Source organism: Clostridium sp. JNZ X4-2 (assembly GCF_054889485.1).
On record NZ_CM142685.1, the window covers coordinates 3285914 to 3343584 of the forward strand.

A 57671-nucleotide genomic window follows, 5' to 3' on the forward strand; every position below is an offset into this window, starting at 1 on the left:
ATAGTAGTCATCTGGGGACTGGAATAAATTTGCCATAGTAGTAGGCACTATAATTGCAAAAGGAGAATTATCCACTACTATTGCAATTCTTCCTTCATACAATGCGGATGCCACTACATCAGGCCTTTCAGTACTCTGGATTTGCGGAAAAAGCGACCATTTGTTGTCTTCTATAAGTTGTTCTACATACCCGCTGTCCAAAATAGCATCTATTTTTATGCCGTCTAATCTTTCCATAAGTTCTTTCAACGCTTCCTTATTCACTATATCCTTTATGTACATTACTACTACATCAGTTTTAGATCTTACTCCCAGAGGCTTCGGTACAATTCTAAGCCTTGTATCCCTTATTCTCCTTCTTATCAAAGCTGTATTAAATCTTAAAGTTTCTGTAAAACCATCCCTGGCTCCCCTTAGAACCGTTTCCCCTGAAGGCTCAGATACTCCTCTCACGGGCCACGCTCTGGTTGCAAGTACATAAAAACTTTTCAGCCCCTCCACAAACATCAACGTTTCACCAGATAAGACCAAGTCCACTCCCTTTTTTAAATCAACCAATTCTTTCATGTCGGATACGGTTATCAGCCTGTCTTTTATACAGCTTACCTGCTTTATATATCTGCCCCTGGTCATAAGTCCCCTTAGCAAATCATCCAGGATCATCTTATCCCCCATACCGTCTATATACACTATTGCGGATTTAACTTCCCCTATATAAAATTCCCTAAAAACTAAATCTGAATTATCTTCAAACAGTTCTTTCAAATATTTTATATTTTCATCAACTTTAGAGAATATAGAATCCTTCACCTCTTCCTTCATATACATCACTTCCTTCAAAAAGAATAAATTGAAAAGGCATATAACAGGCTCGAAAATATTAAAAAGAATATACCTATTATTTTAGATTTCAGAGCAGTTTTCTTTAATTTATCCCTCTCAAACTTTTTTGAGTCAATAAATGTCAAAAAAATTCCCTGAATTACCATAAGTATAAAAAAATATTTATTGAACAGGCGAATCACATTCACATACTTTACCTCTTTCCATTTCTCACTTAATTTAGAATAACTCTAAATTATTTTCTACCTATTGTAAGCTATTTATTCATAAAGCTATATATTTCAAAATGAAATGGGAGTGTTGCAAAACTGTTTCGGTAAAATCCCTTCAAGTAAGAAGTATTCTCTTATTATTTACTATTATTTTATCATCGTGCCTTAAGGTATTATTAATCCAGCGATATCTCATATCAGGATACTTATCATGAACTTTGTCTATCCATTCAGCAATCTTGATGATTTATTTTCAGTTTCTTTCATAAATCATTTTTATGCTTCCAATTCACATGTCTCAAACAGAATTTTATTCTGGACTTGCAAGTGATGTTTGATAATCTTGTTAATATTTACTGAACCAATATGCCAGCAAATTTATGATGCCATGCCTTCTCATATTTTTATTAATATAGTTATTTCAAATCAGGAAAAGTTGTTTTTGAGTTTCCAACTGTTCTCTTGCAACCTATATCAATCTTTTATTCATTTTTATCAGTGAGTTTCACAATTATATAAACATATATGCACTTTTTGTTAATATAGGAAAAACATTTAAAAAAAAGCAGAAACCTTCTCAAAATTTTCTTTTTGAGAAGATATCTGCCTTGATGGCATTACAAATAAATACTAAAATACTGTGAACAAGACGATAACATCTATCTGAATTTAAAATATAATAAAATTATCTTCTTATTATAATTTTTTTAGGACATGTGGTAAAACTATGAATACTATATTACCTTATTTTTCAAGACCCCTATATTCTCCACTTCACATTGTACAATATCACCTTTCTTCAAAAACCTGGGGGGCTTAAACCCCATGCCAACTCCCGATGGAGTTCCCGTAGCTATAATATCTCCTGCTCTCAGCGTCATTCCTGAAGAAAGCTCATGAATTATAGTCGGAATATCAAATATAAAGTTCCGTGTATTCGAGTTTTGTCTCAGTTCTCCATTTACCCTGCTGCATAAATTCAATTCTACAGGAAACTTGATTTCACTTTTATAAACCACACAAGGTCCAAACGACGTAAATGTATCAAGACTCTTGCCCCTGTACCATTGGACATGCCTTTGCTGCACATCTCTGGCACTGATGTCATTCATAATGGTATATCCGAATATATAGTCTTCCGCCTTTTCTTTAGGTATGTTTGTTCCTTCTTTTCCTATTATAACGGCCAATTCAACTTCATAATCCAATTCATCTGTAACATCCGGATGACTGTCTATATAGTCATTTGGTCCTATAGGTGCAACTGCTCTCTTTGAAAAATAAACAGGATGCTCAGGTATATCTATAGAATCATCTTTAAAACTTTCGGCAGTTTCTCTTACATGCTCTTTATAATTAAGTCCAAGACATATAATATCACTTTCCGTTCTTTCAATGGGAGAACTTATTTTTATGCCAGATACATCATAAACACCATCTCCAGAATACATTGTTTCAGAATATATCCTCTCCAATAATTTAAGATCAATTTCATTTAGATTCTTTATCAGGTCACTTATATTTTCATATTTAGCATTTAACTTTATATGCTGGAAATCGATTACCCTTGTCATGGATTTATCGTACATACCCAATTTCTTTTCACCATGCTTTATAAAATTTACAAATCTCATAAGATCACCCTTTATACGTAATTACACAGTCTACTTATAGCAATATCATTAAATCCGAAAGCCTCGGCTTTTACAACTTTTCCGTTGGCAACAGCTATTATTTCTCTTAGCAGCTCTTCTCCCATTTCTTCAATGGATTTAGTTCCTGCAATTACAGGGCTTGCATCAAAATCAATATTTTCCTTCATTTTTTGCAGGGTTATTTTATTTGCAGTCATTTTTAATACCGGTGCTAAAGCATTCCCGGTAGGTGTCCCTCTGCCTGTTGTAAATACTACCATCTGAGCACCACCAGCTATCAATCCTGTTACCGAAGCTATATCATATCCCGGCGTATCCATTATAACTAATCCCTTCTTGCTCGGGCCAACTCCATAATCTGTAACTTCTACAATAGGTCTATGTCCACCCTTGTGTATACATCCTAATGATTTCTCTTCAAGTGTAGTTATTCCGCCAGCTTTATTTCCCGGAGAAGGATTTCCATTTCTCAAGTTTTCTCCTACTTTCTTTAAATGATTTTCATATCTTTTAATAATGCCGTAGATCTGATCCTTTATTTCAGGTGTAGCTGCCCTCTGTGCTAGTATATGTTCCGCTCCTATAAATTCTGTGGTTTCGCACAATATAGATGTTGATCCAAGATCCACCAATCTATCACTGGCATTACCAAGTACTGGATTTGAGGCCAATCCTGAGGTTGGATCGGAACCACCACAGTTAGTAGCCACTATAAGATCTGATAATAAGCACTCCTCTCTTTCCAGCATTGAAGCTTCCATAACAAGTTGTCTTGCATATTCTACACCTTTTTTTATTGTAGCAGTAGTACCCCCTTCCTCCTGGATAACCACCAATTTAAGAGGCTTATTAGTTTTGGATTGAATCAGTCTATACATATCATCTGGTTGAGCATTTTCACATCCAAGTCCAACTAATACGGTACCATAAACATTCGGATTAGCAGAAAGTCCAGACAATATATCCATTGTAATCTTCAAATCTCCTTTTACCTGTGCACATCCATTCTGATTTATAATGTTTATAGTTCCTTGCACCTGATTTGCAATAGCCCTGGCAGTTTCACTGGAGCAGGCACACGTAGGCAATATCAATACATGATTTCTAATTCCAACCTTTCCATCCGGTCTCTTATATCCCAAAAAATTCATATCTAAATCCTCCTCTATTTAATCTTCTATAAATTCACGTATACTTATTAAATTCTGAGAGTGTACATGCTGACCTTTTTTTATATTTTTTGATGCTTTACCAATTACTTGTCCATATTTATAAACCAAATCTCCTTCTTTTATATCGCATATAGAAAATTTATGATATATGGGTACATTTTCTAATATAGATATTTGCTCAATTTTTTTCCCTGTTTTATATCTGGCAGTATTATTTTCCACTAATCCATCTAAAGCAACTGCAACACTATCCTTTTCGCTGATCAAAAGCGAATTAATTTTATCTTCCATCTTTATCATCCTTTCATAATATTTATAATAACCAAATTCAAATCTATATAAAAGCAAATAGCATACCAATTCGTATAAAATCAATATAATATTGTCCAAATTGATTATAAAGCATTGAATTCACAGGTTTTATCAGAACAATTACAGATTACAAAAATATATATAACATAAGGATTTTTATATTTAACTAGTTTTTTGTTTCAAAAATAGGATGTACAATTTCAAATTTGAAATTGTTAAAATAATGTCAATCATTGATCAATTTTACCAATGACATTTTTTAACTTTCGCCATTATATTTAAATGCAGATTTTATTTTTGAATCTATTTTTCTATTTTATAATATTTAATTTTCTCCACAAAGTCGTCTTGCTGATATTAAAATCCCGACACAATTTATCTTTGTCTCCATTATATCTATCTAATAAAGTATTGAATATTTCACTTTCCATTTCCTTTATATTGTAAGATAACTTAATATTTATCTCATTGCTGTTTCCCAAATTTTTTGACTTGAGCATATTTAATATAATCCGCTGATCTAATTTCTCATTTTCTGAACAGGCTACAACAAATTTGGCAAAATTTTCCAGTTCTCTTACATTACCATACCAATTGTATTTCAGAAGAGCTTCGAAAATATCATCACTTTCCCATATTAAACATTTATTTTCCTTGGCACACTGCTTACCTATAAAATTCTTAAATAGAGGTATTATATCTTTTTTCCTAAATCTAAGGGGTTGTAGCTTCAATTCCAAAACATTTACCCTATAATATAAATCTTTTCTAAATGTATTATTCATACACTCTTCTTTCAGATTTTTATTTGTGGCACATATAATTCTCACATCTATTGGAATATTTTTATTTCCTCCAACTCTTCTAATTTCATTCTCCTGAAGTACTCTCAATAATTTTGCCTGAAAATTTAAGGAAACCTCTCCAATCTCGTCTAAAAACAAGGTACCCTTATCAGCCAATTCAAATAGGCCTTTTCTTCCCCCTCTTGCACCTCCTGTAAATGCACCATCTTCGTATCCAAATAATTCACTTTCAATTAACGATTCACTTAAAGATGCACAATTAACAGATAAAAAAGGGCCATTGGATCGTCTGCTTTTATTATGAATACTTTGTGCAAATAATTCTTTTCCTGTTCCAGTTTCTCCATAGATCATTACAGTTTCACATGATCTTGCAAATCTAATGGCATCAACCTTTATATCTTCCTGACCTATAATATCATCAAACGTATACTTGGCCTTAAATTCAATTCCACTTTTCACAGTATCTTTATTATTTTTTTCTTTTATTAGGATAACATTTCCTATACATCTTTTGTCAACATTCACAGGAATTTTCTTGTGCATATTGCTGTTCAAAATTCTATCAAGATTTTTTTGTGTAACATCTACTTCATAATATCTAAACAATTTTTCTATGTTAGAATTAAACAACAACTTATCATTTCCACCAGTAAGAACAACACCTTCTTTTATACTGTTAAGTAAAATTTTAATCTGCTCATTCTTGTATCTACTTATTAAATCATAATTTAATATATTAGTACATCGTGACAGTGCATTAACAATGGATTCTTCACCAGACTCCAATAATTCAGCATGTATTCCATTTCTCCTTGCCTCATATACTGCTGTTACATCCCCAATTATGGCATCAATATCGCCTTTTTCAGCAAGGTATCTTACTTTGTTCTTAACATCTCCTACCTCATGACACACTGCAAACTGCAAATTTATATCTAAAATTTTAGTGAGATACTGCCTTTCACTTTTTCCAATAATGTTCGCTACATTAACAATTGCTACCTTTTTATAGCCTCCATTAATTACTTTATTTACAGATTTTAGCACATCGACAGACGTTGCAGATATATCGATTACTGGAACATGGACTCTGTCACTCAAATAATTTGATGTTCCCCACCTGCTTAGAACAATCCTTGTCCCATTCTTTATTGCATAATTTACTTCATCAATACTTTGGTTCATATTCCCTTCTATTACAGACAACTTTACATCAGATTTTTCATTAAGTTTTTTTGCTAAAATTTCAAGCCCATGATAAGGTGCAACTAATAATATATTACCATTCATATTAAATCCCCCACCTAATTAATATCAATCACCTATTTAAATTATATACTATAAGCAGAAAAAAATATTATAGGACTTTAAATTATAAAAACAGGAATTCTTGCTAAAATTATGTTTTATCAAAAATTCCTGTTTTTATGGTATAAAGCTACATAGTAGGTCCTATTCTCCAAATTCCAAAATCGTTTTCTCCAAGTATTTCAGCTTTTGTAAGTTTTCCTGAAGCTACATCTACTATTTCCTCCATAATCCTTTTACCTACATCTTCCACTGATTCCTCTCCATCAATTATGGTTCCTGCATTAAGATCCATATTATCCCTCATCCTTTTAAATATGTCCGAATTAGTGGAAACTTTTATAGTAGGTACAATAGCCGAGCCTGTAGGTGTACCTCTCCCAGTTGTGAATACACATATCTGACATCCACCTGCTGCCATACCGGACAATTGTTCTATATCATTACCCGGGGTATCCATATATATCAGCCCTTTTTCACTTATCTTCTGGGCATAATCAATTACATCTACCAAAGGCTTAGTTCCTGCTTTATGGACACATCCAAGAGACTTTTCTTCAATTGAAGATAATCCACCTTCAATATTTCCTGGTGATGGGTTTCCACCTCTCATATCAACATTTAAAGCTTTTGCAGAATTTTCACATATTTTAACCTTTTCAAAACATTTTCTGGAAACTTCTTCATTTATAGCTCTTCGCGCAATTATGTGTTCGGCTCCAATTAATTCTGGAGTCTCAGCCAGAATTGAAGTTCCTCCAGCATCTACTAAAATATCACTAGCTTCACCTAAAGCAGGGTTGCCTGAAATTCCTGAACAGGCATCTGATCCTCCACACTCTGTTCCAAGAATCAACTCAGATATATCAATAGGTTCACGTTTTAATTTTGATGCTTCTTCCATCATTTTATTGGCTGAACTAGCACCATCAGATATTGCCCTGTATGATCCACCTACATTCTGAATTATTACACAATGAACAGGTTTATATGGGCACTGTTTCTTTATTTCCTTCGCTACATCCTGTGCCCTTACAACTTCACATCCCAGGCCCACTACAACTACTCCGAAAACATTAGGGTTTGTCCCATGACCTATAAAAACTCTTCCAGTCTGTTCCGCATCTGGTGCAAGTTCTGAACATCCATGTTGATGCTCCACCCATACTGTCCCAGCAACATTTGCTGCAATACCTCTGGCCACACGATTAGCACAAACTACTGTCGGTAAAATCAAAACATGATTACGAATGCCGGCTGATCCATCAGGGCGGCGATATCCCATAAATTCCATAATTACATCCTCCATAAATATAAATCTTATTTTATTTCTTAATATTTTCTATATTAATCTTTATTCAGATCACCACGACCTCGGATAGGTTTAAGATTATGAACATGTACATGTTCTCCCTTCTTAATATTTTTCGAAGCCATACCAATAGTTTCACCATATTTGACTATTTTTTCTCCTTCGTTAATATCTTTAATTGCCAACTTATGTCCGAAATATATCTTCTCTGTTACTCGTACTTCAACATTTTTTTTATTGATTTTTAATGTTACATATGTTTCAGGTGGAATTTCGCTAGTTGCCGTTGCTACATTATCAACAGCTTTAATTACAATTGCTTTAGCTTTTTCCATTTAAATTTCCTTCTTTCATGTTGATTTTATTATTAATAATGATTATTATTTAAATAGTTTTTAAAGCCTTCTGTTTATCAAATTTAGGACATCCGTATCTTTTAGCTATAAAGTCAACAAATGGAGGAACTATTATTGCCGTTATTACTACCGCTGCTGCAATTTGTGTAGTAGCCGCTGCAACGAAGGGTTTCCATGTTGGATCAATTAGTGCTACTGCAGCTGGTGTAGCTATTGTATTTCCTGCTGCACTTGCTATGGCAGCTCCCGCATACCCAGGTCTTCTAGCTACAAATTTATCAGCAAACAGAGCAACTCCTCCTCCAATAATGAATATCATTGCAGCCAAAAAAATGCCACTCAATCCTGCTTTAACTATACTCCCAAAATTTATTCCTGCACCAATTGAGAAACCTATAAATGGTATTACCATCCCAACCCCAGATGAAAAGAATTTTCTAACATCAACATCCAAATTTCCTAATATAAAACCAACTATTAGAGGTATTACCGCAGCAAGCAATGATATCATAGGTATATTGGCAAGTCCGGACGCACCCAATGTAAGTAATGCCAAAAATGGTCCATCATGTATATTCATTATTCCCATAGCAGCTGCATCTGCCGAATCTCCATACTCACCCATTAAAGAAAGATATAAACTCCCATTAGCTCCTGTAACAGAACTAATTATCGCAAGAACCGACACTCCCATAAATCCGACTCTACCAAATATTTTACTTACTGCTATACCCAAAAGTGCACCTGCAAGATATTTGGCTATTAATAGAATTGCTCCTCTTCTAATAGCTTCTGGGACTTCCCTAACTTTCAAATTAGTTCCTATGAAGAATATCTGCATGCCTACTACAGTGGCAACAGCTGCATTAGAGAAAAGTGCAGTTGTAAAAGATCCTATTTTAAGGGCATTAGGTGCAATAGTATTAATCAGTGCCCCTATCAATAACGGCACCACCATCATTCCACCCGGAACTTTTTGAACTGTTTTCATTATTTTCATTTTACTCACCTCCTAATAATTTTTTGATTTCTTCTATACTGGCATCATCAAGCAAATTATATGGTTTTTTAGGCATTGGTACTATATCAAGACCCTGCAATGCCTTAATTGTCTTTATAGTTGTAATAAAATATGGTGCTACTGAATATACGGACATTAGGCGATTAACTTCTTTTTGAAATTTGCTTACACTCTGAAGGTCGTTTACAATAAATGCCTTATAGGCATCAACAAATAATTTAGGGAAAACATTAGTAAGTCCTCCTATAAGTCCATTACCTCCTGACATCAAGTTTGGTATTAAATATTCTTCAAATCCTGAAAATACTGCAAAATCTGATATTTCATGCTTTACTAAATTGATTAATTCTCTTGTATGGCTCATTCCATCTACTGTATCCTTTATGCCTATTATATTTTTGAATTCTTTAGCCAATTTCAAAACAACTTCAGGATTTATATTTACAGACGTCCTTTCTGGAAAATTATATATGAGAATAGGCAACTTTGTATTGTTGGCAATATCACTGTAATAATTGTATATATCATTATCATTCAATTTAAAATAATATGGAGAAACTATAACCGCCGCATCGGCACCTTCATCTTCAGCAAATTTTGTCAGTTCAATAACATCATCAACTACAGTTCCCCCAGTTCCTATTAATACAGGAATTCGTTTATCCACAGTTTTTACTACAAATTTGATAAATTCTTTTTTTTCTTCCATATTCATTGCAAAGAATTCTCCTATACTGCCCATAAATAAGATTCCGTTTACCCCATCATCTATCAAACCTTCAATCATTTTCTTATTGCCTTCAAAATCAATCCTCCTTTCTCTATCAAGAATAGTAATCATCGGCGTAAATATACCTTTTAACATCTTAATACCTCCAATTAAAAAATTTATAATGCTGTCTGCAATAATGATAAAAGCAAACTCTATGCCAAAAATACTTATTAGAACATTATTATCCATTGAGATTATGTAATTAGAGGTTCTGCGCCAAAGTTCCTAATAAAACTAGTCCAATTAAATTAACATTTATTTCACTAATAAAATAAAAGCATTACTGGGAATTTCATTAATGAAATTCCCAGTAATGCCGAATATTAATTAGAATTTAAAATATGCATACTTATTAAGGGAGCATACCATTGGACAGCCTTTTTTTATTTCATATAGTTCTGGTTATAAAAGTCTCTTTATATTTAATTTTCATCTTATCATAACATATTTGTGCTTTTAACATATCATCAAAAAAGGCAAATATGCTTGGACCACTTCCACTCATCAGTGCTCCCAAAGCTCCAAAGTCAATTAATTCTCTTTTTACTTCCCTCAATATAGAGTGTTTCCTCAATGTCACATTTTCAAGAACATTTTTCATGTTTTTACTTAACACTAACAGCTTATTCCTGCGGATAGCATCTATTAACAACCTAGTATTAGGATGTCTTACCACCTTATTTATATCCAAATTTTTATATACCTCTTTAGTACTAACTCCGAAAAATGGTTTAACCAATATCAATATATGATTTCTAAATGGAGTAAGCGGAGTTACTATTTCCCCTATGCCCTCACATAGAGCAGTACCCCCTATTATACAATAAGGAACATCTGAACCTATATTCAGTCCTATTTTAATCAATTCACTATTATGTACCTCAGGGACATACATATCTCTCATAGCTTTCAATACTGCTGCAGCATCTGCACTTCCTCCTGCAAGTCCTGCTGATGCAGGTATATTCTTAAATATATTTATGCTAATTCCATCTTTTATATTGTACTTACGCATAAATAGCTCTGCTGCTTTATAAGCTAGATTTCTATTATCACAAGGTAAATATTTTTTATTACAGTCTATGTGTATTCCATTTTTAATTTTACATATTTTTAAAACATCATATAAATCTATAGTTTGCATTATCATTTTTAAAAGATGGTATCCATCTTCTCTTTTCCCCATTACATCCAAAGAAAGATTTATTTTGGCATAAGCTTTTACCAGCATTTTAATTGTTACTACCTCCAAAATTGTTTAATTATTAATTCTAAAACAGTATAATACTATTTTAAAATTAAAGCTATACTTTTAAAATTTCCCAATTGACGATTTTACCTATTTAAAGTATAGCTTCATTTTTATTTCAAGGCTATCATTGGCAGGATAGACACTGCTCCGTCCTGCATAATCTTCTCCCCTAAAGGATAACGTATTCTAATCGCTAAAGACACTAAGAATACTGTTAATAAGGTTCAGGTATAGAAGGACATTTTTATAAGCAGATTCCCTCTGACCCAAGAATCGCTTTATACCATGGCTACATGCCCCACTCTTCTGTTTTCATCCTTTAATTTTTTATTTATCAATTTTACCAGGGGACTCATTTCCTCAAAAAATATTATTATCAAGTCTCCCTGCTTTCCATTATTTATTGCTCTCTCCAGTGCAGTTTCTTCATCAAATATAGTTTCTACTTTTTTTATATCAAAATTAGTTTTCATTATACCACTTTTAAGAATTGATGCTATTTCTCCAGGTTTTCTGCCCCTTCTATCCTTATCTTCTTTTATATAGATATAATCAAAACTGTTTCCTGAAATTTCACCTATCTTTTCAACACTATTGTCAGTTCTATCTCCGGGGACACCGATGATTCCCACCAATCTTTTATATTTTAATTTTTTAACACCCTTTATAACCGCTTTATATCCTTCTATATTGTGACCATAATCCAAAACAACATTTATTCCATTTAAATTGTAAATATTGAATCGTCCAGGATTAAAAGACGCATCACCATAAAAACTTTTCAGCCCGTCTTTTATAGCGGAATAAGCTATATTAAGCCCAATTGCAGCCCCACAGGCAGCCATGGCATTTTCTATGTTATAGGTCAGCTTTCCCTCTAAAGATATCCTTATATCCTTTATCTTTATTATGGGGACTATTGCACCTTGCCTTTCAAAATACATAATGTGATCATTAATATATATTCCATATCCGCCCCTGTTTATGTTTTTTCTGAGAGCTGTATTTTCTTTATCTTTTGAGAACATAATTATAGAACCTTTCATTCTATTGACTATGGTTTGGCTTACTGAATCATCCGCATTTAAAACTACATATCCTTTTTCCCTTACGGCTTCTCCAACCAGTGACTTCACATAAGCCAGATCCTCCATTGTATTTATTCCATCCATACCTAAATGATCTTCAGTTATATTGGTTATTACCGCCACATCTGCCAGATCATAAGCAAGACCTTTTTTTATTATTCCACCTCTTGCAGTTTCCAGCACTGCCGCTTCTACATTCTTATTGCTTAATATGGTTCTGGCACTATAATATCCGGTAGTATCTCCCCTGCATATACACTTATTGTCTATATATATTCCTCCTGTAACGGTCATGCCGACCCTATATCCGGATTTACTCAATATATGTGCGATAAGCCTGGTTGTAGTGGTCTTGCCATTTGTTCCCGTAACCGAAACTATGGGCATGGATTTAGACTTGTTAAACAACATATTCACTATAGCTCCGGCTACATTTCTTTTTTTGCCCTTATTGGGATACTGGTGCATTCTAATACCCGGTGCCGCATTTACTTCTATTATGCCCCCTCCGGTTTTAAACATGGATTTACCTATGTCCATACAGCATATATCTATTCCGCAGATGTCCAATCCAACTGCATCTGCCGCCCTTTCACAGATATCTATATTTTCCTTACAGATTAGATCAGTACAATCTATGGCCGTTCCTCCCGTAGATAAATTCCCATTTTCTCTTATAACCAGTTTTTTATCTTTAGGCAAAACACTATCCAATTTATAATTATTTTTAAGTACACAAGCTTTTAACTCATCATCTATCTTTATTTTAGTTAAAGGTTTTTCATGTCCTTCTCCCCTCATACTATCCATATTTAAATTTTCTATCAATTGGGCTATGGTTTTTATTCCGTCTCCTACAACATAAGGCGGTATTCTTTCAGCTGCAGCTACTACCCTGCCATTTACCACACACACTCTAAAATCTTTTCCAATTATATTTTTCTCCAGTATTATACTGCTGAATTTTTTCGACAATATTTTATAAGCATTTACTGCTTCTATCTGATTTTTTATATTCATGAATACACCTTTGCCCTGATTTCCAAAACATGGTTTTAAGACTACTGGATATCCTATTTCCTCAGCGAGTATGGATAATTCCTCCAGGTTATCCACCCTTTCTCCTTCTGCTACAGGCAAACATTGACTTTTCAGCACTTCCTTAGTCAATATCTTATCACAGGCTATATCTACAGCGGTGGCCCGTGTATTGCAGGATATAGTTGCCTCTATAATTTTACTGTATTTTCCGTATCCCAATTGAAATACACTGTTGCTTCCAATTCTAGTTACAGGTATTCCTCTTTTCCTGGCTTCTGCTATTATGGATAATGTGCTGGGGCCGATTTGTTCTGTGTTTAAAATCTCCCTTAATTTTATCATATCCTCATTAAATTTATAATCTACTCCCCTTATCAGAGAATTTACTAAATTTACGGCTACCCTTCCAACTTCCAGCGCTGTATTTTTATATGAATATTCATATATTACATAATATTTGTCTCCTTCTACTTCTCTTGCCTTTCCATAACATACATCAATCCCCAGGTTATTTTGAATTGCAAGTATAATATGTTCACAAACATGAGCCAGGTAAGTTCCCTCTTCCAGCCTTTTTTTAAACCCCTGTTCTTCATCGATTCCACACCTATGTTTGTTTAATTCAGGTATGGCTCTTAATAACCTTTCATTAAATCCATCTATCTCCCTGGTTGGGATCTCACTGTATCCTTCCAAATCCACAGACATTCTTATACATTTTTTATGAGCAAATATATTTCTTCCTTCAAAAACTCTAAAATCATCTATCTTCATTTTTGCGTATACTGCCCGTTACGTAAACACCGCAATTCTGCATGCATTGTGTTTACTTCCCCATTCATAGTATCTGATTTTGCTATATGCTACTTTCATTTGGCCTGATACTCCAGGGGCTTAAAATCCCGTTTAACTAACGGTATATCAGCATCTATTCTAATGCTATTCACTGATTTAACGGTTTTCTCCGACTCCTCCCTTATATCTATTTGACCCTTTTCTTGATTTTTAATTGTTTTTTATTTATAAATTATCAAATCAAACTTCTTCAATTGTTATAAGGCATTTTATTTATTAAGTTAAACTTATCTCCATATTTAAGCACATGTAATCTCACATTAAATATGGACAGTATTTCCTCAGGGTACTGTTCTGATACATTGCTGTAGGCTATATTGGAGCCATCTATTACATAAACTGCTCCTGAACCCATTACTGTAAATTCATCACCGTCTTTAACCATAATGGCTGTATCTTCATCTATTCCAATACCCAGGCTCTGTGGATTTTCTGCTATTCCCACAAGAATTCTTCCTATTCTTCCCCTTTGTGCAAAATGTTGATCAATAATCACACCCTTTATAAGTCCCAGTCCTGGTGCCATTTTTAAAGTACACTTTTTAGGGGATTCCTCATCGGGACCTGTTATTATCATAGTATCACTCATAACAGAAGCTCCTGCAGAGGTTCCAACAAAAGTACATCCTTTTTTGTATACTTCCTGAATTTTTGAATACAGCGGAGTACCTCCTATAAGGCTTGTTATTCTGAGCTGATCTCCTCCTGTAAAAAACATCAATGCGCTATTTTCTATAATGGCTATATTGTTTACATCAAAAGCATCCTTTCTGTTCCTTATAGTCAATATCTTTATATTTTTTATACCCAATTCCTGAAATATCCCTTTATATTCATCTCCCAATTCCTCCGGCATTTCAGATGCAATAGTTGCAATAACAAGTGTATCCTCTTGTTTTTTCAGCCTACTGCAGACTTCTTTCAATATTTTTTTTTCACCGGTTTTGTCTTCCGCTCCTCCTATTATTATTAAATTTTTTTCTAATTTTTCTTTCAATACCATACACCCTCTCCTGCGGATATCTTATATTTTTTCCATATTCTCGATTATTATGCGCAAAACAAAAACTTCAGCAGTTTATTACTGAAGTTAATCTGAAGCTCCTGCTTCCATGGGATGAATATTCAAAGAGTAAGCGATTCGCACCAAATCGAAGATTTGGTCTCTAATCTAAGAAACTCCTTCTCTCTTCACCCGAATGAGTAAGCGATTCGCACCAAATCGAAGATTTGGGCTCTAATTTAAGAAACTCCTTCTCTCTTCGCTCGAATGAGTAAGCGATTCGCACCAAATCGAAGATTTGGGCTCTAATCTAAGAAACTCCTTCTCTCTTTGGTCGAATGAGTAAGCGATTCGCACCAAATCGAAGATTTGGGCTCTCTGCTTATATTAAGGCTCTTCCTGGTATGATGAGCTTTTCTCCCACCTTTATGACTTCCGGATCTTCTATATTATTCAATTTTACCAGATCTTCTATGGTTGTATAATATTTTTTGGCTATTTTCCAGAGTGTATCACCCTGTTGAATTACATATATTGTTAAGCTGGCCTTTTTAGCAGGGAATTCCCCTTCTGCAGAATCTATGTTTACCAAAAATTCTTTATGAGTAATATAATTTACTCTTGCATAGGCTTCTACTACCGCCTTTATAGCTATGGTGTCTATCTCTATATCTCCCTCTATGCTCTCCAAGGCCACTTTTGCTATGCACTGCATGTCAATTTTGGCCTCAGGTACATCTATACTGCAATTGAAAGGTATCTCATCGCTGGCCTTATTTATTTCATCTTCCAAATTCCTGTATAAAACCTTGACATTTAAAATTCCCTCCACAACAACTTTATCTTCTACTATTTTTTTATCTGTTATACACACTTCACCATAACACATAATTACTTCTTTAGGTTTAGAGTTTGCCCCTAATTCTATATTGGATTTAATCATACTTTGAGCAGTATTTTGTCCATGCATTACATTTAATTCATAATCCTTTTTGTCCATCTGCATAAGTGATGAAGGAGAATAAGCATCTTCTATTATATCCATATCCTCTTTGTACATTACTTTAGTATTGGATTTTATCAATACTTCCATTTCAATTATTCTGCTTTCCCCTAGATCATCTTCCCTTATGCCTTTTTCCATTTCCTCCACATAAAAATCAGTATAGCTGTCCATGGATGGAATTACCCCATCTAACGGAACTTCCTTATTTACATAAACATCTTCCTCTATATATTCTATGTTTCTTGTATCTTTTCCCCTGTAAAGCACACCTATAAGCACATATGCCTCTATGGATATCTGCCCTTCCAATACCTTTACATTTTTTTTGTGAACATTTACGTTACATTCCAATATACTACCTATCTGCGGTTTATCTACAGGTATCTGAATTTCAGTTTTTGCAACTAAATCCCCTGATACTGTTCCCACTATTTTATCTATGGTATCAGGGTTCTTTAACATCTGTATGTCTCCAGAGTTTTCTACATCCTTAATAACTTCAAATTCATATTTTTTATATACTTCTGCCTTTAATTTTATAATCCCTTCAATGGATACCTTTCTTTCATTGGCTACTGCACAATTCATATGTTCCACATAACAGTCAGCATCACAAAGCATAATATGCTGTGCCCCTGGTATCTCAACATAATTTGAAAACTCACCAGTATAGCTCACACTATAAATGCCCATGTTTTCATCTTCCTTGGCCAAATAAAGTATGGTGTATTCCACCTTTCCCTCTACAAACACCTTATCCTGCATTACTTCCTTATTAATTATGCTTGGCTTTGCATTGAGAATTAAAATATGGTTAACATCTGGATTAGTATCCGGTATTATATATTCTGCTTTTATTACGGTATCAGAAAAATTTTCAGCCATCAGCTGTTCACATTCTATATTTTCTTTAACAAAATCTATGCTCATATTTATTACCTCCCCATAAAACCTACTATTTATTTATACAAATCAAAAATAAAAAATATGCCAATGTTTTTGATAATTTTTATAATGTCTATTAATATTGACATTTGCAGAATTTTGACGTAATATTAAATTGGTTGTTAATCATATAACCTCTCATAAATTCTCAATACCCTTTTATACCATAGTTGAAAGATGGAAGCTTACCATCTTTCTTCTTACCCTATAAATTACAACAAAAAATAGTACATTAAATGATAATTATTTTAATTATTATTTGATATACTATTTAAAATTATTATATTTATAAAAATGAATCAATGAACTTTTAAGATAATTAATAGATACTTAAAGAATTAAGTGTCAGATTTATTTATACTGAAAAAACTAATTGAACTGTCTTTGTTAAGACATCTGAATAGCTGTAAGTCACTTTCCTTTGGGTGTCACTTTCCAATCTAATTACAAATATGCTGGGATAAGCCTTTTCTATTATTCCTTTATTTACAAAGACTTTTCTCCTTCCGCCATTTGCCTTTAAAGTTACCTTGTCTCCTACATGATTTTCAATATTTTTTCTTATAGAAGCTAATACATTTATTCCTTCCATTCTCTAAACACCCTCTCTCTACTTCTTATATTATACATCATAAGGTTAATTATGTCAACCAAACTACTTAGTATATAGTTAATAATTTATTTTGTCAATATTAATTTTTTGTGAACAGAGCCGGCATGGTTTTATTTATACTAGATATATTACTGTTTCTTCAAGTCACTTATATATACATTAATATTTACAACTTTTATAGTTTTTATACATACGGCGACTTTGGAAATCCCTCCCTGTACTTTCCCCTTGTCTGCAATCCTCCGATTCCATTAGTTCTGGTTATGGTATTTTTTATGGCTTCCTGAATAGATACAACCTTTTCTATATTGGTATATGCTATTTTTTCACATAAAAATACAGGATCTAAGCAATGTATAAGTACTCTGCTTGGTGAACTGGCATAATTAGCACCTGAATCCAAAATTCTTTCATAACAGGATTGACAGGCTCCTGCAAATATTACCAGATCATCATAGTTGGACTCATAATTTCTAAGTTCAGATACTGTTTTAACAAAGTATCTGGAATTTTTATAGTTATCTAAATTCATATAATCAGTAGCACCTTTTACTATGGAGTCATGCCCTGTAATTACGATTATGTCCGGTTTTATTTTTTTTACCAATTCTACTACCTTTACTGGCTGATCCTTTTCAGATATATTTGCACCAACTACATCCAATAGAAGCTGCTTATATACTTTAAGACATACATCCAAATACTCTGGATCACCATCTACATGAAGTATCTTTCCCGGTCTTCCAAAGGCCAATTCATTTTTAGAATCATGAGATGCAAACTTCATTATGTTATATTCCTGTACAGCTCCCCCTTCATGCCTGAAACCTCCCCTGCTAATTAAAATATTTCTAATTGATTTATTAACCTGTTTACTAAATATCTTTTCGTCTTTTGTAAGAGACTGCCCATCCACACTCTCCAAATCTTCTTCTGTGGAATCTGCAATTAATCTTAAATTTATTCCCTTTAAAATATAAATATTGCCGTCTCTTTCTTCCTTTATATCTATTATTTTAAAAGTTATATCCCTATCATATGATTTTCTTACTACCATATCACCTATTTTCATAATCCAACATCCCCATATATAAAAAGTCATGATATATATATATGACTTTATTCTTTTTTAAGTGCAAAAAATAAGACCTATACTGGATTTAATTTAATAATCCACATAGGCCTGAACTTTTTAATTTAAATCTATTTTTGGTTATAAATACTTTTAAATTCTTCAATAAAATCAATATATTTTTTCTGCTCAGAAATCAATTCCTCCAACTTATTATTAAAGGTATTCAACTGCCAATTAACTTCATTGTAATAATATCTGTTTGCCAGTCTCCAAAATCGCTGTGGAAATAGCAAAAAGGCAAATATAACCCTATATTCTTCTTCCTTAAGCGGACTTACCTCATTATAAGAATCAAGTATAAGTTTAGCATTTTCTATATTCCAATCTGATCTTTTCAAGACCTTAATCATAAAAGATGATATATCATAACTTCTTACCTCCCTTTTACAATAATCAAAGTCTATTACATTTACATTATTGTCATTATCTATCACTATATTGTGATATGTAAAATCATGATGACAAAATCCTTTTTCCTCTTTTGTTATATCACATAATTCATCATATTTGGAATCCCTTAATACTTCAATAGCCTTTCTTCCAAAATCCTTATAGAATTGAATAACTTTCATATAATTCAAATCAAAACTTTCCTTATTGCTTTTTTTTCTGCCCATATCCCTCATCTTATCCAGAGCTTTAACACGCTTTTCCATAAGATGATGCCATCTCCCCAGATCTGTCTTAAGCTTACTGTTTTCAGGCGGCTCATATCCTTTAGAAGCTATGTGCATATTTGCCAAACACTTAGAAGCACTTATAACATCCTCTTTATTTCTAAAATCACACTCCCTGCCGTCAATCCACTCTGAAAGGGTATAAATATCTTCATTTACAAGAGCATAAGGATTTCCATCTATATTAACACAATATTTATCTACATATGGGAATCCATTATTTATTAAATGTTCCTTAGCTCCATAAACAAATAAAAGTTTTTGGGTTCCGTAATTTACCTTCTTTAAGCACTTCATTCCTTTATTAGTCTTCAAAAGATATACTCCCCTGTTTGGCCTCATATTTTCAATTTTTACATCAAATTGTCTTTCTATTTCAAATTCTCGCATCATGTTAATCACCCCTATATATCTATATGAACAGCTAAGTTATTTTAGAAGAATATTAACATTTTTAACTGGATTTTAATATAATAAAATATACCAATTTAGAGAGGAATAATTCTATGAAAATAGGGATTGATGGTCGTGCCGCAAAATTGTACAGAGGTACCGGTATAGGCACTTATACTTATCAGCTTATAAACTGTTTAAATAATATTGATAATATAAATAGTTATTTGCTTTTCATGCCGAAAAGCTTTAAAAATGATATATGTTTAAAAAAAAATTTTACTTTAAACACTATTTCTCCTCAAAGTAAAGCCAGTTTCTGGGAGGAAATAAATATACCCAACAAAATAAAATGCAGCAAAATAGAATTATACCATGTACCACAAAACGGTGTAGGACTCCCCGCGGATAAAAATTGTAAATTTGTTATAACTCTTCATGATGTAATTCCCTATAAAATGCCTGAAACTGTAAGCAGCCGATATTTGAAAATTTTTTCGGAATATATTCCTGAAATAATACCTAACTGTGATGGAATAATTACTGTGTCGGATTTCTCCAAAAAGGACATAATGAAAGCTTTTAATTTTCCTGAAGATAAAATATATGTTACTCATTTGGCCAGCGAAGAAATATATAAGCCTTTAGATAAAAACATAAGTAAATATATAGCTAAAAGATACTATTCTATAACCGGTGATTATATACTTTATGTTGGGGGATTTAGTCCCAGAAAAAATATATTGGGTTTAATTGAAAGCTTCAATAGATTGATATCATTGTACAAAAAACCCATAAAGCTTGTAATAGCCGGTACAAAGGGGAAATCATACAGTACGTACAGTGAACGTACTGAAACACTAAATATATCTGACAAAGTTATATTTCCTGGTTTTATCTCCATGGAACACCTTCCATTCATATACAACGCCGCTAAATTATTTGTATATCCCTCTTTCTATGAGGGATTTGGTCTGCCTCCCATAGAAGCCATGGCCTGTGGAATTCCTGTAATAACCTCAGATACCACTTCTCTTCCTGAAGTTGTTGGTGACGGGGCTCTTCTCATAGATCCTGAAGATCAGAATAAATTATGCGAAGCTATGCTAAATGTACTATCAGATGATAATCTTAAAAAGAGACTTATATCTGCCGGCATTCAAAGGATTTCCAAATTAAGCTGGAGAAAGACAGCTAGTGATACCATAAGCATATATAATAAAATTATAGGTAAAAAATGATCCCTGAAATACACATGCCCTTGAAATAAATATACTGCTTATTTCAAGGGCATCATATTCTAATTATTTAAGATTGTATTCTTGAATTCTTCTAAAAACTCCATTCTGTCCTCTTTATATCTTGTTTTTCTCTTTAACCTATCCAAAAACACTTCCTCCTGCCAATCCTTTCTTTTAGTATAATAATCTTTTGATATAGTATAAAAATCATTGGGGAAATTCAGCATGGCATATAATACTTCAAGTTCCCTATCACTTAAAGTATTTTTATTACAGTATCCCTCTATTATTGATTTGGTTTTCTCCATGTCAAAGGCAAAATTTTTAATAACCTTATTTATAAAATTACATAAATCATGTACTTTAAGATCTATAATGGCATAATCAAAATCTAAAAAATAGGCTTTATTGTCATTTATCATTATATTATGATAGGCTAAATCATGATGACATACCACTATTTTGTCCTCTTCACTGCAAAGTTTATAATAACAGGACTTTTCCAGCAAGCTTTCACTCTTTTTTATCTCTTTTATATAATGTCTTGAATTAGCTATAAATATTTCATCGAATTCCGTCTTCTTCTCATGTATGTTTGCTATGCTTCTAAAAAACTCCATTTCCTGAACTCTTCTTTTAAAAACATCAATAAGCCTTCCATTATTATATTTATTATTCATACTGCTTTTGAACCCTTCTGAAGCAAGATGAAATTCTCCCAATCCCTCAGATGCAATATCCAAATCTACGGGATTACTAAAATTACATTCTTTCCCTTGAACCATATCCATTATACAATACATATCACCATTCCAAATTGTATATATGTCACCTTTCTTATTCTTCAGGAAATTAACTACCCTGGGAAACTTATTTCTTACATAAGTTAAAATTTCATAAATAAATTTTAGTTCATCTAAAGTATATTCTACCTTCTTTAATATCTTTTCCCCTTTATTTGTAGAAACCATATATACATTTCTTATAGGCACAATATCATTTACTTCCAAATCAAATCTATCAAAAAGCTCTACGCATAGATCATATTTAGCTAAATATCTTTTTTCCCCATATCTATCTACCAATTGAAGACCTCCTTTATCACCTGATATAATTTAAATCAGACTATCTCCATCTTCATTAATAGCCTTATTTAACTTACTTAGATATTCTTCATCATTCCAGTTTTTAGTATGATATTTATACCTGCTGTAGCATTTCATAAATTCGCAGGGATAAGATAACATAGATAATATAAATTGCAAGCTGTTGTCATTTAAAGATTCACACTTACAAAAGTCAACAGCAGTACGAATAAAATCAATATTCACACCTTTTCTTTTTAACCTGTTCAAAAAATATACTGCATCCATTTCCACCATATTATAGCAACATCCTTTTACATTTATCACCTCTATATTCCTGTTTTTTCTCAAGTTGTCAAAACTGGTATCCCTAAGACACATTTCAATTCTGTTCATGCTTCTAACTATCAGTTCTATATAATGGTTTTTATATAAATTATCAATACACTTTTCTGATCTTATCAAATATTTTCTTCCTGCATCACTTATTTTTTCCTGGAAGCCACTTTTACTTTTTAAATTTTCTATTACATCCAAATCTTTTCTAAACCTTCTATTGTAAATCTTATACTGTTCTACTGTCCTGCCTATACTATTATCCAATCGCTTATTCATAACGCCGGTATACCCTAAAGTTCTTCTATGAAATTCACCTATTACAAATATTTGATCTTTTATTTCCTTCATAGTTAAATCTTTATATTTGACCTTATCTTTAAATTCCTTTACTAGAAATATCCCTTTTGATTCCAAGTATCTTACAAAATATGACTCAATATTGTGGCAGTACACTCTTAAATCACCTCGTAATTTTACTTTTGTCCAAATTTTATTTGTGAGCCTTTTTCATTTCCCTCAATATACGTTTTTTCTTTTTTTCAAGTTTCATAACTTCTTTTTTTCTCTTGTTCATTTTCTCCAATTGTTTAACAGTTTTTTTTAAACTTTCTGCCTTATTTTCATAATAACCTAAATCAGTACTTTCAAGTTCTCCTGTCTTTTGAGAGTGTGATTTTTTATGTGACATAGGTTTATTCCCCTTTCTTAATCAACTATATTTTTCATTTCTAAACTCATCTATAAACTCCAATTTTTTCTGACTGTCTTTAAGCATTTTATTTAATTTTTTTATAAAGAAATTCTCTCCCCATGGCTGTTTTTCCCAATAGTACTGTATCCCAATTTGCCAGTAATTTTGCGGAAATTCCATAAAGGCAGCCATAATGGGTATATCCTTCTGACTTACACTGTTTATTGCACTGTAGGCATCTATGATAAAATTTGCATTGTCAATTCTCCACTTTCCATTTTTCATTCTTCTTATGAGCAGACTGGACAGATCATGGAGATGGGTATCCATGATGCAGTAATCAAAATCTATAATATTCACTTCACCTTGAGTATCTATTAGAACATTATGGTTTGCATAATCATGGTGACAAAACCCACCATCCTTTATTTCTTCTTTCATACTGTCCATATAACCGGAGTTTTTTAAATGTTCTATAGAACTTTCTGCAATATTAATTTCATTTTCCATAGCCTTTAAATACGATATATCAAATTCTCCCTTATGTGACTTATCCAGTATTCTTTTTTTAAAATCCAGTATTTCATCTCTTCTGGTTGTAAAATTGTCTATCCACTTAAACCATCCTATCCTTGGATTCATTCTATCAGTAAGTTGAAAATTGTGACTTTTTCTATGCAGCTCCGCTAATTTTGAAGTAGCAACTAAAATATCCAGAGGATTGTCATAATTGCATTGTCTGGAATTTACCCATTTACACAAATAAGCATAGGAATCCCCCATTCTTATAAAATTCTTTTTATTCTTGGTTTTAATTATTTTAGGTATGTTTTTAAAGCTTTTATTTTGGAGATGCTTTATAGCTGAAATTATAAATAGAAAATGTCCGAAGTCATAATTTATCACTTTCAAACAATATTCACTATATTTTGTGTGAATCTTATATATGCTTTTTATTCTTTCTATAAATTCAATATGGAGATCATAGGCATCTTCAACATATTTTCGTACTTCTAATATATCCAAAAGCTTCTTCCTCCAAAAATTATTATATACGTAGTATATGTCTAACTATATCTGTATGTGATAGATAGAACTCCATTTAACTTTAGATTCAAAAGTTACGTTCACCTTTTTATATAAGTGTTAATAATATATATATTAGAACGCTTCAATCAGTTTAGTGTTACTAGAGTGTGGAGGTAGAGAACAATGAAAATTGCCGTTGATGCAAGGGGGATTAATTGGTATAAAGGTACCGGTATAGGAACTTATACAGAAAAAATATTAAAATTCATGATTAAAAACCACATGGAGAATTTTTATAATATATACTGGTCAGGTAATAATTATAAAAACTTCAGACAGGATAATACTAAAATAATAATGGCTTCTAAAAGACAACATAGATTTTTTGAACAATATTACTTTCCAGCAAATTTAAAAAAAGAAACTGTAGATATATATCATATTCCTCAAAACGGTATTGGCATATCTGAAAATATAAGCTGTAAAAAAATTGTCACTATACACGACTTAATACCTTATGTACTTCCCGAAACAGTAGGAAAAGGATACCTGGAAAAATTTTTAAGGGAGATGCCTAATATTATCAATTTAGCTGATGGGATAATAACCGTATCCAATTGTTCAAAAAAAGATATCCTAAAATTTTTTCCCATAGATGAAAATAAAATATTTATAACTCCTTTAGCAGCTGATGACAAATACAAACCTCTGGAAAAGGACAAATGTAAACATGCAGTAAAAATTAAATATAATATAGAGAATCCATTTATTCTTTATATAGGAGGTTTCAGTCCTAGGAAAAATGTATCCTCATTAATTACTGCCTTTTCTAAAGTTCACAAAAATTTAGATAGAAATTATGACTTAATTATAGTAGGTTCCAATAAAGATGATTTGGATATGCTAAAAAATTTAAGTATAGACTTAAATATAAAAGAAAATGTTAAATTCACAGGGTTTGTGGAAGAAAAAATGCTGCCTGTTTTCTATAATGCCTGTGATGCCTTCATATATCCATCCTTATATGAAGGATTTGGTCTTCCTCCACTGGAGGCTATGAGCTGTGGTACTCCTGTAATAACTTCAGATGTATCATCTATTCCAGAAGTAGTAGGGGATGGCGGCATTCTCATAAACCCATTTGATATAAAAAGCCTTATGTACTCCATAGAGGCCCTACTTAATGATGAAAGTATAAGAGAGGAATTAAGCTTGAAAGCTTTAAAACAGGCATCCAAATTTTCCTGGGAAAAAACTTCGGAAAACACTATCAACGCTTACAATAAAATCTTGAACATCTAATTATTCCATAAAAGCAGAACCTTTTAACTACTCCCATACTTAGTTAAAAGGTTCTGCCTTTATGTTAAAAGATCCCTATGATTAATTCCCTATGATTTTATTATACTCTAATTTTTAGACTTCGTAAACGTTTTATTAATTTAAATTTAGAAATTTCTATTTTTTAATCTCATTTTTCAAAGATAATTCTAAATTTCCCGATATAGTTTTAAAATCTTGATTTTCTACAATAGGTTCAGTTAAAATCTCCCTTACTTTTCCTCTTACCTTAGGAAAATCTTTAGTATAATTTATACTAAAACTTCCCTGCTCCACTCCAGCAAATAAATTCCATGCCTCACTATCAAAATACGGGACTTGTTTATTCAAATCCACAAGATTATATATATCCATGTTCACCGGAAATCTGCCATAATCATTCAATAAATCCATTTGCAATTTATCATCTGTAAGTGCAAAATTTATAAAATCCTGGGTCAGATTAACTTGTTTAGTATTTTTATTTATAATTAAATTTATTCCTCCCAGGGAAACGTCCCTATTTCCCCCTGGTTCAAAAGAAGGAAGTTTTATTATTCCCCATTTATAACTGTCCTTTGGATAATCATTCATTAATGCTTTGGCATAAGTTGGATCACCCACAAATGACACTATTTTATCCCCTTTTAATCTGTTTATGAGTTCACTTTTAGAATTAAAATCTTCTATTAAATTCTCCCCATAAAGAATTTTAGTCATTTCTATAATTCTGGACCATTTTTCAGATTGAAAATTTAATTTCCCACTTTCGTTAAAATAACTTGTTCCCAATTCATTTGCAAGCAGTAAAAAAATATCGTTATTGTCATCGGAAATGTTTCCCATGAACACTTTTCCAGTGTCCTCCTTTATTTTTCTTCCCACTTCTACGTAGTCACTCCAGGTCTTTATATCATCCACATCTATATTTTCCTTGGCAAATATATCTTTCCTGTATATTAAAGCCTTGGGACATGTATCCCATGGTAATGCATAAATCGACCCTTTCATAATATCATTATTCATCTTATTATTTAGTAAAGTATTTTTATATAAGTTTCCTGAATCTGTTATTTTCAAAATTCCATCCGAATATACAGATAAAATATGCTTTACATAACTATCATCCAATGTTATTATATCCGCCGGATACTGAGAATTATCCAGTATGGACTTGATGTTATTATCTGTATCCTTTACTACCATAACATTCACATTGACCTTTTTATGTACTTCCTCAAATCTGCTTGCTGCAAGTTTTATCTGGGGGCCATGTTCTACATCGGTTACAATTTCAATATTTCCCTGAAGTGATTCTTTACTGACCTCATTGTCCTGATGTTCATTACATGAAACTACAAAAATTGAAGTTAAGACCAATATCAAAAACAATACTGTTTTTATACATCTATTCATAAGAACTCTCCTATACATTTCCGTTAATTGCAATTTACTATATGTATTTCACACTAATATTAACAAATAAAAGCATATATTTCAACTTCACCTTATATCCATTTACAAATCCAAAAATCAAAACATCCAAAGAATTTATTTTTCTTCGGATGTTTTAAAGATTTAACCCTTAGACATTTTGTAATTGCCCTCACAGTTAAAATCCCTTTTCCATGCCTTTTCCGCATAAGGTTTAAAATCCTTCGACAACTTATCTAGCTCTTTCTGAAATTCAGGATCTTCCAGCATCCTTCTCGCACCTTCATCTGTAGGTCTTGCTCCTGTTTTCTTTGCAATTTCCCTAATTTGTTCCGTATTGTCAATCATCATGCAGGGTAATAATAAATTATCATTGTATGGCTGTCTATGTCTCAGCTCATTAAAAAAGTTTGATTTAAATACATCTACAATTTTTTTACCCTTTAAATTGTCAACTGCAAAATGGGCAAATATACAAGGTTCCACTTCCTCCTCTGAATTTATATGGCAATAAAATTTTCCTGCAATACACCCACCTACGTAAGGAGCATCATTGAAAAAGTCAATTGTAAAATACGGTTTTGTAGTTCTTATTTTTCTCACTCTTTCTCCCAGGCGTATTCTTTGTTCTGGAGTAAGCATCAAATCTACATCAGGTTCTTTGCCTACGGGCATAAATATAAAATACCAGCTCATTTTAGCTCCTTTTTCTATTAACATATCTATAAATTCATCTGATGTAACTGTATCTATGTTATATCTGCTGGTTGCTGTAGAAACTCCAAACAGGACTCCACGATCCTTTAGGAGATCCATTGCATGCATAACCTGCCTGAATATTCCCCTGCCCCTTCTTTCATCTGTTTCTTTCTCAAATCCCTCCAGAGAAAACATAGGAATTACATTGCCAAGTTTTTTTATCCTATCTGCTAACTTTTCATTAAATAAGGTGCCATTTGAGAAGGGAGTAAACATACAGTCACTATATTTTTCATATATATCAAGCATGTAGTCATTAATAAAAGGCTCTCCTCCAAGAATTATAAAATAATAAATTCCAAGATCTCTAGCCTCCCCAATAATTCTATCTACTTCTTCCTTTGGAATATCATCTTCTCTGCTGTAACTTGAAGCATAGCATCCAGTGCATCTCAAATTACATCTCATAGACGGACTCATAAGAATGGTGAATGGAGTTTTTATCCCCGTATTCTGAAAGAATTTTTCCCTTTTCGGTATTCCATACCAGGCTGCATTTGCAAAAAAATTGGTAAAAAATTTATCAAGACAATTTTTGTTTGAATTTGTTACAACATTAATGGCAAGTTCATGAACGGCAGAATTCGTTTTATATAATTTCTCAACTCTTTCTACCTTAGCCAGATTGTCCTTATCTTTTTTTACCGTTTTTTTAATTAATGCAAATATCTTATCAAGACTTTCCTCTGGATCTCTGTCAAGTAACTCCACTCCAGCTTTAACCAATGCATCTTTAGCGGCCTTTTCCAATATTCCAGTTACCTTCATATGGCATTCCCCCTAAATAATAATAGTATAAGAAACCAATGCCTAAAAACATCCATTTCTTTTTTCAATACATAGGATATAAACAATAATATAGTAGAAAAATGAGCAAATAATATTATGTTATTTATATATCATTGCATTATAGCTTCCAGCATCTATTCGTCAACATTCTTCAGTTCAAACAGCTGCAATTTAGATTTCAAAACTTCACTGCTTTAATAATTCAACCATAGCTTCTCTATACACATCGCCAATACCTATTCTATTTTTTAATGCAAGTTTCTTGCAATCTTCATATTCAATTTTACTTTTTATCTTTTTCCCTTTATAATAAGCATTTTTTACACTGACCTCACCATATTTGGTAGTCACCTTTGTAAAATTTCTATTTAATATATTTCTCTGCATTCTATACTTTCTGAATCCCAATGTAGTAGTTTGAGTCAAGATAATATCCCTTATTCTTTCCTCTACTTTTGACTTATATAATACAGTCAGTTTTACTGCAGGTCTTTCCTTTTTCATAATTATAGGGGTCAAATATACATCTGATGCTCCATTTTGCAGTAACATATCCATTATGGGCTGATACATTTCAGGATTCATGTCATCTATGTTGCATTCTATAACCTGTATATCTTCCACCTTATAGTCTTTATCATTGAAATCATATTCGTCTAGTTTTTCCTCATTAACTGATATATATTCAACTCTATGATTTTTATTCCAATTAAAATTTTTGTATTTAATATATTTTTCTTCTGGAAGAATCTCTCCCAAAAAAACCCTCAATACATTTGGAATACCCTCATTATCCCTATGTCCTATGCCATATCCTATTTTATTTATTTTAAAATTTTTATTTTCTGTATATCTTGAAGAAAAATAAGATAATATTGCTGCACCAGTTGGAGTAGTGGCTTCAAAGGGCACCTCAGCTTTTATAGGAACATTTTGAAGTATTTCCGCTGTAGCAGGTGCTGGTACCGGCAGTATTCCATGAGTGCATTTTACAAATCCCCTGCCTACTTCTACCTTAGATGATTCCACCTTGTCTACACCCAAATAATCAAAACATATAGCAGCCCCTACAATATCAACTATAGAATCCACAGCTCCTACTTCATGAAAATGTATTTCATTCAAAGGTTTATTGTGCACTTTGGCTTCAGCCTGTGCCACCTTTTTAAAAATTTCCAGACTTATATTTTTAACTTTTGAATTTAGAGTGCTGCAACTTATTATATTTTCTATATCCTTTAAATTTCTATTGAAACGGCAATTATAATTTTTCTTATGAGCTTGTTCTTCTAGAATCACATCTACTTTAGTACCGGAAATTCCACCTTTCATATCCTTATTTATATGTATATCGTAATCTTCAACATTTAATTTTGCCAGCTCCGAAATCAAATATTTCTCATCTACTCCCAAATCCAGCAGTGCTGCCATATTCATATCTCCACTTATTCCACAAAAGCAATCGTAATAGAGTATCTTCATAATTTTTAATCTCCTGTATCATATTTTACTAATGTTATGATTTAATTTTACCATAAATATGAATATTTTATATAACAGTTTTTTAAAATTAATTTTATATCTAATATCTTATAAAGAAATTTATGAAAGTCTCGAGAGATAGTCTTGAAAAATAAAAGTTTGACAAAATAACTTCCTAGTATATAATTTATTATATATTTCTTGTATAATATAAAAAAGGTTGTGTTATCTTGAAAAAATTACAACGGAATTTTTATAGTAAAGATACTCTGTCAGTTGCCCAAAATCTCCTTGGTAAAATACTGGTTCACGAAATAAATGGCAAAAGATTATCCGGAAGAATAGTGGAAACGGAAGCCTACAAAGGCATTACAGATAAGGCTGCCCATTCCTATGGCGGCAGACGAACTAACCGCACGGAAATCATGTATGGCGAGCCTGGTTTTTCATATGTATATATGATATATGGTATGTATTATTGCTTTAACATAGTAACTGAAAAAAAAGGCATACCTGAGGCAGTTTTAATAAGAGCTCTTGAACCATTGGAAAACCTGGATGAAATATCTTTAAACAGATATAATAAATCATTTTGTTCTTTAAATAAAGCCCAGATAAAAAATTTAGCTAATGGTCCCGGCAAATTATGTAATGCACTGGCTATAGGTAAAGCCGAAAATAAAGTGGATCTCTGCAACAGCAGCTTGTATGTTGCCAAAGACCATATTAATGATTTTAATATAAGAAGTGCAAAACGAATAGGCATCAGTTATGCTCAGGAGGCAGCTGAGTATCCCTGGAGATTTTACATTGAAAACAATATTTATATATCTGCTAAATAATTTTATGAAAGTGATTATAAAATGAATTATGTCTACATATTAAAATGCAGGGATGGAACGTTTTATACAGGATACACCAATAATCTGGAAAAGAGACTGGAAACCCACAATAATGGAAAGGGTGCCAAATATACTAGAGGCAGAACCCCTATAAAGCTTGTTTACTTTGAAGAATTCATTTCAAAAAAAGAGGCCATGCATAGAGAATATATGATAAAAAAAATGAGTCGGGAACATAAATTAAGATTAATCAAATCACTAACTCAGGGGGTGAATTATGAAAAGAATGAGAAGAAAAGATAGAATAATGGACCAATCTAAGATTCCCATAATACTTGAAAAATCAGAGTATGGCATATTATCCACTTGTGATGAGAACAATCAACCTTATGCAGTTCCAATAAATTATGTTTATTATAATAATAGCTTATATTTTCATTGTGCCAACGAAGGAGCTAAATTAGACAATATATCAATTAACAATACCGTCTGTTTTAATATAGTATCTTCTTCAAAAATTGTACCAGGGGAATTTACTTCAAAATATGAAAGTGTTCTAATCTTTGGTAAGGCATCTAAGGTTTATGACAAAGAAAAAGAAGATGCCTTAATTCAGCTAGTTAAAAAATACAGTCCCGAATTTATTGAAAATGGCAAAGAATACATACGCAAAAGTCAGCATGGTGTAACTGTAATTAAAATAGCAATCAATAATATAAGTGGGAAGGAGAACCTGTAAATATATAAAATACCTTTTATTTCAGTGATAAAATAAAGGATTTATTATCAGTTTTTTAATAATAAATCCTTATTGTATAATTCATAGATATTTTTTAAAATTGTTTTTATTCTTTAAAATATCTACTAAATACTTCAATTCCTGATCTTTATTTTTATCCATAATCAAAAGCACATCCTTGCAATCTATTACAATTAAGTCCTTGACTCCAAACATTATTATAAGTTTGTCGTTCCCAAATACAGTACAATTTTCACTGGATTGCAATACTGCATTTCCTTTTACATTATTTCCATCAAAGTTTTTAAAAAGTCTTCCCAGTGCAGTAAAGGTGCCTATATCATCCCAGAAAAAATCACATTTAATCACATAGGCCTTTCTTGTTTTTTGCATTATTCCAAAATCTACAGATATGCCATCTATAATCTTATACTGTTCCTTTATAATCTCTTCTTCTTGCTCTGTATTCAAGTACTGATATACAGATAGCATACACTTATACATTTTAGGAAGATATTTTTGCATCTCCCTTAAAAAAACATCTGCTCTCCATACAAATATTCCACTATTCCAAAGATATGTGCCCTTCAATATTAGATCTTTAGTTACTTCTATATTCGGTTTTTCCAAAAATCTCTCTACTTTAAAAGTAGAGCTGTTTAAATTGATTCTTTCTCCCATTTCTATATAACCATATCCAGTTTCGGGTCTAGTAGGTTTAATCCCCATAGTAACAAGGCCCCTTCTCTTTTCTGCAATCTGTACAGCCTGAGAAATAGTATCTAAAAATACTTTTTTATTTTCTATATAATGATCCGATGGTAAAATTATCATGGTAGCATCTGGATCTTTTTTTAATAATTTTACCGCTGAAAATCCAATACATGTGGCGGTTTCTTTGTTTTCCGGTTCTGCAAATATATTTTCTGTACTTATGTCCGGAAGCTCTTCTTGTACCTTATCTATATACTCTTCATTTGTAACTACATATATATTTTTTTTATCCACCAAAGGTATAATTCTATCCACAGTATTTTGTAAAAAGCTCTTATCATTTATAATTTTTAAGAATTGCTTTGGATTTTTAGCTCTGGATAATGGAAATAACCTTGTTCCTTTGCCTCCTGCAAGAATTAGTGCATATAACAATAATTTCACTCCAAATAATGCTTGCTATATTTTATAATATGTGTAAATCATTCTAAGTGTGAAACAGAATAAATTGATATTTTAAACCATAGGGTCTTTTCCCCTATTCAGCTTATTTTTTGCAGATTTAAACATAATTACGGAAGTATAAACTATAATCCCTATAACTACCCATTTTAATATGGAAAGTGGTAATGATTTAACCACATATGCAGCTATTAAAACTCCTATTGAGCCAAATATGATAACCGGCAAAGGCACTCTTGCATCATAAGCCCCTGTTTTTACAAATTTCACAGAAGCTGCCACTTCCAAGAAAGCACAAGAACCCATCATCACTGGAAATGCTATCTTAGGGCTCATTCCCAAAGTAAATATTAAAGCCATGCAAGGTGCATAAATTCCTATGCCAAGGGTCATAAATGCTCCAAATATAAAATTTCCAATTAAACCTATGATCAATCTTATACCTGTCAGTCCTGTTGAATTTCCTCCTGAAGGCATAATGTTCACCTGTCCGGCAAACATTATAAAAGCTACCACTAAAAGGGCAGTACCCATTCCTATTTCTATCTTTCTTTCATCTAACCTGGCTACAAATCCTGCTCCCAGTACAGCTCCAAGAGTAGCAGCTACAATCATGGATATTAAGGTAACAGGCTCCACTTTAATCACATTTATAAATACCATAGCTTCTACTATTACAGGAATTGCACATGAAACGTTTAATGTACCGGGTATGGTTCTGTCTTCAGTGAGTTTAAAGTTTTTCAATATAGCAGTAAATATGGCAAAGCTGCCTATTCCCAAAGTATCAAAAAAATTAACTACAAATCCGCTTGCTGCGAAGGTTGAAAACTTGCTATTATCGAGAGATTTGTTTTTTACCTTACTAATATAATCTTTAAAAAATACGACTAAAAAATATAACACACAAATAATAAGTAAGGCCATCAAGATTTTAATCATCCAACACCATTCCTTTCCTTAATTAATTATTCGTTTACAATGCCGTCCACTTAATATTAATTTGCATAAATTCAATATTTAACTTGCAATGTATCAAGAAAGGCCTCGTATCCCACATATATGGGAGCGAGGTCATATAGGAACATCACCCTGATTTGCATTCGTATAAATACTAGCATATCATCTAATATTGGCGTGATATTTTGCATAATCTTATTATTTTGTTAATCCTTTAACCGTAAATTTTATGCCTCTGCACTTTTTGCTTTATGCTTTGCTGCAGATCTAAACATAGCTACAGATGTATAGACTAAAACAGCAATTACAACCCATTTCAAAATATTTAAAGGTAATGTCTTAACTATATATGCTGCTATCAGCACACCTATAATGCCAAATATAGTTATAGCCATAGAGGCCTTTCTGTCATAAGAATCTTCTTTTATAAATTTAGCTGAAGCAGCCGGCATCAAAAATGCACAAGAGCCCATCATTATAGGGAAAGCCACCTTAGGGCTCATTCCCAGTGCAAATACCAGTGCCATACATGGTGCATAAAGTCCTATTCCCAGTGTCATAAGAGCTCCCAATATTAAATTGGCTATTACCGCAATTACAAGTTTTGCTCCTGTAAGCCCTATTGCAGTTCCACCTACCGGCATAAGATTTAACTGACCTGCCAGCATTACAAATGCCACTACAATCAGTGCAATGCCCATTCCCAATTCTACCTTTCTCTCGTTCAGTTTGGAAACTATTCCTGCACCTATTACCGCACCTACAGTTGCCGAAATCAACATGGCAAACAATGTTAAAGGTTCCACCTTTATAACTGTTATAAATATAATTGCCTCAACGATTACAGGAATAGTACAAGATACATTCAGAGTGCCGGGTAAAGTCCTGTCTTTCGTAAGATTGAAAAACTTTAACAATGCTGTACTGGTTGCAAAACTGCCTATCCCAAGAGTATCAAAAAAATTTGCTATGAATCCAACTCCACCTAATGCAAAGAAATTTGCCTCTTCCAGTTTTTTCTCCTTAACCGCTTTTGCATAATCTTTAAAAAATAAAAATCCAAAGTATATTACTAAAACAAGCAGTATACCAAAAACTATTTTTACCACTGAAAGACCCCCTCTATTTTTCTTATAATTATAGATATTTTTTTAATTTACTTCAAGATAAACCCATATTTCACCGGATCATCAGGATCTATAAAGAACTGATTATGCCCTGTTATATAGGCTGAACCCGTTATCTGAGGAATAACAGCATCATAATCCCCTACTTTGGTCAATCCCAATATCTTACCCTTAAATTTTGTATTTATTATACTTTCATACACAAAATCCTCATTTACTTTAAGTTCACCTCTTGCATACAAAGTAGCCATTTTAGCGCTGGTACCTGTACCACAGGGAGATCTATCCAACTGTCCTTGTCCAAATATAACTGCATTTTGATAAGTGGCATCTTTGCTTTTTGCTGGTCCCCAGATTTCACATAAATCCACCGTCTTTATATGAGAAAGAGTTGGATGCTGTATTTCCACCTGTTCATTTACTGCTTTTATTACTTTCATGCCTATTTCTATTAATCTTTGTGCATTCTTGGTTTCTATTCCTATCCCCAGGTTTTCAGCCCTGACTATAGCAAAGAAACTTCCTCCAAATGATATATCCATTACAACTTTTCCTATATCAGGTACTTCTACTTCTACATCCTTTTTATATAAAAATGCTGGTACATTGGTTATTGAGACTTCTTCGGCACTTCCATTTTTCACTTTTACAGAAGCCTGTATAAGTCCTGCTGGAGCTTCTAAAGTAAGTTTTGTAACTGGTTCTACAGCTTTTACAATTCCTGTCTCCACTGCCACTGTGGATGCTCCTATGGATCCATGTCCGCACATATTCAAATACCCGCCGCCATCCATAAATATTATTCCTATGTCAGCTTTATCTGTAGTTGGCTGTGTCAATATAGAACCAAACATATCATTATGTCCTCTTGGTTCAAGCATTATAGCTGTCCTTAAATAATCCAAGTGCTCTTCAAGATAGGCCTTTTTTTCTGGCATTGTATTTCCTGGAATATTAGGTACTCCACCAACAACTACTCTTGTAGGTTCGCCCATTGTATGTGAGTCTATGGCAAATATGGTTCTTTCAATATTCATAATTATTCCTCCTTATTTCTCATTTTTAATTTTAAAAAAGCTAATGCTTTTTTAGCATCCAATTCTGTTACATTATTTTCTCCTACTACTTCAGTCTCAATACCTTCTGATGACTTGTTAAAATCCACTATGGTATCCATATATTCATTGGTAACTACAAATTGAGCTTGAGTTCCAACAAAACTCATTCCTACCACAGGTATATTCCTTTTGCCTATTTCTTCTATAGCCGTAGCAAAATCTATATTGCTGTTTCCCCATCCATCAATGGATACTATGGCTCCATCCGCCCTCATGGCTTCCACCCAGGCTGCTATTCTTTGGGCAACAAAAACCTTATCTTGATTTTCCTGGGGTGTCCCTGCAACAATAACTCCTAGAATATCCACATCATTATCATTTGACACCACATCCAAAAGAGGATCTCTGAAGTGGTGTAATGTAGTTTCTTTTGTAGACGGCCCAATTCCCATTTTTATCACCTCTAATTCATGGCTCTTAAAGCACCATCTCTGTATTCATTGGGGCTTAATATTATAGGTATATTTCCCATATCTATTATGGATCTGCATCCTATGAATCCACCTGGATTTTTACCAAGAATTCCTGTATCGTACATGGCTCCCTGACCTGCTACTTGTTTTATTACAACAACCTTCTTTTTACCAGGTCTTATTTTATCAAAATATTCATGTTTCTCATTGCAGTCTTCACCATGCATTTTTTTCAAATACTCTCTTATTTCCTGAATTATTTTGTCACAGGCCTCATGAGCTGCCATGGGTCCTGATCTGCTGCTGCCTTTTTTAGATCTTAATATGACATTTACATTTACAATAATATCATTTTTATCAGGTGTTCCTGCCTTTCCAAATACTACTTGATTCTCAAGTATTCCTTGGGAAGAACCAAATTCCGCAACTTGAATTCCATCTTCATCTACACCGGTAAGCATTACATATACACCTGTTAGGACATGAGTTATACCTTCTCCAAGTCTGCCTAGCACTTTAACAGCTATAGGTGAAAAATCCATTATGGAATTTACGAATACGTCATGGCAATCAGGTTTAATGATATTCACTTTTATCTCTTTTATAATATCTTTTTTCATATCTATATTTTTCACTATATCATTATTTATATATAAGGTTTCATCTTCTATATATGTCTTGTCAGAAAACTCTGCCTTATTTATAAAAAAGGTTTTTATAACAAGCCTTCTCATTTCCCTTTCTTTGTCCATATACCTCACCCTATTTTAAATTGTTTTATAGCAATTACAAACCTCTCAGTCTGTAATTGCTATAAACATTCTATTTAATAACAAGCTTTATTGTACGGCTTACACCTAAAAATCATCAAACCTTTGCTACATACTCATAAGGAAGTGGTACTATTGTCCCTGGAGTAGTAATTTTAGTAAGTTGTGTAAGTGCATCCTTTACTATTCCTGTCTGCATCTCCACATTATGAGGTTCACCTGCGTTGGCACCCATTGGAACTCTTGGAGCGACTGCCCTTGGAGTACCTGTTTGTTTAACTACAGGAGGCAATGCTGCTATAATTATAGTAGGTATGCCTATTTGTTCTATTGCTCTCTGCACCAATACTGCAGAGCGGTGGCAGGTTCCTCATCCAGCAGTCATTATAACTGCATCTACGTTTTCATCTTTTAATATTTTAGCTATAGCCGGACCAGTTTCCTCTCTGAATTTCTGTTGGTTTCCGCCGCCACCCATGAATCCTATATGAGTTGGTGCTACCGAACCAATGAAACCTTCTTCTGCCAATTCCCTCAATCTGTCCAATGGAAACATGCAGTTTACATCTTTGTTTACATCTCCATTGTCATATCCCCCATGTGATACCATAAGATCATCAGTATTGGTATCTCCAGGTACTCTTCTAAATGTAAAGTCTCCTGCCAAATTAAATCTTTTATCTGTCTTTAAGTGTACTCCTGCTGCCGAAGCAATGGCAATTTTCATATCTTTAAGTTCTTTTGTTACCGGAGCCCATACTGGAGGAGGAGTTATGGGCACATATATTTCTGATTGCAACCCTTTAACAACCGTTAAATCCATTATAGATTACCTTCCTTTCTTTTTATCAATATTACTTACATATTTTTCATTAGCTTGGGATGAAAGCACTTCGGGAAAACTCATTCTAAACCCAACTTCCTGCCCCAGCTCTAATGGGTAGTCTGTTATCAGCATCCTTAGAGGTATTTTCAAATATCCCAACCTTCCCTTGAGATCTATTCCAACGGCACCATCTTCAACCTGAACGATTATTCCCTGCATTTCGATGATTTTGTCACCGTATTTTAATTTCATCTAATTTACCCTCTTTATTTTAAGAATATTTCTCTTTTCTCTTCTTGCTCATTGGAAGTGATTGTTCATTCTTAGCTCTTTCTATCTTTTCACCAGTAGTTTCTTCTATGAGATCTAAATTGTTTTCAAGTACATTTCTATTGTATTTTCTTTCTGCCTTTTTTACTTCTTCCCCTGCCATGGCTGCTTTTAACATATTGACACCCCTGACTGCATCTTCAGGGCAAAGTGTATTACAACCAAGTACTTCATTTTCTATTCCTGCTTCTGATTTATTGTTGTCTACCATATAATTCATGTATTTGTTTCCAACAACCAGTGCTCCCTGAACTGCACAAAACGAGAAAGCTACACATGGTATTTCCCTCATGCCTATTTGTTCCACGTGGCTGGCAAAATCAATATGGTTATTTCCAAAACCTTCTGTTGTCACAAAAGCTCCATCTACATCTAGTGCCTCTACAATCATTCCCATTCTCTCTGATACATAAAATTTTTCACTATTTATCTGAGGACTTCCCACAAATAATACTCCACAGAGATCCAACTCTTCATCTTTCAAAACCTGATGCACTAGAGGCTCTCTCCAATAATGCCTTGAACACTCTTTTGATGCAGGTCCTATACAAGTCAATGCATGAATTCCTCCATCAGCTACTTCAAGTGGTGACAACATTATAGGCACATTCCCTAAGTCAACATTGGGCTTTCCACCAAGGAATCCTATAGGCTCTACCGGCAATATCAAATTATCATGCATGGCACCCTGACCCATTATCTCCTTTACTATTACAACCTTTTTCTTACCAGGTCTTCTAACATGTTTAAATTCTTCTACATTTACTACTAAAGATTCATCATCAACCTTTTTAAGTGCTTCTCTTATTTCCTGTGTTAATACATCTGTAGCCTTATGAGCAGCTAGAGGTCCCCTTCTCTCCATATTTGTCTTAGCTTGAATAGTCATCTGGGTTTTAATAAATATTTCTCCCTTGTCAGGGCAGCTTGGTCTTCCCCATTGAATATTTTCATCTAAGTATCCTTCTGAAGAACCGAATTCTCCAATTTGAACTCCATTTTCATCAGTGCCTGTGAGCATCATTACAACGCCATCCAATACCCTGGTAACTCCTGTTCCAAGTTTAGATTCTCCCTCTTTTGTAGCAATTGGCTGTACATCCATTATAGTCTCACTGTAAGTGTGATATTTGTCAGGTGTTATTATGTCAATCTTCATATCCTTAACTAATTTGCTTTCTGCTACAGCATCTTTACATACGGCTTCTCTTATATAAAGAGTTGTTCCTTCTATTTTTGTTTCTGGTCCCAATTCTACCTTGTCAATCTTATAATGTTTTCTCGTAAGTGTTCTCATTACCTTTTCTTCTACTGAAGCTTCTTTTTCACTTTTGTTTTCCACACCAGACATGGGCCTTGCTGCCGGTACTGATACTCCATTTGAAGATACTGAATTTAATCCTCCCAACGGCAACTCTATATTAATTCCCCTGCCTTCGGCAATTTTAATTTTAAGAACTCCGCTGGAAACACTACTTGACTTACCAACTTTATCTTTTTCAGTATAACCTTCCAATATATCTCCAGTTACAGCTGTCAAAGCTGATGTATCAGCTTTAAGCTTTTTCCCGATGACTTCTTCTCTTGAAAGCACATTTTCATCCAATTTAATCAGCAGCGAATCTTCAAGTTTTTCAAAATTCATCGGATTTTCCAAATCAGCAGCTCCTATAATGTCTCCTGCCTTTTTGTTGTACTTCAAAACTGCCTTTTTTTCTCCTTCAGCATTCATTCATAATACCTCCTTATTCGTTTTTCAAGGTTCTTTGATCCTCAATTTTCTATTGAACTTTTCAAGACTTAATTTATATTCAAACCCTCTTTATACAGCTATTGACCTATATAAAAAGGAAGTTCAATATCTATTCCCCTGCCTTCTTCAATTTGTATCTTCAAAGTTCCACCAACCACTGATACGGATGCTTTGCCTTCGCTTACAATATTATCTATCTGAGGAGCTTTAGCTTCCGTTAAATCCTCTTTAGTTTCTTCCTTGACATCCTTTTCAGCTTCTGCAATTTTAATCCCCTCTAAAATATCAGGAGTAAGCGGAGTAAGGGAATCTATGGTTTTAGTAAGTTTTGCCCCTATTGCTTCTTTTACTTTCAGACAATTATCAGGTATAGTCAGCAATCCTGAATCCACCATGTCAGGGAATATATCCGGATCCTCCAGATTTTCAGCTGCAATAATAGTTCCTTCTTCTGTTCTGCAGCATACAACAGCTACTTCATCTTTTACTTGTTCTGCATGTTCAGCACTCATTGACATATTAAATCATCCTCCTCAATTTTTATATTTTAAGATTCCTGTTCCATTGGAAGTCTTCTTGTTAACGGATAGTCTACTGTTCTAAATACATGATCCGTATGATGATATACTGGCAGTCCCATTTTAGGCGCACAACACATTACCGTATTTGAACAATCACTGCAGTTGGATATAAGTACTCTCTTTGCACCTTGTTTCTTCAGGTACATAATTGCCTGAGCCTGACCTGGACAATGTCCCGGTGTCTTGCATTTGTTGCTTCCCTTAATTTCCTCTACATTTTTGCATTTGGTTACGCCAGCTACCTGGGAATGCATTTTAGAAGCCACATCTCTAAGTCTTGCTTCATTCGCTCCACAGGCACATACCAACAGTCCTATAGGTCCCTTATATTCAGGAAACGGTATTGTAACAATTGCTCCCCCTGAAATTTTTGTCACTATTGCAGTGTCAATATCCTGTGAAGTACCGGTATACGGTCCTCCTATTATCAATTCACCATATTCACCATCTATACCGCCGCATTTTTCAATAAGGCTCTTTATAGTAGTTCCTACAGGTACCTGAAAAAATACATTTGGTTCTTTTCCTGATTTCAATTTTCCCACAATTGTTATATCTTTATCTATTACTGGTTTTCCATAATCTACTGCCATAGTTATATTGAAAAGCGTTTCAGCATTTAGGACTACACAATCTGCATCTGCCGGCAGCTGAGTAGGTTCAAGCCATTTATCAAATATTGCATGAATAATAGCTCTTTCTTCTCCCATAGGATACATATCTGGTAATTCCTTCACTTCTATAGAAGTATCATTTTTTAGATAATCTTTTAAAACCCTTACAGCCTTTAAATGTTTGGATTTAATTGCTATATACGCTTTTTTTGCACCAGTAGAACTCATGGCATATTTTATGCCCTTTATTATTTCTTCAGGCTTTTCTTCTATTCTTTTTATATTGTGATGAAGTACTGGTTCACACTCTACACAATTAGCAATTATATATCCATTTGGAAGTTTGGTTTTTAATTTTATATGGGTTGGAAAACCTGCTCCTCCAGCACCCACAACTCCTGCCTCAAATACTGATTCTGCTATACTGCTGCATTTTTTAATTTTTACATACTCTTCTGATTGTTTATCATCTGGCCTGATTACAATTTCTGAATCAGTTATTTTGATTACTTTTCCTGAAACGCTGCTGTGTATTTTAGCTCCAAGTCCCTTTGGCTCTGCTATACATTCTCCCCTTTTTATGTCCTGATTTTCTTTTACAATAGGTACATCAGGACCTCCTACATGCATTTTAAGGGGAAAACTGTAAACCTGTTCCATATTATCCCTCCTAAGTATTTAGGCTAACATCCTCTGCCTATAGCTATTTAAAGCATACTTCATGCCAATTTGATCTATAATATTATATTTGACTATAATGCATACTAATGCTAGCTTTAAAGGTTATAAGCTTTTGTTATAGTGTCTATAATTATAGATTATTGTTTTATTTTTTGACACTTTTTTATTATATAAAGGTATTAATTTCTAAAAAGCATTTAAACACCACACAAATAGGATTTTTTTATTTTGTCAATAAACTGACATACATGTTAAATTATTGACATTACAATTTGAATTTGTTTAACTTATAATAAAGAGTACTCCTTTTTATATTCAATATTTTTGCCGCCCGGTTTTTATTCCCATTTACCATTTTCATTACACTCTTTATAGTTTTTCGCTCTGCATTTTCTATTATTTTTTCAAGATCATACTCATTTTCATCACTATAATTATAATCTTTCACATTTTCACTTCTTATATACTCGGGTATTGATTCTATAGTTATCCTGCCGTCGTTGGATAATACCACCATCCTCTGAACAACATTCTTCAGCTCCCTGATGTTTCCATCCCATTTATAATCAATTAACTGCTTATATATTCTCTCATCAATATTATTTATTTCTATACCTTCTTCTTTTGATACCTGCCTAAAAAATAAATTGGCTAAATCTTTCACGTCCTCCTTCCTGTCTCTTAGCGGCGGCAGCTTTATCTGCACTACTGCCAATCTATAAAACAAATCTTCTCTAAATTTATTTTCTGCTATTAATTCAGTCAAGTTCTTATTAGTAGCAGAAATTATTCTAGTATCTGTAACAATAGGCTTTTCACTTCCCAATCTTGATATAACGCCATCTTGCAGCACCCTCAATAATTTTGCCTGCATTTCCATGGGCATATCGCCGATTTCATCCAAAAATAAAGTCCCCTTATTGGCAAGCTCAAACTTGCCTATTTTACCTTTTCTTATTGCTCCCGTAAAAGCCCCTTCTACATAACCGAATAATTCACTTTCAAATAAATTTACAGGTATAGCACTGCAATTTATGGCCACAAAATTGCCTATCCTTTTACTAGCTCTATGTATTGCCTTTGCAAATACCTCTTTTCCAGTTCCGCTTTTCCCTGTAATTAGAACACTAGTAGAGGTAGGAGCCACCTTCTGGGCAATGGAAATTGCATCTATTATCTTTTTATTTTTACCTATTATTGATGAAAAATTATACTTGGAAGAAAGTTCACTTTTATAGGCGGACTCCAAAAATTCTACTTTTTTCCTTTCATCTTCCAACTGTTTTGTCAAATTTACTGCATCTGTCATATCCCTGTCTGTAGATACCACTGCTATCAGTTCTTTTTTTGAATTGTATATGGGAAAAGCACTTAATACAACAAACTTTCCCCTTACGGGTTCATGAAATACATTGTCAATTCTCTTTTCTGTTTTCAGCACTTGTAAAATCATAGCATTAGGGAAAAAATCCTTTATATATTTATTTAATATGTCCTTCACCTTAACACCATATACTCTCTCAGAAGCTTTATTCCAATACTTCACTATTCCTCTTTCATTGCACATGCATACTCCTTCATGTAAATTGTCAAATATGTCATTTTGAAGTTTAAATAATTCATCCATTTTCAAATAAAATGTATCCCTAAAGTTGTTATTGGTTATAATCCCCTTAATCTCACCATTTTCTATAACCGGCAATCGCCCGATATGTCTTTTAATCATCAGATCCCTGGCAAATCTGGCAGATGATTCACAATCTATAGTGAGTACATTTTTGACAGCATATTTCATTATGGAATCTTCTAATGATATTTTCTTATTTTTAATTTCAGCCGCATCTTTCATGGTAAATATACCAATCATTTTTCCGTCATCATCTACTATTATGACTTCATCTCTATAAAATCCTATCATCTTATTTAAAGCACCTTTTATAGTTTCATTTTTATTTACTTTTATAAATCCATCTGTCATTATATCTTTAACTTTATAAATTAATTCGAAAATACTCATTTATTCACCTACTTTTATTTTTTAATATACATTTCATATTTATTTTATCATTAATTCTGCACATTAAGTAAGCATTCAAGTCATTTTCAGGGATAATTAAATCTCCATAAAAAATAGTGCTTCAAAAAATTCTGAAGCACAGTTTTTTTTACTGAAACAAATCAATTATGTTAAATTATATATTTCTAAACCTAAATTACAAAATTATACTGCCTTAAGATCCTTGGTACTAACTGTTTCCATTTTGTTCCGCTCAATTCCTATATTATTCAGCTTCTTCCACAACCTTCTCATTGTCTTTTCAGAATTATAATAGAACTCACTTCCCCTTATTCTATAAAATATCCATCCTACTCTTTCTAAATCCAATTGTCTTTCTATTGCCTCCTTCCAATTATATTCCTCTGATGATACATCACCATCACATATTATGGCAACTCTATTTCTTATACCTTCTACAATAAAATCTATTTTGTACTTGCCTATTTTTACTTCCGGTGTGACCCTATATCCTTTACTCTTTATAAGATTATAGACATCTTTTTGAAATTCAGATTGAAATACATATTCTACATTTCTGTTGTTTCCATTATGTCTATCGTAATTCAAACAATAATTTAAAAGATGGTATCGTGCACATTCTTCATTCAAGTCTTTTAAATCTACAGAATGGAATAGCCACATTTGATTTCTGGCCCTGCTTGCTGCCACATTAAATCTTCTGATATCGCTTTCTTTTATAAGAGGTGCAAACTTTACATTTTTTGAAATCACCATGGATAAAAACATTATATCCCTTTCATCTCCCTGAAAAGAATAAGCATCTCCACATATAAGTTTCCTCTTTATAATTTCCTTCACACCTATTTTTTCCTTCAGCATATTTTCAATAAGCCGTGCCTGGGCCTCCCCAAGTAAAGATATAACCCCCATAGACATATTAGAATATTTACTATCCTTACAGCAGGCTGAAATTTTATCTACCAGACACTCAGCCTCTTTAACATTTATGGGCTTGGTTGAATCCCTGTCTCCATCCTCCACTTTAATTGCACTTATTGGTGGATAAAATCTTTCATTAATTTTAGGATATCTCAAAGTCAGCATTTCTCCGGAATAACTCAGATCATTACTGAAGTTTATTATTTCAGGTACACACCTGAAATGTTCTTTTAGCATCAATCTGCTTGGGAATACCCTTAGCGCCGTATCATAGAGACTTGTCTGCAAATCAAACCACTGTTTCTGAGGTATATCTTTCAAATACTTATCTATCAAATTTTGTACAGTTCTTTGATCAATACCTACAATCTCCGGGCTTATCTGATTATCATCTCCTACTATAACTGCTCTTTTGGCCCTCATAAGTGCGCATAAGGAGAATAAATCACTTTGACTGCTTTCATCAAATATTATTACATCAAACATATTTTGAGAAAGCTTTATATTTTCTATAACTCTATTTAACGGCATAATCCATACTGGAATAACCTTTTTACACTTCTCCATCTCTTTTTGAGCTATTTTTCTATACTCAGGCACCATCTTTCCTCTGCCTTTTCCAATTCTTTTCACTGCCTGCATCCATGAAAACAGACTTCTTTTTTCACCTTCCGTAGTTCTAAGTATTTGATTATACCAGGTTTTTTTTGAAACTATATCTTTTATAATCTCTTTTTCCCTATTGTTTTCTTTTTCTATACTCTCTTCTATTTCCTCTGGATTCAAACCATACATATGGCTTAGCAGGCTGTTCCACTGTGCCCATTTCCATGCCTGTGTCCAATCGTTAAACTTCTCTCTCCCATACTCCCAATTATCCATTATACTCTTAGCAGTCTTAGGACATACTTTGTTTAATTTGCCTATTAGTTCATCTATCTTAAGGCATTTATTTTTTACCAGCTTAGTTTTTCTTAATTCTTGTAATATTTCCTTAACTTCATCTACATCCAGATTATCTACAGCTTCATAGAGTTCCTTTAATTTGCTTGTACCATTTATCATTTTTTTAAACACTTCTATGTAAGCCTTATCTTCATTATATATATTGATATTTCTTATGGATTTTACACATTTGATTAAATAGTCATAGGATTCTTCCTTATGCCAATCTACAGTTTGTGGAATTGATATCCTTCCCAGTCCTTCCATTATATATTTTTTGTACTTTAAGTCCCAATTTACAATTTCATTTAAATAGTTCAAGTTTTTTTCAATGTCAATTATATCAGAAGTTTTCATATGGAAGGTTATTGGTTTCAACCCATAATCCCTCATTGTATTATTCCATATATTTCTCAGTTCATTGACAACTTGTTTTTGTTGAATGTATAGTTTAACTATTATTGCTTGTCCCATATTCTTTAAAGGTATGCCGTCTACTTTACAACTTTTCAATATGCAGCCACATTCAGGATGAAGCATTATAAATAATTTTCCCACCTTACCTTTCTTATCAAGGGAATCATACAATACATCAAAATTATCCAGGAATTTATCCATATCAATATTATCAGGGATTTCTATTTTGTGATTTCTAATCTGATTTTTAATTTTACTGAATATCAACATACAATTATTGCTTTTATACAATAAATCCTTTAAAGTCTGTCTTGCCAAATTACTGCTGTAGCAGCTGTTAAATATATTCCCCCAGACGCCTTTTCCAAGTACTGACATCTTACTTTTACATTCATTTAGCAGCTTTAATAATTCATCATGATTGCACCTGTCATTACAAGGTATATGCCATCCCTCTAAAGTTTCAACATACTCATGGTATTTCAATTTTACCTTTTCATACTCTGATATTCTATGACAAATTTCTTCGTCCTCAGGTAATTTACCTATTACATCCTTAATATTATCAAATTTACATTTTTCATTTTTGCTCAACATACCTCTTAAATATATTAATAAACTAAATTCTTTTTCCGATAAAGGCATCACATCATCCATATGAATTTTATCCTCTAACCAGCAATATTTTTTATTATTATCTTTTACCCATCGTGCCATATAAATAGTATCATATTCCCTGCCATTGTAGTTTATATTTTTATTTTCCACCTGCTGCATCTCTCTGAATCTTTCATATAACTGCTGCTGGTTTTTTTTACATAAACTTAGTTTCCTTTCTAATAATTCAACTTCCTTACGCATAGCTTCAGCATCCATGGATAAATTATCCGTTATTTTCCGCACTGATTCATTGAGTTTATTTAGAGAATTGGTATCATTGCCTAAAACACTAATGCACAATGGTTTTATCTCCTGGGGTATTTTTTCTGTCAGGACCTTAAGTGCCCTGCTAGTTTGACTTGTTATCAATACTCTTTTGCCATGGGCAAGAAGATGACATACTAAATTAACTATGGTATGGCTTTTGCCTGTGCCTGGAGGTCCTTGAACAACTACTCCATAATTTTGGGTTATTTTTTTTATTATCTCCTTCTGTTCTAAATTGGCAGGCAGTGGAAAAAGCAGATCCTTCCCCATATTATCCCACTGGTGACTCTCTTTCTCATCACAATCTGTACTTTTTTCATTTACTAGGGCTTTTATAGTTTCGGGTATTTCACATCCATTGTTTATTTCTCTAATTATGCTGCCTATTTCAACCTGCCATAACTTAGCACTGCTCTTTCTTATGAAAATAATAGATGTATTATAGATAATAGGATATTGCTGAAAGCTAATCTTTTTTCTTGAGAAATTATCCTTTTTAAACTTTCCCTGAGCATTTATATGAGAGAATAGTTTTAGGAAAACATCTTCAGTCTGAATTATATTTCTCGGATCCAAATTAACCCTGTTTACTTTATCTGCCAGTGCAAATATACCTTTCATATTACATTCCTTAAATTCCTCAAATAATGAAACTTCCAATATAGTCTTACTTGACGGAGTTAAAATGAATACCTCTCTTAATTTATCAAATTCTATTTTCATTCTCGTAGTTAAAACAGGATGAATAACCTTTTCACTTTCTCTTTTCCATACAATTAGACCATGTCCAAAAACTATTTCAAAGCTTTCTCCATTTTTCTCACTCTCCTGATATAGATGAAAAAATTCTTCATATAATCTACTGCATTTTGTATTTATTTCAACCCAAGGTTCATTTACAGATAATTTATTTATAATACATCCAGGTACATGAGAAAATTCTTCTTCCCAGTATAACTTTTCATAGTCATAAACATTCCTTATAGACTTTTGATTTAGTTTCTTTAGGCTTAATAAATAAGAAAATATATTTTTTATCTTATCCCTGTAATCCATAATCCCCCTCCTAATAGTGGTAAACTAAATATTATATTTACTTTTATGTTAAATTATACCATGGGATTGTAAATATTTCAAAATTTTCGTTAAACAAAATTCAGACATTCATGACAATATTTTTCTACAATTTAATAAAGGAAGTAAGTTTTTGAAATAAAAACTTACTTCCTCACCTTTTTTATTATTAATTTGTATAACACAAATCCTATTATTATGATCACCAGGGTTATATCAGCAAAATGAAACCATTCACGTATGATTACCCATTTTTCTCCCATTTTATAGCCTGCATATGCTAGGACTATACTCCATATGGAAGAACCTAATAGTGTATAAATAATAAACTTCCTAGTTTCCATTTTGCTTATACCCGCAGGAAGAGAAATAAAAGTTCTGATTATGGGTAAAAGCCTGGAAAAAAACACTATCTTTTCTCCATATTTATTAAAATAATAATCGCTTTTTTCAATATGAGCCTTGGAAAGTTTAAGACTATGTGCGTATTTTTCAACTAAAGGTCTTCCACCTATTTTCCCTATAAAATACGCCCCTATGGATCCTGCTGTTCCGCCTAACGTGCCAAATATTATAACAAATATTAAATTAAGCCTTCCGGTAAAGCTCAAATATCCTCCAAAAGGCAATATAGCTTCGCTGGGAATAGGTATACAAGCACTTTCCAATGCCATTGATATAAATATACCTGCATATCCGGTCTTGTCTAAAATAAAAATAACCGCTTCTATTATTCTTTCTATCATTATTATTTCCTCTTTCACATAAGATGTATGCGCTCCTTATATTTTACCATATATGATGTATAATGCTAATAATCTATAGAAAAGTTAGTCATTTTAGATAAAACTATTTTTACAGGAATCTCTTTCAATTAATTCATGCATCAGCACATAATTTCTTTCTTCCAGCTCCTGTTTATTTATCAACTTTATAAGCATCCTCATACCAACAGATCCCATATCATAAATAGGCTGTGATACAGTAGTTAATTTAGGATAAAATATAGATGACAAATATATGTTATTAAAACCCATTACATCTATATCTTCAGGTACTTTTATTCCTTTATCCCTAAGTGCATTTATAGCTCCTATTGCAATTTCATCACTAGTGCAAAATATTGAATCTATTTTCGTTTTATTCAATATTTCATTTATGCCTTTATATCCATCTTTTGCTTTAGAACTGCTAAAATAAACCTTATCTTTATTAAGTTCTAAATTATTTTCCTGAAGAGCCCTTCTATATCCTTTATACCTCATAGCACTAGCATTAACTGTATCTTCCCCTGCACCTATATAAGCTATGTTTCTATTCCCTTTTTCTATCAAATAAGTAGTGCCATCATATGCTGCCTTTTCATTATCAATAGTTACACTGGGAATATCATCCTCTTTACTTGTGGTTTCTACCAGAACCATAGGTAATTGAAGCTGTTTTATAAGCTCTAAGATTTTTGGTTCCAGGGAATTGCTCATGTATAAAACTCCATCTGACATTTTTTCTTTTAATACTTTTAAGTACTCAATTTCCTTTTCTATATTTAAATCAGTATTGCACAGCATTATGTTGTAGTCATATATATTTGCCACATCTTCAGCTCCCCTTACTATTTCAGGGTAAAACTGATTGGATATATCCGGAATTATTATTCCTATAGTTCTTGTCTTTTGCGTTTTAAGACTTCTTGCCACTATGTTAGGCCTGTATCCCAGTTTTTTAATAGCCGACAATACTCTTTTTTTTGTTTCTTCATTCACAACGTCTACATCATTAAGTACCCTGGATACCGTAGCAATTGAAACTTCTGCCTCTCTAGCCACGTCCTTAATTGATACCGCCACTTTATATCACCTACCAATTTGCGTTTTTTATAATTATACTTATAAAATTATTTTATTACAAGATAATTTACATCTTTTTATTAACTATCTACATTTTAGCCTATAAAACTTCATTTTAACAACTTCCCAGTTCCAGATAAAGCAAAAACTCCCTGGAACTAAGAAATATGTTTATTTAGAATTTCAACAATTAATCTATTGGGTTTACTTTATTTTACCACTTCTGCTGCTATATCAAATTCTTCTCCATTAATATTACATTTATTATATTTTTTATCAGCATTATAAGTAATATTTACAGAAAGAGTTTCCTTTTGAATTTGACTTTCAAATTTTTTTACCACAGCCTCAAGCTTTTTATTTCCTGAAACATATAAGTTTATCTTATCTGCCACTTCAAAGCCGCTTTCTTTTCTCATATTCTGTATTTTACTTAAAATTTCTCTCAGGTTTCCCTCTTCTTTAAGTTGTTCCGTAATAGTGGTTTCTAAAACCACCCCTATATCTCCCTCTCCTGCAAAAGCAAATCCCTTTAATCCTTCCATTGTAATAAGTAAATTTCTAGAATTTAATTCTATTTCTGTTTCTCCTATCCTCACTTTTACTATTTCATCATTATTTATTTTTCTGGCAAGTTCCATCTGATCCATGGAGGATATTTTTTCTCTTATTTTAGGTATTAATCTTCCATATCTTTTTCCCAGCTCTGGCAGGTTCGGTTTTATATTAAACTCTACATATTCAGATAAATCTGCATTAAATGCTATTTTTTTAATGTTCAATTCACTTTTGATTATATCTTCATAATACTCAGGAAGCTCCTTTACACTTATGAGCATTTCCGAAAGAGGCTGCCTGTTTTTTATATTGGCTGCATTTCTAGCGCTTCTGCCTAATCTAACTATTTTATAAGCTTCTTCCATATCCTTTTCCAGCTCACCATTAATTACACTATCGTCATATTGGGGCCATTTACATAAATGTATGCTTTCCACTGCATCCTTATGGAGATTTACTACAAGATTCTGATAGATTTCTTCTGTCATAAATGGTACAAATGGTGCAGCAACTAGAATCAGTGTATTTAATACTTTATATAAAGTTACATATGCACTTATTTTGTCTTCTGTTAAATCTTCACTCCAGAATCTCGTTCTATTTCTTCTGACATACCAGTTTGAAAGTTCATCTACAAAGCTTCCAATGTTATTAGCTGCCTGGGTAATTTCATAATTATCCAAATGAGCTTCAGTTTCCTTTATAAGTGAATTCAATCTTGAAACTACCCACTTATCCATTATATTTTTACTTACAAAATCCTTATAGTCCAATGGATTAAAATTATCCAAGTCTGCGTAAAGAACATAAAAAGAATACACATTCCACAGAGTGCCCAGGAATTTTCTCTGACTGTCCTGAACTGCCTCTTCATAAAATCTAGATGGAAGCCATGGTGCACTTTCAGTATAAAAATACCATCTTGTTGCATCTGCACCCTCATTTTCCAAAGCCACTTCTGGACTCAATACATTTCCCTTATGCTTTGACATCTTCAAACCATGCTTATCCAAAACATGACCCAAAACCAAACAATTCTCAAAAGGACTCCTGTCAAATAATACTGTAGATATTGCCATAAGGGTATAAAACCATCCTCTTGTCTGATCTACTGCTTCAGATATAAATTGAGCTGGAAAATTTTCTTTAAAAAGTTCTTTGTTTTCAAATGGATAATGATGCTGTGCAAAAGGCATGGAACCCGAATCAAACCAGCAGTCAATTACATCTGGAGATCTTTTCATTTCCCCGCCGCATTTATCGCACTTCAATTTAATTCTGTCAATATATGGTTTATGAAGTTCTATATTATCCGGAACATTTATCCCTTTTTCTTTTAATTCTTCAATACTTCCTATACATTCCTTATGTCCACATTCACATTCCCATATTGGCAGAGGTGTACCCCAATATCTTTCTCTACTGAGGCCCCAATCTATTACCCCTTCAACAAATTTTCCAAATCTGCCTGTTCTTATATTGTCAGGATACCAATTTGTGTCATTGGTGTTTTTAACCAGTTTATCTCTCATGGAAGACATCCTAATGAACCAGGTATCTCTTGGATAATACAAAAGAGGAGTATCACATCTCCAGCAAAATGGATAAGAGTGGGTAAACTTTTCTGTTTTATAAAGTATTCCCTTCTCCTTTAAATATTCTATTATTTTAGGTTCCGCATCTTTTACAAAGATTCCTTTCCATGGAGTAACCTCTTCTTTAAATTTTCCCTGGGTATCTACTGAATTAGTCATAGGTATATTGTACCGCTTGCAGCTGTTACTGTCATCTTCACCAAAGGCAGGAGCAGTATGAACTATTCCGGTACCTTCTGTTAAGGTTACATAATCCGCATGAACAATATAATGTGCCTTACCCTCAAAGGATGCAAAATTAAACATTGGTTCATAATCCAGACCAACTAATTCCTTTCCCCTGAATTTTCTTAAGACCTCGTATTCATCTTCCAGGATTTTCAAAAGAGCTTCTGCCAATATTAAATGCTCTCCTTTATTAAGCACTTCCACATAATCATAATTTTCATTTACTGCCAATGCCATATTATTAGGCAGTGTCCATGGTGTTGTTGTCCATGCAAGTATATATTTGTCTTTATCCTTGAGTTTGAATTTAACATATATTGATGTCTCTTTTACATCTTTATAGCCTTGTGAAACCTCATGAGAGGAAAGTGCAGTACCACACCTTGGGCAATAGGGCACTACCTTATGCCCTTTATATAAAAGGCCCTTTTTCCAGATTTCTTTTAATGCCCACCATTCAGATTCTATATAGTCATTATGATAAGTTACATATGGGTTATCCATATCTACCCAGAACCCTATTCTGTCAGACATTTCTCTCCACTGGCTCACATATGTAAATACACTGTCCTTACACTTTTTTATAAAATTCTCCACCCCATAATCTTCAATCTGAGGCTTTCCCGAAATTCCAAGGTTTTTTTCAACTTCAAGTTCAACTGGAAGTCCATGCGTATCCCAGCCAGCCTTTCTTAAAACCTTATATCCCTTCATAACTTTGTACCTTGGTATAAGATCTTTTACAACCCTAGTTAGGACATGACCTATATGAGGTTTTCCATTAGCAGTTGGCGGTCCGTCATAAAAGGTAAAATATTCTCCGTTCTCGTTCTCCCTTAAACTCTTTTTCTCTATTTCTTTGTCTTTCCATAGCTTTAGAATATCTTTTTCCATTTGTACAAAACTTTTGTTATTATCAATCTTTTTATACATGGATTCGACCCCTTTCTATTTATACTGTTAAGTTTTTACTATTGTGTACATTTTATACACAAATCAGAATTTTAAGATTCAGAAAATCAATTATTTACAATAAAAAACTTCATCCAAATAGGACGAAGTTTTATTCGTTTATACCACCTATGGTAATACTTTTTACTGTTACAAACATTTCCTTAACGCAGAATTACGTAAGAGTTTACTCAAATAATCAAAATATCTTTCAACCCTTCAACTCCAAGGTGATTTTCTCCAAGTTATTCTATGAGTTCTCAACATCCTCACTCTCTGTAAGCAATACAAACTTAGATACTCTCCCCGTTCAATGTCTTTAGACTAGTCATTGTATAATTTCTCTTTATTATATTATATGAATTTTTTATTGTCAATTTATTTTATAATATTTGCTATTTAATTTTTTTATTTATATCCAAGTGTTTGCAGTATTCCGTCAGCTATAGCCTGTGCAAATTTTTGCCTATATTCATCACTGCTCAACTTCGCCGCATCATCGGGACTACTTACAAATCCCAACTCTACAAGGGCTGATGTTGCATCAGTATTTTTAGCAATATAAAGCCAGCTTCCATCTTTTAATCCCCTGTCATACATTCCAACTTCTTTTACAATACTATTTTGTATATTTGAAGCCAGCTTTTCTCCTTCTGAATTTCCTGTATAATATAAAGTTTCCGTACCATGAGCAGAAGACTCAGTAAAATAATTGGCATGAATACATATAAAATATTTTGCATTGGCGGAATTTGATATATCGCATCGTCTTTGAAGACTTTCATTGACACTCATTGGAACAGAACGCATATCTGTAGTTCTGGTATAAACTACATTTATACCCTTTGATTGAAGTATTGCACCGGTTTTTAATCCTACTGCTAGAGTAATGTCATCCTCCTGAAGCCCATTTATTCCTGTGGCACCAATATCCTTTCCCATTCCATGCCCTGGATCTATAACTATTACAGGTGTGTCGTTTGACGGTGGTGTTTCAGTGGGATTTGAAGCTATAGTCAAAGTAAAAAGTACTTGTCTATTATAACCAGGTACCGTTCCCTTATAAGTAAATGTGCCGGTTTTAGAAGAATCAATTGAGTCAGCCCACCATATTACCGGTACTTTTTTGCTTGTGCCATCACTCATAGTAGCTTGTACACTAGTAGGAAGTGAATATTGGTCTCCTGCAGTTATATTATCAGACAAATTTGATATGGAACTTATAGTTATTTCTTTATTCCCATCCATAGATCCCAGAGCTTTCAAAATTCCCTTTGCAACAGCCGCTGCGCTTTTATTTTGATAATCATCACTTCCAAGCAGTGCACTCTCTTCAGTACTAGTCATAAATCCCAGTTCCACCATGACTGCCGGAGCCACAGTTCCTCTAAGTATGGTATGTTTATACGCTCCTGCCTTAATTCCTCTGTCTGTACGTCCGGTATAACTTATCATCTCATTCTGAATTTTCTCAGCAGCATTTTTGGCCGAATCACTACAATCAGTATAATAAGTCTCTATTCCACTTACCTGGGAACTTCCCCCATAAGAATTACAACGCAAAGCTACAAACAAATCTGAATTTGCCTTATTTGCTGTATCAAAACGGGTCTGTAAATCCGAACTGCTGTCCCATGTTACATTATCCTCTTTTCTGGTATAAACTACATTAACTCCATTTTGCTCTAGTATTTTCCCCAACTTTAATGCCACAGACAAATTTACATCTTTTTCTTTTAGACCTGACTGACTCACATTTCCAAAATCTGTACCTCCATGACCTGCATCAATGGTAACGGTGTACTTTGCATTTCCAGAAGAAGCTGGATTTGATTTCACTGTGAACTGCATTTTAGGCTGATCCTTTAAACTTTTACCAGATGCAGATTTCAAGCCGTTTTTTACAGTTAGGTCATAGGTTTTTCCATATGTATACTGTGTTTTAGGGGTAATTACTATATTTGTTCCATCTTGTCCAACTTGCAGGGAAACTGGAACCACATTACCATCACTGTCTGTTACAACTATATTGGAGTCATTTACCGTATTCATGTCCAATTTTATGTTGAATTTTATATTCCACGATTTATTTACTTCTACATCTTTTCCTACAGTCATTCCATCATATCCAGCTGCTTTCACATCATTAACCCCTGCAGATGCTATAAGCATAAATATAAAACCCATTAACAGTACCATATAAATTCTTGCATTTTTCAAATAATCACCTCCATATACACCTTATATTATTATAATATAAGGGTATTAATTTTGTATATAAAAATAGATATATTTACATATTAATCTAAGATATATATTTTTTTAATAAAATATTTGTAGTAATGGTATAATACTATTAAGTGATTCTTAAAAAGAATCTGCCCAAAACCATACTATTGTTTATTCCCCACTTTGAAGGAGTTGGGGTATTGGAAGGATAAAAGCAAAAAAATTTTATGATAAGGAGATGTTTTTTATGAAAATAACATGGTTAGGCCATTCCTCTTTTTTATTGGAGGATTCAAACTGTCATAAGCTTTTGACAGATCCTTTTGATGAAACTGTGGGATATAAAGTTTTCCAGGGAGAAGTGGATTTGATTACAATAAGTCATAATCATTTTGATCACAACTACACACAAAATATAAAATACGGCCACATTATAAATAAAACAGGTTCTTTTAATTTATATGACATTCCTATTATGGGAATTCCTTCTTATCATGACAAAGTTAGAGGAGCCAAAAGAGGGAAAAACATAATATTTATAATAGAAATGGATGGTTATCGAATATGTCATCTTGGAGATCTGGGATATATATTATCCAAAGATGAGATAGAAAAATTAGGCAGCATAGATGTGCTGTTGATTCCGGTAGGAGGTAATTTTACCATAGATGGTAAAGAGGCCGCAGAACTGACCAGATCCATTAACAGTCATATGGTAATTCCAATGCATTATAAAACTTCCTCTTTAACTTTTGAATTGGATGGTCTGGAAAAATTCCTTAAATATATGAAGGGTGCAGAAAGAATTAAGAACAATTCCCTAGTTATAGAAAATAAACTGCAAGAATACAATTCAGTTAAAATACTCGATTATAAATAATTTTTGAATGAAATCATCTTGAATATCTTAATGAAATACTAATTGTGTTCTACATGCTCTAACCCTGCGTTAAACAGCCTGTTTATATGTTCGTCATCTAGTGAGTAATATACTGATTTTCCATCTCTTCTAAACTTAACCAGCCGAGATGTTTTTAAAATTCTAAGCTGATGTGATATAGCAGATTGACTCATCTGAAGTATCTCTGCTATGTCGCATACACATAATTCCTTTTTAAATAGTGCATATATTATTTTAATCCTTGTAAAGTCACCCAGTACTTTAAAAAGTTCAGAAAGATTTCTGAAGACTTTTTCATCCAGCATACTTTTTTTAACACACTCTATACAATCTTCATGAAGTTCAGTACAAGAACATACTTCGATTCCCGAATTCTCTTTCACATTATCAACTCCCCACTACGAAGTATTATAATATATTTAATTGGAGTCTTTCAACTAAAATCAACAATACCTGCTTAAAAACAAATTTTCAATTATAGGATATTTCTATAATCCTGTGAGATATCAGGCTGGCCTTTACATCGATAATCCTCTGGTTACTTGAACCCTTGAACCTGAGTCTGCTGTCTTTTTTACTTTCTTCAAACTTTCCATCTACCAATACATCTATGTTATTTATCAACTTCTTCCAATATATATCTTGTGTGTTATACAGAATATGCTCAAAAGTATATCCTGTATAACACCATATATTCAAATCCAGTCTTTTAATTTTATCTGCCATATAGGCAAATTCTTCTGCCTGTTCAAAAGGATCACCGCCTGAAAATGTAATTCCAGTTATCAGTGGATTAATTTTAATTTGTCCAATCAAATCATCTGTATCCTTTAACTCTCCTCCATGAAAATCATGTGTGGAGGGGTTGAAACACCCTTTACAATTATGCCTGCATCCCTGAGCAAAAAACACCCTTCTCATCCCAGGTCCATTAACCAGGCTTTCATAGGCAATACCTGCCAATCTGACTTTTTTTCCTGCCACTAAACTTCACCTCTATAAGATAACTTAAGAATACACGTGTTTTCCCTTTCCCTGGGATATCCTGTCTGCCCTTTCCGCCATCTTTCCCTCTCCAAACCTTTCATCCAGTGATAAATATCCCGTAACCCTGGATATGCCCTGAATATTACTGCTTCCACATTTAGGGCATTTATCTTC

At 32.9% G+C, this 57671-nt stretch carries 49 protein-coding genes, 1 pseudogene and 1 other annotated feature (2 of these 51 running past the window's edge); of the genes and pseudogenes, 6 read left to right on the forward strand and 44 right to left on the reverse strand.

The window, feature by feature from the left end:
- From ACYUJ6_RS15825 to ACYUJ6_RS15905, 17 genes are all read right to left on the reverse strand, one after another.
- Positions 1-822 carry the 5' portion of a spore germination protein gene (locus ACYUJ6_RS15825; RefSeq protein ID WP_461843657.1) on the reverse strand. It extends 636 nt beyond the left edge of the window, so 822 of the gene's 1458 nt are visible here — the first part of the coding sequence; its start codon is at positions 820-822; the stop codon falls past the left edge of the window.
- A 14-nt stretch (positions 823-836) separates the two neighbouring features.
- Positions 837-1031 (reverse strand): CLC_0170 family protein, encoded by a 195-nt coding sequence (locus tag ACYUJ6_RS15830; protein WP_461843658.1) that lies wholly within the window; start codon positions 1029-1031, stop codon positions 837-839.
- A gap of 758 nt (positions 1032-1789) precedes the next feature.
- On the reverse strand, positions 1790-2689 hold the full coding sequence (locus ACYUJ6_RS15835; RefSeq protein WP_461843659.1) for a fumarylacetoacetate hydrolase family protein: 900 nt from the start codon (positions 2687-2689) through the stop codon (positions 1790-1792).
- A gap of 11 nt (positions 2690-2700) precedes the next feature.
- Complete coding sequence (locus ACYUJ6_RS15840; RefSeq protein ID WP_461843660.1) at positions 2701-3861, reverse strand: UxaA family hydrolase; 1161 nt, start codon at positions 3859-3861, stop codon at positions 2701-2703.
- Positions 3862-3879: 18 nt separating this feature from the next.
- Positions 3880-4173, reverse strand: coding sequence for a UxaA family hydrolase (locus tag ACYUJ6_RS15845; protein WP_461843661.1), 294 nt, complete (start codon positions 4171-4173; stop codon positions 3880-3882).
- A gap of 332 nt (positions 4174-4505) precedes the next feature.
- Positions 4506-6293 carry a sigma 54-interacting transcriptional regulator gene (locus ACYUJ6_RS15850; protein WP_461843662.1) on the reverse strand — a complete coding sequence of 596 codons (1788 nt, stop codon included), beginning with the start codon at positions 6291-6293 and terminating at the stop codon, positions 4506-4508.
- Positions 6294-6441: 148 nt separating this feature from the next.
- Positions 6442-7605, reverse strand: a complete 1164-nt coding sequence (locus ACYUJ6_RS15855) for a UxaA family hydrolase (protein WP_461843663.1) — start codon at positions 7603-7605, stop codon at positions 6442-6444.
- 53 nt (positions 7606-7658) lie between these two features.
- Complete coding sequence (locus tag ACYUJ6_RS15860; RefSeq protein ID WP_461843664.1) at positions 7659-7958, reverse strand: UxaA family hydrolase; 300 nt, start codon at positions 7956-7958, stop codon at positions 7659-7661.
- Between the two features lie 49 nt (positions 7959-8007).
- A complete protein-coding gene (locus ACYUJ6_RS15865; protein WP_461843665.1) occupies positions 8008-8979 on the reverse strand; it encodes a 2-keto-3-deoxygluconate permease in 972 nt (323 codons plus the stop codon).
- A gap of 1 nt (position 8980) precedes the next feature.
- Positions 8981-9865 carry a dihydrodipicolinate synthase family protein gene (locus ACYUJ6_RS15870; RefSeq protein WP_461843666.1) on the reverse strand — a complete coding sequence of 295 codons (885 nt, stop codon included), beginning with the start codon at positions 9863-9865 and terminating at the stop codon, positions 8981-8983.
- 295 nt (positions 9866-10160) lie between these two features.
- The gene (gene ispE / locus ACYUJ6_RS15875) at positions 10161-11003 is read right to left on the reverse strand and encodes a 4-(cytidine 5'-diphospho)-2-C-methyl-D-erythritol kinase (protein WP_461843667.1); all 843 of its coding nucleotides are present in this window, start codon (positions 11001-11003) and stop codon (positions 10161-10163) included.
- 299 nt (positions 11004-11302) lie between these two features.
- Positions 11303-13927, reverse strand: coding sequence for a cyanophycin synthetase (cphA, locus tag ACYUJ6_RS15880; RefSeq protein WP_461843668.1), 2625 nt, complete (start codon positions 13925-13927; stop codon positions 11303-11305).
- Between the two features lie 271 nt (positions 13928-14198).
- The gene (locus ACYUJ6_RS15885) at positions 14199-15005 is read right to left on the reverse strand and encodes a cyanophycinase (protein ID WP_461845527.1); all 807 of its coding nucleotides are present in this window, start codon (positions 15003-15005) and stop codon (positions 14199-14201) included.
- A 388-nt stretch (positions 15006-15393) separates the two neighbouring features.
- Complete coding sequence (locus ACYUJ6_RS15890; RefSeq protein WP_461843669.1) at positions 15394-16947, reverse strand: DUF3794 and LysM peptidoglycan-binding domain-containing protein; 1554 nt, start codon at positions 16945-16947, stop codon at positions 15394-15396.
- Between the two features lie 370 nt (positions 16948-17317).
- A complete protein-coding gene (locus tag ACYUJ6_RS15895) occupies positions 17318-17554 on the reverse strand; it encodes a Veg family protein (RefSeq protein WP_106010073.1) in 237 nt (78 codons plus the stop codon).
- A 205-nt stretch (positions 17555-17759) separates the two neighbouring features.
- Entirely contained in the window at positions 17760-18647 is an 888-nt protein-coding gene (yabG, locus tag ACYUJ6_RS15900) for a sporulation peptidase YabG (RefSeq protein ID WP_461843670.1), read from the reverse strand.
- A gap of 131 nt (positions 18648-18778) precedes the next feature.
- Positions 18779-19780 carry a CotS family spore coat protein gene (locus ACYUJ6_RS15905; RefSeq protein ID WP_461843671.1) on the reverse strand — a complete coding sequence of 334 codons (1002 nt, stop codon included), beginning with the start codon at positions 19778-19780 and terminating at the stop codon, positions 18779-18781.
- A 113-nt stretch (positions 19781-19893) separates the two neighbouring features.
- On the opposite strand from ACYUJ6_RS15905, the gene ACYUJ6_RS15910 reads away from it, so the two are divergent.
- Positions 19894-21021 (forward strand): glycosyltransferase family 4 protein, encoded by a 1128-nt coding sequence (locus ACYUJ6_RS15910; RefSeq protein WP_461843672.1) that lies wholly within the window; start codon positions 19894-19896, stop codon positions 21019-21021.
- Positions 21022-21080: 59 nt separating this feature from the next.
- Here ACYUJ6_RS15910 and ACYUJ6_RS15915 read toward each other — a convergent pair whose 3' ends face one another.
- Genes ACYUJ6_RS15915 through ACYUJ6_RS15930 form a run of 4 tightly spaced genes read right to left on the reverse strand, consistent with a single transcriptional unit; the run spans position 21081 to position 24162 of the window.
- The gene (locus ACYUJ6_RS15915) at positions 21081-22106 is read right to left on the reverse strand and encodes a CotS family spore coat protein (protein ID WP_461843673.1); all 1026 of its coding nucleotides are present in this window, start codon (positions 22104-22106) and stop codon (positions 21081-21083) included.
- A 30-nt stretch (positions 22107-22136) separates the two neighbouring features.
- The gene (locus ACYUJ6_RS15920; RefSeq protein ID WP_461843674.1) at positions 22137-22898 is read right to left on the reverse strand and encodes a spore coat protein; all 762 of its coding nucleotides are present in this window, start codon (positions 22896-22898) and stop codon (positions 22137-22139) included.
- 37 nt (positions 22899-22935) lie between these two features.
- Positions 22936-23133, reverse strand: coding sequence for a hypothetical protein (locus tag ACYUJ6_RS15925; protein WP_461843675.1), 198 nt, complete (start codon positions 23131-23133; stop codon positions 22936-22938).
- Between the two features lie 21 nt (positions 23134-23154).
- Positions 23155-24162, reverse strand: a complete 1008-nt coding sequence (locus tag ACYUJ6_RS15930; protein ID WP_461843676.1) for a CotS family spore coat protein — start codon at positions 24160-24162, stop codon at positions 23155-23157.
- 186 nt (positions 24163-24348) lie between these two features.
- On the opposite strand from ACYUJ6_RS15930, the gene ACYUJ6_RS15935 reads away from it, so the two are divergent.
- Positions 24349-25467: a glycosyltransferase family 4 protein gene (locus ACYUJ6_RS15935; RefSeq protein WP_461843677.1), complete on the forward strand. Its 1119-nt coding sequence runs from the start codon at positions 24349-24351 to the stop codon at positions 25465-25467.
- 156 nt (positions 25468-25623) lie between these two features.
- Here ACYUJ6_RS15935 and ACYUJ6_RS15940 read toward each other — a convergent pair whose 3' ends face one another.
- The 3 genes from ACYUJ6_RS15940 to larC form a co-directional block, all read right to left on the reverse strand.
- Entirely contained in the window at positions 25624-26901 is a 1278-nt protein-coding gene (locus tag ACYUJ6_RS15940) for an ABC transporter substrate-binding protein (RefSeq protein WP_461843678.1), read from the reverse strand.
- Between the two features lie 162 nt (positions 26902-27063).
- Positions 27064-28446: a radical SAM protein gene (locus ACYUJ6_RS15945; protein WP_461843679.1), complete on the reverse strand. Its 1383-nt coding sequence runs from the start codon at positions 28444-28446 to the stop codon at positions 27064-27066.
- A 207-nt stretch (positions 28447-28653) separates the two neighbouring features.
- Complete coding sequence (gene larC, locus ACYUJ6_RS15950; protein WP_461843680.1) at positions 28654-29949, reverse strand: nickel pincer cofactor biosynthesis protein LarC; 1296 nt, start codon at positions 29947-29949, stop codon at positions 28654-28656.
- Between the two features lie 230 nt (positions 29950-30179).
- Between larC and ACYUJ6_RS15955 the strand changes: the two genes are divergently transcribed.
- From ACYUJ6_RS15955 to ACYUJ6_RS15965, 3 genes are read left to right on the forward strand one after another with little or no spacing between them, the layout of a single operon-like run.
- Positions 30180-30791 (forward strand): DNA-3-methyladenine glycosylase, encoded by a 612-nt coding sequence (locus ACYUJ6_RS15955; RefSeq protein ID WP_461843681.1) that lies wholly within the window; start codon positions 30180-30182, stop codon positions 30789-30791.
- A gap of 21 nt (positions 30792-30812) precedes the next feature.
- Entirely contained in the window at positions 30813-31094 is a 282-nt protein-coding gene (locus ACYUJ6_RS15960; protein WP_461843682.1) for a GIY-YIG nuclease family protein, read from the forward strand.
- Positions 31069-31530, forward strand: coding sequence for a pyridoxamine 5'-phosphate oxidase family protein (locus tag ACYUJ6_RS15965; RefSeq protein WP_461843683.1), 462 nt, complete (start codon positions 31069-31071; stop codon positions 31528-31530). The genes ACYUJ6_RS15960 and ACYUJ6_RS15965 overlap by 26 nt, the downstream gene beginning before the upstream one ends.
- A gap of 81 nt (positions 31531-31611) precedes the next feature.
- Here ACYUJ6_RS15965 and ACYUJ6_RS15970 read toward each other — a convergent pair whose 3' ends face one another.
- From ACYUJ6_RS15970 to ACYUJ6_RS16050, 17 genes are all read right to left on the reverse strand, one after another.
- Positions 31612-32679, reverse strand: a complete 1068-nt coding sequence (locus tag ACYUJ6_RS15970; protein ID WP_461843684.1) for a mannose-1-phosphate guanylyltransferase — start codon at positions 32677-32679, stop codon at positions 31612-31614.
- A gap of 81 nt (positions 32680-32760) precedes the next feature.
- Entirely contained in the window at positions 32761-33648 is an 888-nt protein-coding gene (locus ACYUJ6_RS15975; protein WP_461843685.1) for a sulfite exporter TauE/SafE family protein, read from the reverse strand.
- A gap of 245 nt (positions 33649-33893) precedes the next feature.
- Entirely contained in the window at positions 33894-34775 is an 882-nt protein-coding gene (locus ACYUJ6_RS15980; protein ID WP_461843686.1) for a TSUP family transporter, read from the reverse strand.
- Between the two features lie 47 nt (positions 34776-34822).
- Positions 34823-35830, reverse strand: coding sequence for a proline racemase (locus ACYUJ6_RS15985; protein WP_461843687.1), 1008 nt, complete (start codon positions 35828-35830; stop codon positions 34823-34825).
- Between the two features lie 2 nt (positions 35831-35832).
- A complete protein-coding gene (locus tag ACYUJ6_RS15990; RefSeq protein WP_461843688.1) occupies positions 35833-36303 on the reverse strand; it encodes a glycine/sarcosine/betaine reductase component B subunit in 471 nt (156 codons plus the stop codon).
- An 11-nt stretch (positions 36304-36314) separates the two neighbouring features.
- Entirely contained in the window at positions 36315-37076 is a 762-nt protein-coding gene (gene prdD, locus ACYUJ6_RS15995; RefSeq protein ID WP_461843689.1) for a proline reductase cluster protein PrdD, read from the reverse strand.
- A gap of 115 nt (positions 37077-37191) precedes the next feature.
- Positions 37192-37917 carry a D-proline reductase (dithiol) protein PrdB gene (prdB, locus tag ACYUJ6_RS16000; protein ID WP_461843690.1) on the reverse strand — a complete coding sequence of 242 codons (726 nt, stop codon included), beginning with the start codon at positions 37915-37917 and terminating at the stop codon, positions 37192-37194.
- A 6-nt stretch (positions 37918-37923) separates the two neighbouring features.
- The gene (locus ACYUJ6_RS16005) at positions 37924-38172 is read right to left on the reverse strand and encodes a CBO2463/CBO2479 domain-containing protein (RefSeq protein ID WP_461843691.1); all 249 of its coding nucleotides are present in this window, start codon (positions 38170-38172) and stop codon (positions 37924-37926) included.
- Positions 38173-38191: 19 nt separating this feature from the next.
- Complete coding sequence (gene prdA / locus ACYUJ6_RS16010; protein ID WP_461843692.1) at positions 38192-39982, reverse strand: D-proline reductase (dithiol) proprotein PrdA; 1791 nt, start codon at positions 39980-39982, stop codon at positions 38192-38194.
- A gap of 98 nt (positions 39983-40080) precedes the next feature.
- A complete protein-coding gene (locus tag ACYUJ6_RS16015) occupies positions 40081-40521 on the reverse strand; it encodes a sugar transporter (protein ID WP_461843693.1) in 441 nt (146 codons plus the stop codon).
- A gap of 29 nt (positions 40522-40550) precedes the next feature.
- Positions 40551-41858, reverse strand: a complete 1308-nt coding sequence (gene prdC, locus ACYUJ6_RS16020) for a proline reductase-associated electron transfer protein PrdC (protein WP_461843694.1) — start codon at positions 41856-41858, stop codon at positions 40551-40553.
- A gap of 286 nt (positions 41859-42144) precedes the next feature.
- Complete coding sequence (gene prdR / locus ACYUJ6_RS16025; protein ID WP_461843695.1) at positions 42145-43896, reverse strand: sigma-54 dependent transcriptional regulator PrdR; 1752 nt, start codon at positions 43894-43896, stop codon at positions 42145-42147.
- Between the two features lie 204 nt (positions 43897-44100).
- Positions 44101-48183, reverse strand: coding sequence for an AAA domain-containing protein (locus ACYUJ6_RS16030; RefSeq protein ID WP_461843696.1), 4083 nt, complete (start codon positions 48181-48183; stop codon positions 44101-44103).
- Positions 48184-48347: 164 nt separating this feature from the next.
- Entirely contained in the window at positions 48348-48947 is a 600-nt protein-coding gene (locus ACYUJ6_RS16035) for a DedA family protein (protein WP_461843697.1), read from the reverse strand.
- A 93-nt stretch (positions 48948-49040) separates the two neighbouring features.
- On the reverse strand, positions 49041-50048 hold the full coding sequence (locus tag ACYUJ6_RS16040) for a LacI family DNA-binding transcriptional regulator (RefSeq protein WP_461843698.1): 1008 nt from the start codon (positions 50046-50048) through the stop codon (positions 49041-49043).
- A 209-nt stretch (positions 50049-50257) separates the two neighbouring features.
- On the reverse strand, positions 50258-53362 hold the full coding sequence (ileS, locus tag ACYUJ6_RS16045) for an isoleucine--tRNA ligase (protein WP_461843699.1): 3105 nt from the start codon (positions 53360-53362) through the stop codon (positions 50258-50260).
- A 115-nt stretch (positions 53363-53477) separates the two neighbouring features.
- Positions 53478-53703 (reverse strand) — a binding site (T-box leader).
- An 85-nt stretch (positions 53704-53788) separates the two neighbouring features.
- Positions 53789-55600: an N-acetylmuramoyl-L-alanine amidase gene (locus tag ACYUJ6_RS16050; protein WP_461843700.1), complete on the reverse strand. Its 1812-nt coding sequence runs from the start codon at positions 55598-55600 to the stop codon at positions 53789-53791.
- A 256-nt stretch (positions 55601-55856) separates the two neighbouring features.
- On the opposite strand from ACYUJ6_RS16050, the gene ACYUJ6_RS16055 reads away from it, so the two are divergent.
- Entirely contained in the window at positions 55857-56489 is a 633-nt protein-coding gene (locus ACYUJ6_RS16055; protein ID WP_461843701.1) for an MBL fold metallo-hydrolase, read from the forward strand.
- Between the two features lie 38 nt (positions 56490-56527).
- On the opposite strand, the gene ACYUJ6_RS16060 is transcribed toward ACYUJ6_RS16055, so the two are convergent.
- The 3 genes and pseudogenes from ACYUJ6_RS16060 to ACYUJ6_RS16070 all read right to left on the reverse strand — a co-directional run.
- A complete protein-coding gene (locus tag ACYUJ6_RS16060; protein WP_461843702.1) occupies positions 56528-56893 on the reverse strand; it encodes an ArsR/SmtB family transcription factor in 366 nt (121 codons plus the stop codon).
- Positions 56894-56981: 88 nt separating this feature from the next.
- Positions 56982-57494 carry an anaerobic ribonucleoside-triphosphate reductase activating protein gene (gene nrdG, locus ACYUJ6_RS16065; protein WP_461843703.1) on the reverse strand — a complete coding sequence of 171 codons (513 nt, stop codon included), beginning with the start codon at positions 57492-57494 and terminating at the stop codon, positions 56982-56984.
- Positions 57495-57518: 24 nt separating this feature from the next.
- A pseudogene (locus ACYUJ6_RS16070) lies at positions 57519-57671 on the reverse strand (anaerobic ribonucleoside triphosphate reductase) (its annotated part continues 1611 nt past the right edge of the window); the annotation flags it as partial.

Bases quoted from the DNA above. Each gene is read 5' to 3' on its own strand.
- ACYUJ6_RS15835 (WP_461843659.1), bottom strand. From the start codon at position 2,689: ATGAGATTTGTAAATTTTATAAAGCATGGTGAAAAGAAATTGGGTATG.
- ACYUJ6_RS15840 (WP_461843660.1), bottom strand. From the start codon at position 3,861: ATGAATTTTTTGGGATATAAGAGACCGGATGGAAAGGTTGGAATTAGA.
- ACYUJ6_RS15845 (WP_461843661.1), bottom strand. From the start codon at position 4,173: ATGGAAGATAAAATTAATTCGCTTTTGATCAGCGAAAAGGATAGTGTT.
- ACYUJ6_RS15850 (WP_461843662.1), bottom strand. From the start codon at position 6,293: ATGAATGGTAATATATTATTAGTTGCACCTTATCATGGGCTTGAAATT.
- ACYUJ6_RS15855 (WP_461843663.1), bottom strand. From the start codon at position 7,605: ATGGAATTTATGGGATATCGCCGCCCTGATGGATCAGCCGGCATTCGT.
- ACYUJ6_RS15860 (WP_461843664.1), bottom strand. From the start codon at position 7,958: ATGGAAAAAGCTAAAGCAATTGTAATTAAAGCTGTTGATAATGTAGCA.
- ACYUJ6_RS15865 (WP_461843665.1), bottom strand. From the start codon at position 8,979: ATGAAAATAATGAAAACAGTTCAAAAAGTTCCGGGTGGAATGATGGTG.
- ACYUJ6_RS15870 (WP_461843666.1), bottom strand. From the start codon at position 9,865: ATGTTAAAAGGTATATTTACGCCGATGATTACTATTCTTGATAGAGAA.
- ispE (WP_461843667.1), bottom strand. From the start codon at position 11,003: ATGCTGGTAAAAGCTTATGCCAAAATAAATCTTTCTTTGGATGTAATG.
- cphA (WP_461843668.1), bottom strand. From the start codon at position 13,927: ATGAAGATAGATGATTTTAGAGTTTTTGAAGGAAGAAATATATTTGCT.
- ACYUJ6_RS15890 (WP_461843669.1), bottom strand. From the start codon at position 16,947: ATGAGCATAGATTTTGTTAAAGAAAATATAGAATGTGAACAGCTGATG.
- ACYUJ6_RS15895 (WP_106010073.1), bottom strand. From the start codon at position 17,554: ATGGAAGGAATAAATGTATTAGCTTCTATAAGAAAAAATATTGAAAAT.
- yabG (WP_461843670.1), bottom strand. From the start codon at position 18,647: ATGAAAATAGGTGATATGGTAGTAAGAAAATCATATGATAGGGATATA.
- ACYUJ6_RS15905 (WP_461843671.1), bottom strand. From the start codon at position 19,780: ATGATGCGAGAATTTGAAATAGAAAGACAATTTGATGTAAAAATTGAA.
- ACYUJ6_RS15910 (WP_461843672.1), top strand. From the start codon at position 19,894: ATGAAAATAGGGATTGATGGTCGTGCCGCAAAATTGTACAGAGGTACC.
- ACYUJ6_RS15925 (WP_461843675.1), bottom strand. From the start codon at position 23,133: ATGTCACATAAAAAATCACACTCTCAAAAGACAGGAGAACTTGAAAGT.
- ACYUJ6_RS15935 (WP_461843677.1), top strand. From the start codon at position 24,349: ATGAAAATTGCCGTTGATGCAAGGGGGATTAATTGGTATAAAGGTACC.
- ACYUJ6_RS15940 (WP_461843678.1), bottom strand. From the start codon at position 26,901: ATGAATAGATGTATAAAAACAGTATTGTTTTTGATATTGGTCTTAACT.
- ACYUJ6_RS15945 (WP_461843679.1), bottom strand. From the start codon at position 28,446: ATGAAGGTAACTGGAATATTGGAAAAGGCCGCTAAAGATGCATTGGTT.
- larC (WP_461843680.1), bottom strand. From the start codon at position 29,949: ATGAAGATACTCTATTACGATTGCTTTTGTGGAATAAGTGGAGATATG.
- ACYUJ6_RS15960 (WP_461843682.1), top strand. From the start codon at position 30,813: ATGAATTATGTCTACATATTAAAATGCAGGGATGGAACGTTTTATACA.
- ACYUJ6_RS15965 (WP_461843683.1), top strand. From the start codon at position 31,069: ATGAAAAGAATGAGAAGAAAAGATAGAATAATGGACCAATCTAAGATT.
- ACYUJ6_RS15975 (WP_461843685.1), bottom strand. From the start codon at position 33,648: ATGATTAAAATCTTGATGGCCTTACTTATTATTTGTGTGTTATATTTT.
- ACYUJ6_RS15985 (WP_461843687.1), bottom strand. From the start codon at position 35,830: ATGAATATTGAAAGAACCATATTTGCCATAGACTCACATACAATGGGC.
- ACYUJ6_RS15990 (WP_461843688.1), bottom strand. From the start codon at position 36,303: ATGGGAATTGGGCCGTCTACAAAAGAAACTACATTACACCACTTCAGA.
- prdD (WP_461843689.1), bottom strand. From the start codon at position 37,076: ATGGACAAAGAAAGGGAAATGAGAAGGCTTGTTATAAAAACCTTTTTT.
- ACYUJ6_RS16005 (WP_461843691.1), bottom strand. From the start codon at position 38,172: ATGAAATTAAAATACGGTGACAAAATCATCGAAATGCAGGGAATAATC.
- prdA (WP_461843692.1), bottom strand. From the start codon at position 39,982: ATGAATGCTGAAGGAGAAAAAAAGGCAGTTTTGAAGTACAACAAAAAG.
- ACYUJ6_RS16015 (WP_461843693.1), bottom strand. From the start codon at position 40,521: ATGTCAATGAGTGCTGAACATGCAGAACAAGTAAAAGATGAAGTAGCT.
- prdC (WP_461843694.1), bottom strand. From the start codon at position 41,858: ATGGAACAGGTTTACAGTTTTCCCCTTAAAATGCATGTAGGAGGTCCT.
- prdR (WP_461843695.1), bottom strand. From the start codon at position 43,896: ATGAGTATTTTCGAATTAATTTATAAAGTTAAAGATATAATGACAGAT.
- ACYUJ6_RS16030 (WP_461843696.1), bottom strand. From the start codon at position 48,183: ATGGATTACAGGGATAAGATAAAAAATATATTTTCTTATTTATTAAGC.
- ACYUJ6_RS16035 (WP_461843697.1), bottom strand. From the start codon at position 48,947: ATGATAGAAAGAATAATAGAAGCGGTTATTTTTATTTTAGACAAGACC.
- ileS (WP_461843699.1), bottom strand. From the start codon at position 53,362: ATGTATAAAAAGATTGATAATAACAAAAGTTTTGTACAAATGGAAAAA.
- ACYUJ6_RS16055 (WP_461843701.1), top strand. From the start codon at position 55,857: ATGAAAATAACATGGTTAGGCCATTCCTCTTTTTTATTGGAGGATTCA.